The 53732-nt window shown below is 63.8% G+C and carries 63 protein-coding genes (2 of these 63 only partly in view); 32 read left to right on the top strand and 31 right to left on the bottom strand.

Annotated elements, in window-relative coordinates; translation table 11 throughout:
- The 4 genes in view from spt4 to ACYJ11_RS07285 are tightly spaced (at most 3 nt apart) and all read right to left on the bottom strand, a layout consistent with a single transcriptional unit that may run on beyond the window.
- Window positions 1-14, bottom strand: partial view of a transcription elongation factor subunit Spt4 gene (gene spt4 / locus ACYJ11_RS07300; RefSeq protein WP_004516008.1) — the start only. The gene continues 184 nt to the left of window position 1, outside the view; 14 of the gene's 198 nt are visible here — the first part of the coding sequence; the start codon lies at window positions 12-14; its stop codon lies beyond the left edge, outside the window.
- Window positions 14-592, bottom strand: coding sequence for a DNA-directed RNA polymerase (locus tag ACYJ11_RS07295; RefSeq protein ID WP_461647272.1), 579 nt, complete (start codon window positions 590-592; stop codon window positions 14-16). Before ACYJ11_RS07295 ends, spt4 begins: the two co-directional genes overlap by 1 nt.
- Before the next feature lie 3 nt (window positions 593-595).
- Entirely contained in the window at window positions 596-973 is a 378-nt protein-coding gene (locus ACYJ11_RS07290) for a twitching motility protein PilT (protein ID WP_461647271.1), read from the bottom strand.
- Window positions 973-2202 (bottom strand): translation initiation factor IF-2 subunit gamma, encoded by a 1230-nt coding sequence (locus tag ACYJ11_RS07285; RefSeq protein ID WP_005536660.1) that lies wholly within the window; start codon window positions 2200-2202, stop codon window positions 973-975. The genes ACYJ11_RS07290 and ACYJ11_RS07285 overlap by 1 nt, the downstream gene beginning before the upstream one ends.
- A gap of 387 nt (window positions 2203-2589) precedes the next feature.
- Between ACYJ11_RS07285 and ACYJ11_RS07280 the strand changes: the two genes are divergently transcribed.
- The 3 genes from ACYJ11_RS07280 (at window position 2590) to ACYJ11_RS07270 (ending at window position 4785) form a co-directional block, all read left to right on the top strand.
- Window positions 2590-3477 carry a DUF7351 domain-containing protein gene (locus tag ACYJ11_RS07280; protein WP_461647270.1) on the top strand — a complete coding sequence of 296 codons (888 nt, stop codon included), beginning with the start codon at window positions 2590-2592 and terminating at the stop codon, window positions 3475-3477.
- A 138-nt stretch (window positions 3478-3615) separates the two neighbouring features.
- A complete protein-coding gene (locus ACYJ11_RS07275) occupies window positions 3616-3792 on the top strand; it encodes a hypothetical protein (protein WP_170096506.1) in 177 nt (58 codons plus the stop codon).
- 42 nt (window positions 3793-3834) lie between these two features.
- Window positions 3835-4785 carry a DUF5787 family protein gene (locus ACYJ11_RS07270; protein WP_461647269.1) on the top strand — a complete coding sequence of 317 codons (951 nt, stop codon included), beginning with the start codon at window positions 3835-3837 and terminating at the stop codon, window positions 4783-4785.
- Between the two features lie 18 nt (window positions 4786-4803).
- On the opposite strand, the gene ACYJ11_RS07265 is transcribed toward ACYJ11_RS07270, so the two are convergent.
- The 4 genes from ACYJ11_RS07265 to ACYJ11_RS07250 form a co-directional block, all read right to left on the bottom strand.
- Window positions 4804-5100: a hypothetical protein gene (locus ACYJ11_RS07265; protein WP_461647268.1), complete on the bottom strand. Its 297-nt coding sequence runs from the start codon at window positions 5098-5100 to the stop codon at window positions 4804-4806.
- 61 nt (window positions 5101-5161) lie between these two features.
- Window positions 5162-6037, bottom strand: coding sequence for an MBL fold metallo-hydrolase (locus tag ACYJ11_RS07260; protein ID WP_461647267.1), 876 nt, complete (start codon window positions 6035-6037; stop codon window positions 5162-5164).
- A 44-nt stretch (window positions 6038-6081) separates the two neighbouring features.
- Entirely contained in the window at window positions 6082-6357 is a 276-nt protein-coding gene (locus tag ACYJ11_RS07255) for a hypothetical protein (RefSeq protein WP_461647266.1), read from the bottom strand.
- Window positions 6358-6439: 82 nt separating this feature from the next.
- On the bottom strand, window positions 6440-7789 hold the full coding sequence (locus ACYJ11_RS07250; RefSeq protein WP_461647265.1) for an ATP-binding protein: 1350 nt from the start codon (window positions 7787-7789) through the stop codon (window positions 6440-6442).
- Window positions 7790-7907: 118 nt separating this feature from the next.
- On the opposite strand from ACYJ11_RS07250, the gene ACYJ11_RS07245 reads away from it, so the two are divergent.
- The 3 genes from ACYJ11_RS07245 to ACYJ11_RS07235 all read left to right on the top strand — a co-directional run bounded on the left by ACYJ11_RS07245 (window position 7908) and on the right by ACYJ11_RS07235 (window position 11279).
- Complete coding sequence (locus ACYJ11_RS07245; RefSeq protein ID WP_461647381.1) at window positions 7908-9488, top strand: HVO_2922 family protein; 1581 nt, start codon at window positions 7908-7910, stop codon at window positions 9486-9488.
- Between the two features lie 86 nt (window positions 9489-9574).
- A complete protein-coding gene (locus tag ACYJ11_RS07240) occupies window positions 9575-10045 on the top strand; it encodes a pyridoxamine 5'-phosphate oxidase family protein (protein WP_461647264.1) in 471 nt (156 codons plus the stop codon).
- A 100-nt stretch (window positions 10046-10145) separates the two neighbouring features.
- Window positions 10146-11279, top strand: coding sequence for a thiolase family protein (locus ACYJ11_RS07235; protein WP_005536674.1), 1134 nt, complete (start codon window positions 10146-10148; stop codon window positions 11277-11279).
- A gap of 140 nt (window positions 11280-11419) precedes the next feature.
- On the opposite strand, the gene ACYJ11_RS07230 is transcribed toward ACYJ11_RS07235, so the two are convergent.
- Complete coding sequence (locus ACYJ11_RS07230) at window positions 11420-11887, bottom strand: NUDIX hydrolase (RefSeq protein ID WP_170096513.1); 468 nt, start codon at window positions 11885-11887, stop codon at window positions 11420-11422.
- 262 nt (window positions 11888-12149) lie between these two features.
- Here ACYJ11_RS07230 and ACYJ11_RS07225 point away from each other — a divergent pair, with 262 nt between their 5' ends.
- Entirely contained in the window at window positions 12150-12296 is a 147-nt protein-coding gene (locus ACYJ11_RS07225) for a hypothetical protein (protein WP_005536678.1), read from the top strand.
- A gap of 88 nt (window positions 12297-12384) precedes the next feature.
- The gene (locus ACYJ11_RS07220) at window positions 12385-12837 is read left to right on the top strand and encodes a PaaI family thioesterase (protein ID WP_461647263.1); all 453 of its coding nucleotides are present in this window, start codon (window positions 12385-12387) and stop codon (window positions 12835-12837) included.
- Here the strand turns inward: ACYJ11_RS07220 and ACYJ11_RS07215 are convergent.
- The 3 genes from ACYJ11_RS07215 to ACYJ11_RS07205 all read right to left on the bottom strand — a co-directional run bounded on the left by ACYJ11_RS07215 (window position 12834) and on the right by ACYJ11_RS07205 (window position 16743).
- Window positions 12834-14738: a cation:proton antiporter domain-containing protein gene (locus ACYJ11_RS07215; protein ID WP_461647262.1), complete on the bottom strand. Its 1905-nt coding sequence runs from the start codon at window positions 14736-14738 to the stop codon at window positions 12834-12836. The two genes, ACYJ11_RS07220 and ACYJ11_RS07215, sit on opposite strands and share 4 nt — an antisense overlap.
- A 113-nt stretch (window positions 14739-14851) precedes the next feature.
- Entirely contained in the window at window positions 14852-15799 is a 948-nt protein-coding gene (locus ACYJ11_RS07210) for a mechanosensitive ion channel family protein (RefSeq protein WP_461647261.1), read from the bottom strand.
- Between the two features lie 35 nt (window positions 15800-15834).
- Window positions 15835-16743, bottom strand: a complete 909-nt coding sequence (locus tag ACYJ11_RS07205) for an MBL fold metallo-hydrolase (protein WP_461647260.1) — start codon at window positions 16741-16743, stop codon at window positions 15835-15837.
- A 107-nt stretch (window positions 16744-16850) separates the two neighbouring features.
- Between ACYJ11_RS07205 and ACYJ11_RS07200 the strand changes: the two genes are divergently transcribed.
- From ACYJ11_RS07200 to ACYJ11_RS07190, 3 genes are all read left to right on the top strand, one after another.
- On the top strand, window positions 16851-17294 hold the full coding sequence (locus tag ACYJ11_RS07200; RefSeq protein ID WP_188975884.1) for a universal stress protein: 444 nt from the start codon (window positions 16851-16853) through the stop codon (window positions 17292-17294).
- A 79-nt stretch (window positions 17295-17373) separates the two neighbouring features.
- Window positions 17374-18756, top strand: a complete 1383-nt coding sequence (serS, locus tag ACYJ11_RS07195; RefSeq protein ID WP_461647259.1) for a serine--tRNA ligase — start codon at window positions 17374-17376, stop codon at window positions 18754-18756.
- A gap of 111 nt (window positions 18757-18867) precedes the next feature.
- Window positions 18868-19575, top strand: coding sequence for a class I SAM-dependent DNA methyltransferase (locus ACYJ11_RS07190; protein WP_461647258.1), 708 nt, complete (start codon window positions 18868-18870; stop codon window positions 19573-19575).
- A gap of 27 nt (window positions 19576-19602) precedes the next feature.
- On the opposite strand, the gene ACYJ11_RS07185 is transcribed toward ACYJ11_RS07190, so the two are convergent.
- Window positions 19603-19983, bottom strand: coding sequence for a nuclear transport factor 2 family protein (locus tag ACYJ11_RS07185; RefSeq protein WP_461647257.1), 381 nt, complete (start codon window positions 19981-19983; stop codon window positions 19603-19605).
- On the bottom strand, window positions 19980-21656 hold the full coding sequence (locus ACYJ11_RS07180; protein ID WP_461647256.1) for a redoxin domain-containing protein: 1677 nt from the start codon (window positions 21654-21656) through the stop codon (window positions 19980-19982). Before ACYJ11_RS07180 ends, ACYJ11_RS07185 begins: the two co-directional genes overlap by 4 nt.
- 87 nt (window positions 21657-21743) lie before the next feature.
- Between ACYJ11_RS07180 and ACYJ11_RS07175 the strand changes: the two genes are divergently transcribed.
- Entirely contained in the window at window positions 21744-22259 is a 516-nt protein-coding gene (locus ACYJ11_RS07175; protein ID WP_306710165.1) for a DUF367 family protein, read from the top strand.
- Window positions 22260-22428: 169 nt separating this feature from the next.
- Here the strand turns inward: ACYJ11_RS07175 and ACYJ11_RS07170 are convergent, their stop codons facing one another.
- Complete coding sequence (locus ACYJ11_RS07170; RefSeq protein WP_461647255.1) at window positions 22429-23502, bottom strand: enolase-like domain-containing protein; 1074 nt, start codon at window positions 23500-23502, stop codon at window positions 22429-22431.
- Between the two features lie 163 nt (window positions 23503-23665).
- On the opposite strand from ACYJ11_RS07170, the gene ACYJ11_RS07165 reads away from it, so the two are divergent.
- Complete coding sequence (locus ACYJ11_RS07165; RefSeq protein ID WP_004515982.1) at window positions 23666-23815, top strand: 50S ribosomal protein L40e; 150 nt, start codon at window positions 23666-23668, stop codon at window positions 23813-23815.
- 50 nt (window positions 23816-23865) lie between these two features.
- On the opposite strand, the gene ACYJ11_RS07160 is transcribed toward ACYJ11_RS07165, so the two are convergent.
- Together ACYJ11_RS07160 and ACYJ11_RS07155 are read right to left on the bottom strand one after the other, a co-directional pair.
- Entirely contained in the window at window positions 23866-24771 is a 906-nt protein-coding gene (locus tag ACYJ11_RS07160; RefSeq protein WP_461647254.1) for a hypothetical protein, read from the bottom strand.
- 50 nt (window positions 24772-24821) lie between these two features.
- Window positions 24822-25445: an MBL fold metallo-hydrolase gene (locus tag ACYJ11_RS07155; protein WP_461647253.1), complete on the bottom strand. Its 624-nt coding sequence runs from the start codon at window positions 25443-25445 to the stop codon at window positions 24822-24824.
- A 157-nt stretch (window positions 25446-25602) separates the two neighbouring features.
- Between ACYJ11_RS07155 and ACYJ11_RS07150 the strand changes: the two genes are divergently transcribed.
- The 5 genes from ACYJ11_RS07150 (at window position 25603) to ACYJ11_RS07130 (ending at window position 29434) form a co-directional block, all read left to right on the top strand.
- Window positions 25603-27075, top strand: coding sequence for a hypothetical protein (locus tag ACYJ11_RS07150; RefSeq protein WP_461647252.1), 1473 nt, complete (start codon window positions 25603-25605; stop codon window positions 27073-27075).
- A 295-nt stretch (window positions 27076-27370) separates the two neighbouring features.
- On the top strand, window positions 27371-27556 hold the full coding sequence (locus tag ACYJ11_RS07145; RefSeq protein WP_004515979.1) for a DUF5786 family protein: 186 nt from the start codon (window positions 27371-27373) through the stop codon (window positions 27554-27556).
- On the top strand, window positions 27553-28104 hold the full coding sequence (locus tag ACYJ11_RS07140) for an endonuclease dU (protein ID WP_461647251.1): 552 nt from the start codon (window positions 27553-27555) through the stop codon (window positions 28102-28104). The genes ACYJ11_RS07145 and ACYJ11_RS07140 overlap by 4 nt, the downstream gene beginning before the upstream one ends.
- Before the next feature lie 222 nt (window positions 28105-28326).
- Window positions 28327-28770: a RidA family protein gene (locus ACYJ11_RS07135; protein WP_461647250.1), complete on the top strand. Its 444-nt coding sequence runs from the start codon at window positions 28327-28329 to the stop codon at window positions 28768-28770.
- 76 nt (window positions 28771-28846) lie between these two features.
- A complete protein-coding gene (locus ACYJ11_RS07130; RefSeq protein ID WP_461647249.1) occupies window positions 28847-29434 on the top strand; it encodes a uracil-DNA glycosylase in 588 nt (195 codons plus the stop codon).
- A gap of 28 nt (window positions 29435-29462) precedes the next feature.
- On the opposite strand, the gene ACYJ11_RS07125 is transcribed toward ACYJ11_RS07130, so the two are convergent.
- Entirely contained in the window at window positions 29463-29828 is a 366-nt protein-coding gene (locus ACYJ11_RS07125) for a hypothetical protein (protein ID WP_461647248.1), read from the bottom strand.
- A gap of 170 nt (window positions 29829-29998) precedes the next feature.
- On the opposite strand from ACYJ11_RS07125, the gene hisH reads away from it, so the two are divergent.
- From hisH to ACYJ11_RS07110, 3 genes are read left to right on the top strand one after another with little or no spacing between them, the layout of a single operon-like run.
- On the top strand, window positions 29999-30646 hold the full coding sequence (gene hisH, locus ACYJ11_RS07120) for an imidazole glycerol phosphate synthase subunit HisH (protein ID WP_461647247.1): 648 nt from the start codon (window positions 29999-30001) through the stop codon (window positions 30644-30646).
- A gap of 24 nt (window positions 30647-30670) precedes the next feature.
- Window positions 30671-31519, top strand: a complete 849-nt coding sequence (locus ACYJ11_RS07115; protein WP_461647246.1) for an SDR family oxidoreductase — start codon at window positions 30671-30673, stop codon at window positions 31517-31519.
- Window positions 31516-32250, top strand: a complete 735-nt coding sequence (locus ACYJ11_RS07110) for an acetoacetate decarboxylase family protein (RefSeq protein ID WP_461647245.1) — start codon at window positions 31516-31518, stop codon at window positions 32248-32250. Before ACYJ11_RS07115 ends, ACYJ11_RS07110 begins: the two co-directional genes overlap by 4 nt.
- A 135-nt stretch (window positions 32251-32385) precedes the next feature.
- On the opposite strand, the gene ACYJ11_RS07105 is transcribed toward ACYJ11_RS07110, so the two are convergent.
- The gene (locus tag ACYJ11_RS07105; RefSeq protein WP_005536704.1) at window positions 32386-32733 is read right to left on the bottom strand and encodes a hypothetical protein; all 348 of its coding nucleotides are present in this window, start codon (window positions 32731-32733) and stop codon (window positions 32386-32388) included.
- Between the two features lie 138 nt (window positions 32734-32871).
- Between ACYJ11_RS07105 and ACYJ11_RS07100 the strand changes: the two genes are divergently transcribed.
- The gene (locus ACYJ11_RS07100; protein WP_461647244.1) at window positions 32872-34554 is read left to right on the top strand and encodes a histidine kinase N-terminal 7TM domain-containing protein; all 1683 of its coding nucleotides are present in this window, start codon (window positions 32872-32874) and stop codon (window positions 34552-34554) included.
- 342 nt (window positions 34555-34896) lie between these two features.
- Here the strand turns inward: ACYJ11_RS07100 and ACYJ11_RS07095 are convergent, their stop codons facing one another.
- On the bottom strand, window positions 34897-35376 hold the full coding sequence (locus ACYJ11_RS07095; protein WP_461647243.1) for a hypothetical protein: 480 nt from the start codon (window positions 35374-35376) through the stop codon (window positions 34897-34899).
- A gap of 202 nt (window positions 35377-35578) precedes the next feature.
- Here ACYJ11_RS07095 and ACYJ11_RS07090 point away from each other — a divergent pair, with 202 nt between their 5' ends.
- On the top strand, window positions 35579-36682 hold the full coding sequence (locus ACYJ11_RS07090; protein WP_461647242.1) for a tRNA (guanine(26)-N(2))-dimethyltransferase: 1104 nt from the start codon (window positions 35579-35581) through the stop codon (window positions 36680-36682).
- Between the two features lie 61 nt (window positions 36683-36743).
- Here the strand turns inward: ACYJ11_RS07090 and ACYJ11_RS07085 are convergent, their stop codons facing one another.
- A complete protein-coding gene (locus ACYJ11_RS07085; RefSeq protein WP_461647241.1) occupies window positions 36744-37160 on the bottom strand; it encodes a hypothetical protein in 417 nt (138 codons plus the stop codon).
- 94 nt (window positions 37161-37254) lie between these two features.
- On the opposite strand from ACYJ11_RS07085, the gene ACYJ11_RS07080 reads away from it, so the two are divergent.
- The 3 genes from ACYJ11_RS07080 (at window position 37255) to ACYJ11_RS07070 (ending at window position 40888) form a co-directional block, all read left to right on the top strand.
- Entirely contained in the window at window positions 37255-38691 is a 1437-nt protein-coding gene (locus ACYJ11_RS07080; protein WP_461647240.1) for an MATE family efflux transporter, read from the top strand.
- 71 nt (window positions 38692-38762) lie between these two features.
- Window positions 38763-39998 carry a YihY/virulence factor BrkB family protein gene (locus tag ACYJ11_RS07075; RefSeq protein ID WP_461647239.1) on the top strand — a complete coding sequence of 412 codons (1236 nt, stop codon included), beginning with the start codon at window positions 38763-38765 and terminating at the stop codon, window positions 39996-39998.
- Window positions 39995-40888 (top strand): phosphatase PAP2 family protein, encoded by an 894-nt coding sequence (locus ACYJ11_RS07070; RefSeq protein WP_461647238.1) that lies wholly within the window; start codon window positions 39995-39997, stop codon window positions 40886-40888. Before ACYJ11_RS07075 ends, ACYJ11_RS07070 begins: the two co-directional genes overlap by 4 nt.
- A gap of 10 nt (window positions 40889-40898) precedes the next feature.
- Here ACYJ11_RS07070 and glnA read toward each other — a convergent pair whose 3' ends face one another.
- A complete protein-coding gene (glnA, locus tag ACYJ11_RS07065) occupies window positions 40899-42254 on the bottom strand; it encodes a type I glutamate--ammonia ligase (RefSeq protein WP_170096539.1) in 1356 nt (451 codons plus the stop codon).
- A gap of 126 nt (window positions 42255-42380) precedes the next feature.
- On the opposite strand from glnA, the gene lrp reads away from it, so the two are divergent.
- The 3 genes from lrp (at window position 42381) to ACYJ11_RS07050 (ending at window position 45059) form a co-directional block, all read left to right on the top strand.
- Window positions 42381-42839 (top strand): HTH-type transcriptional regulator Lrp, encoded by a 459-nt coding sequence (gene lrp, locus ACYJ11_RS07060; RefSeq protein ID WP_005536716.1) that lies wholly within the window; start codon window positions 42381-42383, stop codon window positions 42837-42839.
- Window positions 42840-42978: 139 nt separating this feature from the next.
- Window positions 42979-43575 (top strand): TetR/AcrR family transcriptional regulator, encoded by a 597-nt coding sequence (locus ACYJ11_RS07055; RefSeq protein WP_188975836.1) that lies wholly within the window; start codon window positions 42979-42981, stop codon window positions 43573-43575.
- Entirely contained in the window at window positions 43572-45059 is a 1488-nt protein-coding gene (locus ACYJ11_RS07050) for an MATE family efflux transporter (protein ID WP_188975834.1), read from the top strand. The genes ACYJ11_RS07055 and ACYJ11_RS07050 overlap by 4 nt, the downstream gene beginning before the upstream one ends.
- Window positions 45060-45107: 48 nt before the next feature.
- Here the strand turns inward: ACYJ11_RS07050 and ACYJ11_RS07045 are convergent, their stop codons facing one another.
- On the bottom strand, window positions 45108-45650 hold the full coding sequence (locus ACYJ11_RS07045) for a Rieske (2Fe-2S) protein (protein WP_461647237.1): 543 nt from the start codon (window positions 45648-45650) through the stop codon (window positions 45108-45110).
- A gap of 97 nt (window positions 45651-45747) precedes the next feature.
- On the opposite strand from ACYJ11_RS07045, the gene ACYJ11_RS07040 reads away from it, so the two are divergent.
- Window positions 45748-46032 (top strand): hypothetical protein, encoded by a 285-nt coding sequence (locus ACYJ11_RS07040; RefSeq protein WP_461647236.1) that lies wholly within the window; start codon window positions 45748-45750, stop codon window positions 46030-46032.
- A 270-nt stretch (window positions 46033-46302) separates the two neighbouring features.
- Complete coding sequence (locus ACYJ11_RS07035) at window positions 46303-46887, top strand: NADPH-dependent FMN reductase (RefSeq protein WP_461647235.1); 585 nt, start codon at window positions 46303-46305, stop codon at window positions 46885-46887.
- Between the two features lie 2 nt (window positions 46888-46889).
- Here ACYJ11_RS07035 and ACYJ11_RS07030 read toward each other — a convergent pair whose 3' ends face one another.
- Window positions 46890-48410, bottom strand: a complete 1521-nt coding sequence (locus tag ACYJ11_RS07030) for a hypothetical protein (RefSeq protein ID WP_461647234.1) — start codon at window positions 48408-48410, stop codon at window positions 46890-46892.
- Between the two features lie 131 nt (window positions 48411-48541).
- Window positions 48542-49036, bottom strand: coding sequence for a DUF7858 family protein (locus ACYJ11_RS07025; protein WP_461647233.1), 495 nt, complete (start codon window positions 49034-49036; stop codon window positions 48542-48544).
- A gap of 170 nt (window positions 49037-49206) precedes the next feature.
- On the opposite strand from ACYJ11_RS07025, the gene ACYJ11_RS07020 reads away from it, so the two are divergent.
- Entirely contained in the window at window positions 49207-50067 is an 861-nt protein-coding gene (locus tag ACYJ11_RS07020; protein ID WP_421640650.1) for a transcription initiation factor IIB, read from the top strand.
- On the opposite strand, the gene ACYJ11_RS07015 is transcribed toward ACYJ11_RS07020, so the two are convergent.
- The 6 genes from ACYJ11_RS07015 to ACYJ11_RS06990 all read right to left on the bottom strand — a co-directional run.
- A complete protein-coding gene (locus ACYJ11_RS07015; RefSeq protein WP_461647232.1) occupies window positions 50046-50762 on the bottom strand; it encodes a MinD/ParA family ATP-binding protein in 717 nt (238 codons plus the stop codon). The genes ACYJ11_RS07020 and ACYJ11_RS07015 overlap by 22 nt on opposite strands.
- Window positions 50759-51526, bottom strand: a complete 768-nt coding sequence (locus ACYJ11_RS07010; protein ID WP_461647231.1) for a DUF7857 domain-containing protein — start codon at window positions 51524-51526, stop codon at window positions 50759-50761. Before ACYJ11_RS07010 ends, ACYJ11_RS07015 begins: the two co-directional genes overlap by 4 nt.
- A gap of 32 nt (window positions 51527-51558) precedes the next feature.
- A complete protein-coding gene (locus ACYJ11_RS07005; RefSeq protein ID WP_461647230.1) occupies window positions 51559-52368 on the bottom strand; it encodes a DUF7856 family protein in 810 nt (269 codons plus the stop codon).
- Entirely contained in the window at window positions 52365-52700 is a 336-nt protein-coding gene (locus tag ACYJ11_RS07000; protein WP_461647229.1) for a DUF7855 family protein, read from the bottom strand. The genes ACYJ11_RS07005 and ACYJ11_RS07000 overlap by 4 nt, the downstream gene beginning before the upstream one ends.
- 169 nt (window positions 52701-52869) lie before the next feature.
- On the bottom strand, window positions 52870-53142 hold the full coding sequence (locus ACYJ11_RS06995) for a DUF7854 family protein (RefSeq protein WP_461647228.1): 273 nt from the start codon (window positions 53140-53142) through the stop codon (window positions 52870-52872).
- Between the two features lies 1 nt (window position 53143).
- On the bottom strand, window positions 53144-53732 hold the 3' end of the coding sequence (locus ACYJ11_RS06990) for a minichromosome maintenance protein MCM (RefSeq protein WP_461647227.1). Its footprint extends 1508 nt past the window's final position; only the last 589 of its 2097 coding nucleotides appear in the window; the start codon falls outside the window, past its right edge; it ends in the stop codon at window positions 53144-53146.

The raw sequence follows: 53732 nt of genomic DNA, 5'->3' as shown, positions 1-53732 counted from the left end.
AGTCGGTCCGCCATCAGCTATCACCGGCTTCCGCCGTGCCTTCACGGCGCTCGCGCTCCTCCTGGAGCCAGCCGTGCTTGCCCAAGCCAACCTGTTTCGCCGTCAGGCCGATCTTGGAGTCACGCGGGTTTCGCTCGTCGATGCTCTTGGTGACGATACGCGCCCGGACGGCGTCACCAACAGTGAGCGTCCGGTTGGACTCCCGTGAGGCGAGTTGCTGGTTCTCCTCGTCGTAGGCCAGATACTCGTCAGAGATCTGGGAGACGTGGAGCAGACCATCGACCGGCCCGATGCCGATGAAGGCCCCGAAGTTGACGACCTCGACGACCTCCCCGTCGACCACTTCCTGCATCTGTGGGTCGAACGTGAGCGCGTCGAACTCGGCCGCGTAATAGACGCCGGGCTTGTTCGGCAGCACGGCACCGGTACCGATGTCGTGGACCTCGATGACTGAGACGACGCTGCCGACGTCCTCGTCCATTCGTCCTTCGAGTTTCTCTTGCAGGAGCCGTTTGACCAGCCCCGGACTGACCTCCGCCAGAAAGCGTGGCGGGACTTCGACCGTATCGCGTAGGCGTACCCGTTTATACATGTGTTATGGTTGAGTGATACCCAGTTTGTTCCGGCCCCTTAAACTAATTACTGGAACGCCCGCGTCCAGCAGGCGTCGTTTGAGGGGGTTGTCGTTCGTGACCGCGTGTGTCGCATCGTCTGCCTGTGCCAGTTCGAGGACAGCGTCGTCCGCGTAGTCCGCCGTCGTCTCCCGAATCGTACACCGGTCGAGCAGGTCCTGCCCGACCGAGGCGGCCGTCGCTTCCGCACCGGCCCCGTCGGCCAGTTTCGCCAGCTCGTCGCGGACGGCAGCGGGCGCGACGTAGTCCGTCGCATCCGGAAGCACCCTATCGAGTTCCTCGAACAGGCGTACGTTGCATTCGACCGGCATCATCAGCGCGTTCGTATCCAGCACGATCATCACCGCAGCGTGCCGACACCGATGAGCCGCCACCGAGCGCCGACACGGCGGTTGATGGCGATCTTCGAGCCCGACGCCGCACAGACCGGGCGCTTGAGCGCGACTTCACATTCGTCGTCTCGCGCGCTCGTGACTGAACCGACCGTGGTGGCGGTGCCGATAGTCAGCATGAGCGGTTCGCCGGTGGAGATTTCGTCGACCTCGCCGCCGTCGTCGCCGACGATGCGTTCCAGCAGGTCCACGTCCATCGTGAACGTCTCGTGGACCGGCGGGAGGCTCCCGGGCGGCCCGGCGACCTGTCCGGCGAGCGCGTCGCCTTTCGTAATCGCGGGGTCAAGTCCGGTCCCGACGCCGAGCAGACCGCCCGGCGTGACCGTGTCCACGAAGTCGCCGCCGGACTGGAGCGAGCGGACCGTCGTCGTCACGGGCTGCCACTCCGTCTTGCCGCCTTCCTCAACCTCACGGCCGGGGCGGAGTTCGATCTCGTCGTCGACATCCAGTTGGCCGCCAACGAGCGACCCGCCGAGCACGCCGCCCATCAGGTCGTCCCAGGTCGTGCCGGGGCGGTTGATGTCGAACGAGCGTGCGACCATCATGCGGGCGTCCTCGTCCGGGTCCCGTTCCGGCGTCGGAATCTCGGACTGGACAGCCTCGATGAGCAGATCGATATTGGCCTCCTGCCCTGCGCTGATGGGGACAACGGGTGCGCCCTCGGCGACGGTTCCCTCGACGAACTCCTGAATCTGCTCGTAGTTCTGCATCGCCCGCTCCTCGTCGACGAGGTCGACCTTGTTCTGGGCGATGACGATGTTGTCGATGCCGATGATGTCGAGCGCGCTCAGGTGCTCTTCGGTCTGGGCCTGCGGGACGGGCTCAGTCGCCGAGATGACGAGCACGGCCCCGTCCATGATGGCCGCGCCGGAGAGCATGGTGGCCATCAGCGTCTCGTGGCCGGGCGCGTCCACGAACGACACCGTCCGGAGGTGGTCGGTGTCGACGTCGTGGTCGTCGCAGTGCTCGTCGACGGTAAAGGCCTCCGGCTCCTCGGCCTCCGGGCAGCGACGGAACGTCGCGTCGGCGTAGCCGAGTCGGATAGAGATACCGCGTTTCATCTCCTCGGAGTGCTGGTCGGTCCATTCGCCGGACAGCGCCTGTACGAGCGTCGTCTTTCCGTGGTCGACGTGCCCGACGAGTCCGATGTTCACCTCCGGTTGTTTGTTCGATGTCATTTCGAGAGTAATCTTGGTGGAGTTTCGCCGCGTGCAACTGATAAACCTACTGTTTGCGCCCCGCCGACCCCGGTTCAATCGCCGATTTGGTCCCTGCTGACGGCGGCAAAGTCACCGAATTACCCGATATTGGCCCCGATATAGCGACGCGACCTCCGTCACCGAGCGCGAGTAGCGGACTGTGCGAGTTAAATGCCACACCGGATCGCCGTTGAGAGATTGGAGTCATCAATCAGTCATTCCACCATCCGTGACGAACCGGTCGAACCCTACTCGGTGGCGGGACAGGAATCCTGAAGCGTAGATCGTGGCCAGTTCTTGTCGGTACTGTTACGTAACTGTGTTTCTGTGAACGCTTTTGTTTATGCGGGAACAGGTTCATGTACGATGCGAGTCGAGGAGTCCCCCGAAACGGATGCCGACATCGATCCGGCGACAGCGTTCTCGGTCATCGCGAGCGAGACGCGCCTGGACATTCTGGAGGCACTGTGGCGCGCAGATGACCGACCAATTCGGTTCTCGGAGTTGTTCGACGCCGTAGAACTGGCCGACAGCGGGCAGTTCAACTATCACCTACAGGAACTCACCGGCCAGTTCGTCAGCCAAGGGCCGGACGGGTACGACCTCCGGTACGCCGGATCGCAGGTCATCCGCGCGGTGCGGGCAGGAACGTTCACACGGACGCCCGATATCGACCCGTTCCCGGTGACCGGGGCCTGCACACGGTGTGGCGGCGGTCTACTGGCAGAGTACGCCGATGAGCAGTTCGCCATCGACTGCGAGGACTGCGGGAAGGCCCACGGCGAGTACCCGTTCCCGCCGGGCGGCCTGGTCGACCGGACGCCAGCGGAAGTCGCGACGGCCTTCGCCGAGCGGGTGCGACACCTCCACTGTCTGGCTGCTGACGGCGTCTGCCCCGACTGTGCCGGCCGGATGGGAACAGAGATCTCTCGTGATGGCGACTGCTGTCTCGACGTGTCGGTCCGCGCCGAGTTCGTCTGCAAACAGTGTCGCCACGAACTCTGTTCGCCTGTCGGGCTGACGCTACTTGACAACTCCCGCGTCGCGGCGTTCTACGACGACCACGGCGTCGACCTGTCGAGTCGACCCTACTGGACGCTGCCCTGGTGTGTCGACGACCAGTACACCAGCGTCGAAGACACGGACCCGTGGCGGCTTGCGGTCCGGATTCCGCTGGCCGAGGCGGAACTGACCGCCTATCTGGACGGAGACCTCCAGCCGGTCGAGTTTGAGCGACAGGACTGCGGGCGCTGAGCCGGGCTATCGGTACTGCGGCGGCGAACTGTTTTCCCACTGACCGAAATCGTCTTCAGGAGAGTCTCGGTCCGCGTCTGTTACAGAAATATCATTCAGATTATGCTTATCGGCGTTCGGGACCATCGTTTCACTGTAATGTACCAACCCGCACCCTACGCTGACCCCGAACTGTACAGGCCGACGTATCCACCGCTGACCGTTCGGTCCCTCCTCGGCGTTCTGACGGTCTACCTCGGCTTGCTGACGATACTCTCGCAGAGTCCGGTTCTCGCACTGGCAACGCTGACCTGTTTCTTTGTCGCTACCCGGTAACCGGGCGCGGGGCTTTTGCCCGTCCCAGCCCTGCCTCCGGTCGTGCGGGAGTTCGACTTCGAACTGGCGCTGTGTGCCCATCTTGAGCGCGAGGGCCGCCTGGTGAGCCGTCAGCTCGGCGGCGCTGTCCACGGCCGGCGCGTCCTCGACACCGTCGTCGTCGAACCGGGGCCCGAGTTCGACGAGCGGGCGGCCATCACTCCCGAACGACTACCGACGGCGGCCATCGAAAGCAGTGTCGGGCCGGGCCGCGCCCGGTACTGGAAGGACGCTTTCGACTGCCATCCCGACCGCGCCGAGCGCGCCGTCGAGCTGGCCGTCGAGCGAGGCTTCTTCGAGCGCGAGCGCCGCGGCGGCCGGACATACGTCCGGCAGACGGCGCGGTACCCAGACTGGTTCGGCGAGATCGTCGCCATCGAGAACAAGCCGGACCTAGACCGCCCCGGCGACCTAGAATCGCAGTTGCGGACCGACGTATCGCTCGGGCTCGCCGACCGCGTCGTGCTGGCGACGGCCTCCTACGTTACCGGGGCGCACCTCAACCGGATTCCAGATGAAGTCGGCGTCTGGCGGTTCGACGCTGACAGAGAAACGATAGACGTCCGTCGGGAGGCGACATCGCTGCCGACAGACGATGCCGGCGTCGAACTCCTCGAGGAGCGCCCGATCCGGGCAGACGTGCGAATAGTCAGCGCTTCGGAGAAGGCCCGCGCGCGCCGGCGACTGGCCGAGCGGGCCTACGGCAAGGGGTGGCGGAGTTTCGACTACCCGGCGTGTGAGCGCTGTTCACCCGGTAGTGACGGGATTCCGTACTGTCAGTGGAAGGACCGCGCTGTCCGCGAGAGCGACGACTGCGGCCCGGACTGCGGCGGGTACGAGGCAGCCGACCCACCGGCCGTCGACGGCGACTCGCTCCGGGCCGAGCGGACACCGTGGCGGGCAGACCCCGACGGGCGCAAGCGTCGCCAGTCGGGACTAGATCGGTTCGGATAGCCGCGAGAAGCCGTTCCCCTACCGGTCGTCGTCACCTGAACGTGTGTCATCGGGCGGGACGCCGCCGTCACCGGCGGTCGGGCGGCCGTGCTGTTCGTAGTTGTCTTCGGTCACCGCCGGTGCTTCAGTGGCGACCTGCGCCGCGTGTTTCGTTCTGGCCTGATAGTTCGCTGCGGCCGCTATCCCGACACAGGCCACCAGTCCCACCACCAGCACCCAGTCGATACCGCCCACGATGACCTGCTGGACGGCGATTGCGAGGACGCCGGCAGCCAGCGACAGCCCACCGACCTCCGCGATGCCGCGCCTGTCCATACAACGGCATTAGCTGCCATGGCCTATAATCTACGGTCCGTTTCACCCAGCCGAATCCGGGTCAGAGCGTGAACCGCTCGCCGTCGAGTCCGATGTCGTCGGCGAAGGCCCGGTCCGCGGGGACGTAGTGCGCCGTGTGAACGATACGGTAGTCGTCGGCCTCGATGTCGGCAGCGAAGTCCCGCGCGCCGGGCAGGGTCATGTGTTTCGTGCCGAAGGTTCTCGGAACGCCGTCCTCGTCGTGGTGCGCGCCACCTTTCGGATGGTATTCGCAGGCCTCCGGGTGAACGATTCCCTCGACGAGCGCGAGGTCGGACCCGGTCAGCACGGATTTCGAGCGGTCGGGCACATCGTAGCAGGTGTCCCCGGAAATCGACAGCACTGCGCCGGTCTGTGGTTCCTCGATTCGCAGGCCGTAGCACAGCAGCGGCGGGTGGGTGACCGGGACGAGCGTCACCTCGAAGCCGGCGACGGTGAACGGCTCGAACGGCGTCTGTGCATGGACCGAGACCGTATCGAGATAGTCGTAGCGGCTCCGGACGCCCTGTGCAACACTTTCACCGGTCACCGGATCGGTCTCGTCGGCGGCGTGGACCGGCAGCTCGTCGAACAGACGGTAGGCGTTGCCGAGGCCATCGAGGTGGTCGAAGTGAACGTGTGTGATGATCGCCGCGTCCGGCAGCGGGACCGACTCGCGGAGGAACTGGTGACGGAAGTCCGGACTCAGGTCGATCAGCAGGGACTCCCCAGTGTCGTCGTTCGACACGGCAACGGAGAAGCGCGACCGCTCGACGCCCCCGGTCGGGTCGATGCCGCGCTCGCGGACGCGGGCCCGGAGTTCCTCGTCGGGGTCGCGCGCCCGTTCGCACGTGTCACAGTCGCACTGGACGGTCGGTGTCCCCGTCGTGTCGCCGGTCCCAAGCAGCGTGACCTCCATTACTGTCCCTTCAGGAGGCGACTCGCCTAAGCCCCTCGCTTTCGTTACTGGCTATCGGACAGGTTCGCCGGGTCGATGTCCTGTCGCTCCATCGTCGCCGCCAGCAGGGACTGGGCGCGCTCGTCGGAGAGGTCGTCGAACAGGCAGTCGAGAAACCCTTCGAGCAGCGCCGGTCGGATGCGCAGGTCGACGTACTCGACTTGCTTCTCGGCGATGACCACGTCTACGTCCCACTCGCCTTCATCGGGATCAGTCATCCGAACGTCAACCCACGACTCGGCCGGCTCGTCTGTCTCGGTGAACACGTCGTTGTCAGCCATGGCTACTGAATGGTTCCTGCATTGATAAGTAAATCGCTCATATCGACAGCCAGAACGGGTCCCTGAGCGGGTAAGCCGTCGCTCAGTGGTCGTGATCGTGGTCGTGGTCGCTGCCGCCGTCGCCGGAGAAGCCGCCGCTCCCGGCAACTAGGGCGTCGGCGTCGCCGTCCATCATGTCCATGTTCTTGAGGTTGTCCCGCTCCTCGAAGTCGATGATAGCGTCTTCGAGGTCCTGCTGGGTGAGCGTGGTCCGCTCCTCGGTCAAGGCATTGAGGACTGCTTCACGAAGGACGAGCCGGAGGTCGCTCCCGGTCAGCCCCTCGGTCAGCTCCGCCAGTGTCTCCGGGTCGAAGTCGTCGATTTCCATCTGCTGGGTGACGATACGAAGGATGTCTGCGCGCATGCCGCTATCCGGCTTCGGGAAGTTGACGATCTCGTCGAAGCGCCGCCAGGCGGCGGCGTCGAGCTGGTCGGGGTGGTTCGTCGCGCCGATGAGCAACACCTCGTCCTGAATCAGGGATATCTCGTCGATGCTCTTGAGCAAGGTGTTGACAGCACGCTTGATGGCGGCGTGTTCGTCGGAGGAGCGCGTCTTGGCGACGAAGTCGAACTCGTCCATGAAGAGGATACACGGCGAGAGCCGCTTTGCGACCTCGAACACCTTCTCGACGTTCTTGGCCGTCTCGCCGAGGTACTGGCTGGTGATCATCGACAGTTTCACTTCGACAAAGGGGAGGTCGAGGTCGTGAGCGAGCGCGCGGGCGACGCTGGTCTTGCCGGTCCCCGGCGGACCGACGAAGAGGAGTTTGCCGATCTCCCGCAGGCCGATGCGGGCGAGGTAGTCGCGGTGTTCGATGGCCTTGACGATCTTCTGTATCTCGTCTTCCTGATCGGTGGTCAACACCAGGTCGGCCAGTGTCATCTCGACCTCCTCGGGGGCGCGCACGTCGACGAGGTCAAGCATCTCCTCGTCGTCCTCGTCGTCAGTGTCGAACGCCTCCTCCAGCTTTGCGTCGATGAACGCGCGGTCGGCGCGCGACGGTCGGTTCTGTTCGCGGGCCCGCTCGTAGTCAGCGCCCTCGACCTTGTCCTCGAAGGCTTTCGCCAGGACCGGGTTGTCTTCGAGATCCGCGGCGTCGACCCGTTCGAGGAACCACTCCTCGGCGAGGTCGCGGTCCGTCATGGAGATACTCCCCGAGAAGTCGTCGCGGTCGGTGAACATCAGACCGGAGATGGCTGCCCACGGCCGCTCGATGCCGGTGGCCTCGCTCGCAGTCGTGTTGGTGATCGACAGGGGCCGTTCGATCTCGCCGTCGCTCCAGAAGACCGACCGATACGAAGCCGGCAGGTCGTCCGGTTCGAGGTCCCGCCGCTCGCTGTAGATAGTGGCCGTCAGCAGAAACTCAACGACATCCAGTTCCGGATTGCTCATTCCCACTGATGTTACCACGCAACCGGTATAAGTCACTCGAAGCCCCGATGGCCGACACCAAGGTAATATACCACGGCTGTGTATTTTTCGCGTGGCAACTGATAACGCATTAATTTCGGTGTATCGGAACCGCATCGGCGACCCGACGACCGACGACGAGGTCTACGGGTACTGGCTGTTCGTCATCGGCATCGTGCTCGGTATCGTCGGCCTCCTCCTGTTTTACTTGACAGCATCGCGGAGTACACCGCGGCAGTTCGGCTATCTCCTCGGTGCGATCGGTCTCATCTCGCTGTTTGCGGGACCGACAGTCAGACTACCGCTGACACGACGTGGCCTGATACTTACCTACCTCGGTGCCGTGGTCGGACTGGTCGCGGTGGTGTGGTTTACGACGTTTTATCCCTCGAACTGGGCCGGCCCCGAGGGGAACCCGGCGGTGACGCTGTACATCGCCGGCCTCGGCCTGATGGCGGTCGGTGCCGTCGTCTCCCCGCTGCTGACCGGCCGGAAGGAAGCGTACGACGAGGCCGTGCGGACGGCGCAGGAAGCGACTGAAGTGGCCGAGCAAGCCACCCAAGAGGCCGAGACGGCCTCGCGGGAAGCGACACAGCAGTCACAGGTCGCCGAGCGGGCGACCCGCGAGCGCAACAGGTTGGCCGAGAAGTTGGCGACCAGCGAGGCCGCGCGCGAGGAGATGGCGACGGTCACAGAGGCTACCGAGGCAGAACTCGCCGCGGCCCACGCCACCATCGCGTCTGCGATGGACAGCAAGGCGACGTTCGAACTGTACGAGGACTCGGCGGGCAAGTACCGCTGGCGGCTCCGCCACCGGAATTCGAACATCATCGCCGACAGCGCTCAGGGCTATTCCTCGCGCCAGAAGGCGATGCAGGGGCTCCGCAGTGTGCAGTCCAACGCCGCCGGTGGGGTCGTCGTCTTCTTCGAGGACGCGACCGAGAATGACACCGCCGAGGACGTGCCGGTCGTGCCGGCCCCCGAAAGCGACGCCGCGTTCGAACTGTTCGAGGACTCGGCCGGGGAGTTCCGCTGGCGCTTGCGCCACGACAACGGCAACATCCTCGCCGACAGCGGCGAGGGGTACGCCTCGAAGTCAAATGTCCGCCGGGCGCTACAGAGCGTCCGTGCGTACGTCCCCGGTGCGGCGTATCTCAAGATCGATCCCGTGGCATACGAGGTGTACGCCGACGCCGCCGGTCAGTTCCGCTGGCGGCTCCTCCACCGCAACGGCAACATCCTCGCCGATAGCGGTGAGGGGTACAGCTCCCGGTCGAACGCTCGGCGAGCGGCCCGTCGGGTCAGCGAACTCGCACCCGACTCCGCGGTCGATGACCGTTTCGAGGTGTACGAGGACAAGGGCGAGGAGTGGCGCTGGCGGCTGCGGGCCGACAACGACGAACTCATCGCCGACAGCGGCGAGGGGTACGCGAACCGGTCGAAAGCTATGGATGCCATCAAACGGGTCCAGTCCTACGCCGCCGACGCGGATCTGCTGGAAATCGGGAGCGCGGCGTTCGAAGTGTACGAGGACAGGGGCGAGGAGTGGCGCTGGCGGCTCCGCCACCGCAACGGCGAGATCATCGCCGACTCCGGCGAGGGGTACGCCGAGCGCAACAAAGCCATCGCCGCCATCGAGCGGATCAAGCGCCACGCCCCCGGTGCAACACAGGAGGAGTAGCGGCGACCAAACGCCCTGGCGGGCAATTCTCCGTCGCGAGGAATAGCCGAATTAATTAAACAGGTTTCCGTCGAAGTTACACCCATATGACAATAGATACCCTCGAAGCGGCCGGACTCACGCGCATGGACGACAGCAACATCGCGGCGTTTCTGTCGAACCAGCGGGTCGGCGTGCTGGGCCTGCCAACTGAGAACGGACCGTACATGATTCCCCTGTCGTTCGGGTACGATGATGACCGCTCGCTGTATTTCACCTTTATCGGTGGATCGGCAAGTCGCAAACAACAGTTGACCGAGGCGGCGGAGAATGCGGCCGTACTCGTGTACAAAGTCGAGTCGATGTTCCACTGGGAGAGCGTCCTGTTACAAGGCGGTATCGAGGCCGTCCCCGAGTCCGAGTGGGACGACCTCGCGGACGTGCTCGAGACGGCGTGGCGGCCGGAGCTGTTCGAGGACGCTATCGAGGACGGCGACATCGCAGTCTATCGGTTCCGTATCGACGAGAAGGAAGGGCTCAGACACGCCGGTCTGCCGCCGGGGTTCGAACAGGAGTGAGCCCCCTGCCCGACTGTTGCGGGGAGCGGTCAGAGACAACGGTTCCCCCACTGTGTAGAGTTTGTCAGGTTTTAACATAGGCCGAGACGTTCCGTTGTCCATGCCCACACCTGTCATCGTGGACGCAGTCAGAACCCCACAAGGAAAGGAGGACGGCGCACTCGCCGGCGTCCGGAGCGAAGACCTCTCGGTGCCGCTTATCAACCAGTTGCTCGCGTCGACCGGCGTCGAGTCCGACGAGGTCGACGACTTGCTGTGGGGGTGTGCCCAGCAGCGCGGGGAACAGGGCAACAACATGGCCCGAGTCATCGCGCTGTTGTCGGACCTCGGCGAGAGCGTCCCCGCATCGACGATCAACCGCTGGTGTGCGTCCTCCGCCGAAGCGCTGATGCGAGCGGCCGATGCCATCGCGGCTGGCCAGCGCGACGTACTCATCGCCGGTGGCGTGGAGTCGATGTCCCGCGTGCAGATGGACGAAAACACCCACAACGTCCACCCGCGGCTGGCCGAACACTACAACATCGGCGAACTCCAGATGGGAATGACCGCCGAGAAGGTCGCCAGCGAGATGGAGGTCGCCCGGCAGGAACAGGACGAGTACGCGCTCCGGAGTCACCAGCGCGCCGCCGACGCGACGGAATCCGGTCGCTTCGACGACGAGATCGTCCCGATCGATACCGAGGACGGTCAGCTCGACGCGGACGAGGGTATCCGCCCCGACACCACGCTGGAAAAGCTGTCCCAGCTACCGACAGTGTTCAAGTCGGACGGGTCAGTCACACCCGGCAACGCCTCGCAGGTTTCCGATGGCGCGGCGGGGCTGATGGTCACCTCCCGCGAGTTCGCTGAGGACCGCGGACTCGACATCCTGGCAGAGATTGGCTCTCACGAAGTCGCCGGCGTCGACCCGACTGTGATGGGTATCGGCCCAGTGCCCGCCGTCCGCAAACTCACTGAACGGACGGACCGTGAGACGGACGACTACGACCTCGTGGAACTCAACGAAGCCTTCGCCTCCCAGTGTCTGTACTGCCAGCGCGAACTCGGCTTCGACGACGACATCTACAACGTCAACGGCGGCGCAATCGCCATCGGCCATCCGCTCGGGGCCTCCGGCGCGCGCCTCCCGGTGACGCTCGTCCACGAGATGAACCGACGCGATGCGGAACTGGGCCTGGCGACGGAGTGTGTCGGCTTCGGTCAGGGCGCGGCTATCGAGTTCCGACTGCCCTGAGCAGCCGCTGTCAGCGCGGTTTCAGTATTCTGCCCCAGCACGTCGTTTGCGAATCCGTTGGTTTCCAGTCTGTTGCTTATGAATCCGTCATTTTCGACCGTTGTGGCGCTTGCACGAGCGATATTTGAGAGAAGAAGTCGTTAATCGGCAGCCACATCGCCGGCTGTCGTCGCCTCAGCGGGACTCGTCAGGGAATGGAGATAGTCGTCGAGATCGAGTGCGAAGGTGGCGTCGGTCGGGAGGTCGACCCACGAGAACTCGAACTCCGCGCCGCGTTCCTCGCCCGTGCCAGTGACGGTGTGGACCCAGTGATCCCGGGACTCGTGGACGGGGAGGTGGTAGAACGACCGCACGTACCGCTTCGGGGGAGACTGGCGGCGCGTCCAGACGTCGGTAGCGATGTGTTGCAGGCGCTCGAAGGAGGCAAGACCACTCTCCTCGACAGCCTCTCGCTGTACGGCGACCCGCGGTTTTTCTCCGGCCTCTACGGTTCCCTTCGGTATCTGTAGCCCGTCGTGACCCGGCCCGTCGAACACCAGAAGCTCCGACCCGTTTCTGGTGATGTAGGCACAGGCTTTCTTTACGTACGTTGCCCGCTGTGGTTGCATAGGATTTGGTAGCGACGGCCAACATATAGTAGTACCCACATATCTGCCTAAAATCATATTAGGTCAACAGGGGGCAAAGAAGGGTGGCGAGTAGACGCAGGACGCTAGAAGCCAGACCGACACAGTACACCGGTTGTCTCAGTCTCGGTGGCAAATGAGTACGGCGATAGTAGCAGCCCAGGGTAGTAGATACTTAGGCACTATGAATTAATTTTGTGTTTTATTACAAGGATTAAAATGCTGTCAATCGCACATACTGTGTATGGACGGTCACATCACACCCGAGGAGTGGGAGCGAATCGAAGCATTCGCACAGAAACCAAGCTACCTGCGTCGCCCGGAGCATCTGCTCCCGGAAGAAGCCACGGAGGGCGATGAGGCTGCAGACGGAGCAGTAGCAGGCGACTGACGAGAGTCGTGTCCTGAAGAACGACCACACCTGACCCGTTGTTATCTGTTCTCGGAGGCTTATCAGACTCGATTCCGTGGAGATAGACATGAGTGTTAAGTCGATGTTCAACGACATCCCGTTTGTCAAGCAGTTAGGGATGGAGATCACGGCCGTCGATGACGGCTATGCGGCAGGCGAGCTCCCGCTAGAGGACGGCCACTCCTCGAACCCGGAATCGATAATCGCACACGGTGGCGTCACGTACTCGCTCGTCGACACCGTCGGCGGGGCGGCCGTCATCTCGCAATCCGGCACCGTCTCGCCAACAGTGGATATGCGGATCGATTACCTCGCGCCGGCAACCGCTGATTTACGGACTGAGGCGGAGGTGATCCGGAGCGGCGGGAGCGTCTCCGTCGTCGACGCGGAAGTGTACGACACTGACGACCATCACATCGCGAGCGCTCGCGGGACGTACAAAACTGATGGCGACCGCGGTGAGTCGCCGTGGACAGAAGGCGTCGACGAGTCAGATGTCACACAGCTTACCGACGACTAGTCGGCACTGACCATCTTCATCCCGTCGCGCACGGACTCCCGACGGCCCAGCAGCGTCACCATATCGCCCTCTTCGAGGACATAGTCGGCCGTTGGTACTTCGGCGTTCTCGTGGAGTTCCCCGCTGACAAGCGCGACCAGACAGGCGTCGGGCAGCATCGGCCCGACCTCGCGGATCGACTTCCCGATGAGTTCGGGATTGGTGACCTCGACTTCCTGGACGTCGCCGCTACGACCGACATCGGTCATCCAGTGGGCGATAGCCGGGCGCTCGATCTGGTTGTCGATGGCCCAGGCCGTCGCCATCGCCGAGGAAATGGTCCGAACGCCGAGGTCCTCGAAGGCCTCGACGTTGTCCGGGTTGTTCGCGCGGGCGATGACCCGGTCGACGCCGAACTTCGAACTCGCCAGCTGTGACACCAGCAGGTTCGCGTCGTCGTCACCGGTCGCCGCGACGACGGTCTTGGCGTTTTCAGCCCCGGCCGACCGCAACACGTCGGTATCGGTTCCGTCGCCAATTTCGACGGCGTAGCCGTCGTTGCGGGCTCGTTCGACGATCTCTTCCTCCTCCTCGATGATGACGACGTTTTCGCCCCGGTCTTCGAGGCGTGCGGCGAGCGCTCGGCCCACCTGTCCGCCGCCAACGATGATGACTCGCATTGGTATCACATCCAGTTTTTCCGCGATATATCGCGCCAGTCCACCCTCAAACAGGGCGGTCGCAAAGATAACGAGAAAGACAGTGCCAAGCAGGATATCGGCCTGCGTCCCCAGCAGTTCAGCCTGTGCCCCGGTGACCTCCTCGGCCGCGGCGTTCAGTTCGACGGCAAACAGCGTGGCGACGGACGCCGGAATAATACCGCGCGGCCCGACGAAGCTGACGAACAGCTTCTCGTTGGTGGTAAACCGGTCACCAGCGGCCGAGACGAACACCAGCAACGGTCGAATGAGCAGGGCAACCGCGAGGACGACGATGATGCCCGCTAGCCCGACATCAATAAGCGAGGCCAGTTCCAGTTGCGCCGCCAGTGCGATGAACACGAACGACAGCACCAGCAGCGTGATATCGCCTTTGAACTCCTCGATGTCTTCCTCGTACGGGTGATCGACGTTACCGAGCACGATTCCCGCCGTGGCAGCGGCGGCAACGCCGGCCTCGGTTGCTATCGTGTTCGCGCCAGCGTAGGCGATGAGCGCCCCGGCGAGTACGAGCAGTCGGGAGTTTCGCGGTGCGTCACCGGGCGAGAGGTCGACGTACTGGAGGAGGTAGTACAACACGCCGGCGACGATGAGGCCGACGAGTAGCCCCGTCCCCAGTCGAAGCGCAAATCCTCGTAGCAGGCTCTCACTGGCAACGGCTGGGTTGACTGTCTCGAAGATGACGACAGCGATGATAGCCGCGGTCACATCGTTGACAATCCCTTCCGTCTCCAGCGCGGCGGCGACGCGGTCTCGAACGGGGACGACATCGAGGATCGGCGTGATAACCGTCGGCCCGGTCGCGACCAGCAGCGCACCGATCAGGAACGCGAGGTTCCAGGAGACGGCCGCGGTGCTGAACGCGAACTTGACGGCGATAGCGGTGCCCACGAGCGCGATAGCCGCACCGACGGTAACGAGTCGGAACGTCGCGGCCGGAGCCTCGCGTAGACGGTCGAATCGGAGGTGATAGGCCCCCTCGAAAACGATGATTGCGACCGCTAAGCCGACGATTGCCGACAGCGCCCCGCCGAAGGTGCCGTCACCGATAATGCCCAGTCCGGGCTGGCCGATGATGACACCCACCAGCAGGTAGAAGATGATGCTGGGCACGCGCAGGCGTGCAGCGAGGACTTGTGCAAGAACGCCGAGTCCGATGATGCCGGCGACGAGCGGAATCAGTAGCCCCGAACTACCAGCCACAGTTGGCCTCCATCTGTCCAGCCTATCGTATCGCCACCGTATAAGGGCATTCACTCACCGGCACACGAGGAGTCGATCAGAAGCCACTCCACCGATGTGAACCACGCCTGAGTTCACCGGTTCCGGCTCACCGGGAACTTCACGCGGTCGGGATGCTCGTTGAACCGCTCCAGAATGTCCTCGTACAGCGCGTTCCGCATCCGGGTGCCGCGGCGCGGGTGGACGAGATACCGGAGTCGAAGCTCCACCCACGACTCGCCCTGTGTGACGTTGACCGTCGGCTGTTCGTTCACGTCGAGTTCGACCGGCGTCTCGGCGAGGCGATCGCGATACTCACGGACCTGTTCAGCCATCTCGTCGCCGAGGTGGTCGGTCGCCACGTCGGTCATTAGCTCGGAGGCGAACTGCAGGTCGGTCTCGTAGGCGACCTGTATCGAGAGTTCGTTCCAGACGTACTGGACACCCTCGCCGTAGAAGTTGACGACGCGCGAGGACAGCACCGTGCTGTTAGGCACGGTGACGATGCGGCCCGACGGCTGGTTCGAGGAGACGAGGTCGCCGTCGATCTCCCACACCTCCGTCACGAAGAAATCGACCGCGACGACGTCGCCGCGCATCTCCTCGATAGCGATGCGGTCGCCCACCTGATAGGGCCGTTTGATCACGATGTACAGCCAGCCGATGAGCGAGAACAGCGGTTGCTGGAGCGCGAGCGTGACCGCGAACCCGAGGACGCCGAGGGAGAACAGCACGCTCACCCACTCCCGAGTGACGACGCCGAACATCGCAATCATCCCGAGAATGCCGAAGGTCAGCCGGAGGACGTTCCGCACGTCGTGTCGGCGGCGTTTGTTCTGCGTGTGGGCGAGGAGGTACGACTGGCAGATAGTGTAGCTCCCGTAGAACGCGAGGAAAAGCGATGCCAACGTCAGGCCCAGCAGCGTGAGCGGTTCGAGTTCCACCCCGAACAGTCGCTCGTCGAAGCCGAACCGGCGGACGAACCGCGAGCCGGCGTACAGGACGACCGCACAGAGCAGCGACACGGAGCCAGTTCGACGCATACCACGACACTGTGGCCCGTCCGTGAGAAAGCCTCCTATTCTTCCCGGTTATCGAGGGCTACGAGGACGCCGCGGACGTTCAGACGCATCTCGGCGCGGCCCTTGCGCTCGCCCCAGGTGTCGGTGTCGGCCCGCTCGACGAAGTAGTCGATGACTGCCTCGTCGTCGTCCAGTTCCTCGCGTTTGCGTTCGACTTCGGCGACCCATTCAGGTAGTATCTCGGTGTATACCTCCAGTTTGTCGCCGGTTTCGGCGGCACCGAAGTGGCCGAACATGAGGATCTCGGGGTCGAGGTCCTGTAACATCGCCACGTCGTCGAGCGCCTGATCGAGGGTGAAGTTGACCGGCGGGGTCGTGACGTGCATCTCGTCGGTCGACGGCGAGTAGATACCGGCGGCGTCGGCGGTAAACACACCGTCGACGACGGGGTCATAGAAGACGACCTGATGTGGGGCATGGCCCGGTGCGTGCAGGACTTCGAGGGAGTGGTCGCCCAGGTCGATCACGTCGCCGTCGGTTAGCGTCTCGATACGGTCTTCGGCGACCGGAATCGGCTTCCCGTAGAACTCGATCTGATCGCCGACGGCGTTTTTCGTCCCCTCCCAGAGCCGCTCGGGGTCGACGAGGTGGCGCTTGCCGAACTCGTGGACGTACACCGTCGCGTTCGGGCAGTCCTCGGCGAGGTAGCCGGCCCCGCCGGCGTGGTCCAGATGGACGTGAGTCGTCGCGATAACTTCCAGATCCTCGGGCGCGATCCCGACCGACTCCATCGCCGAGAGGATGGTTTCGTGTCGCGCGCCGGTACCGGTGTCGACCAGCGCCGGTCGCTCGGCGTCGATGATGTAGACGGGCCCGTACTCGGCCACACCGTACATCCCGACGTCGACGTAGTGGACATCTGTGCAGTCCCCGACCGTCACTTCGTAAACGTCACCGATTCCCATACACTCTCTCGTGACCGGCGGGGGCAAAACCGTTGTGCCATGGCTATCGTGACAACCAGTCGTGAGGAAGGGCAAAGCCATTTACCCGCACTCAGAAACACCACTGTATGTACGACGCCGTACTCGTTCCGACCGACGGCTCAGAGGGGTCCGCAACCGCGGCCGAGCACGCCATCGACCTCGCACAGCGCCACGACGCGAGTCTGCACGCGCTACACGTCCTCGAAACCGAGCAGGTCGTCGATCAGATTCCCGATTTCGAGGACAGCAGCATCTTCGATCGCCTCGCCGACGCTGGCCAGCAGGCTGTCGACGACCTGCAGGCGCAGGCCGAAGACGCCGATGTCGACACGGTGACCACGGCAGTTGAGCAGGGCGTCCCCCACGAAGAAGTCGTGGAGTACGTTGAGCGCCACGACATCGATGTCATCGTGATGGCGACAGAGGGACGGACCGGCCCCTCCCGGGAACTCATCGGCAGCGTCACCGAGTCGGTAATTCGGGCCTCGCCAGTCCCGGTACTTGCGGTCAAGGTTGGCGGCGAAGCATAGCAGGACGACAGGTCGACTGCCGGGGTAGCCCTGCCGCAGGACCGACACGACTAATTTCTGCCGTCGAGAACCGTCGGCCATGTTATCGAGACAGTTCGTCCGGGAGCACCCCGAGACGGTCCGTGACGCTATCGAGCGGAAGGGCGTCACGGGCGTCGACCTCGACGAAATCCTCGAAATCGACGAGGAGTGGCGGGAACTGAAGGCCGAAGGCGACGGCCTCCGGCAGGAGCGAAACGAAGTGTCGAGCAAGATCGGCCAGCTCAAACAGGAGGGCAAAGAGGAGGAGGCACAGGAGGCCATCGACCGCTCGCAGGAACTCAAAGACGAGCTGCAGGACGTCGAGGAGCGCGCCGACGAACTGGAGTCCCAGTTGGAAGACGCCCTGCTCGAACTGCCGAACATCCCCCACGAGTCGGTCCCGACCGGCGAGGGCGAGGCCGACAACGTCGAGCGCTACCGCGAGGGATTCGACGACCTGCGGGACCTGCCCGACGAAGTGGTGCCCCACTACGACCTCGGCGAGGATCTGGACCTGCTCGATTTCGAGCGCGGCGCGAAGGTGTCCGGCGGCGGCTACCAGTTCGTCAAGGGCGAGGGGGCGCGCCTAGAGCACGCACTCATCCAGTTCATGCTCGATGTCCACCGCGAACAGGAATACGTCGACGTGCTCCCGCCGATCCCCGTCAACTCCGATTCGATGGAAGGGACCGGCCAGCTCCCGAAGTTCGACGAGGACGCCTACCGCGTCGGGGCCAGACAGGACGACGACTACGACAGCGACGACCTGTGGCTGCTCCCGACGGCGGAGGTGCCGGTCACCAACATGTACCGCGGCGAGATTCTGCTTGACGACGACCTGCCGGTCAAACATCAGGCGTTCTCGCCGAACTTCCGCCGCGAGGCCGGCGAACACGGCACCGAGACGCGGGGGTACGTCCGCGTCCACCAGTTCCACAAGGTCGAACTCGTCAACTTCGTCCGCCCGGAGAACAGCTACGACCGGCTTGAGAGCCTGCTGGACGAGGCCGCCGAAGTGCTCGACCGCCTCAAACTGCCCTACCGCGTGCTCGACATGTGTACCGGCGACATGGGCTTTACACAGGCCAAGAAGTACGACATCGAGGTGTGGGCACCCGGCGATGACATGGAGGACGGCCCGGACCGGGGCGGTCGCTGGCTCGAAGTCTCCTCGGTCTCGAACTTCGAGGACTTCCAGGCGCGCCGTGCCGGCCTGCGGTTCCGGCCCGAACGGCACGAGTCCGCCGACTACCTCCACACGCTGAACGGCTCCGGACTCGCCGTCCCGCGCGTCCTCGTGGCGATTATGGAGTACTACCAGAACGACGACGGGACCATCACCGTGCCCGAACCCCTCCGCCCGTACATGGGCGGCCAGGAAGTCATCGAAGGCTCCGAGAAAATCGGCGAGAGCGCCGTCGGCGCGGGCGAGAAAGAGTAGGCCGCCGCGGTCCGCTGTGTTCGACCAGCGTTCCGACTTCCTGTATGCGGTGTGTTACTCGAAACCATATTTCACTACACTATTACATTCATTCGTCAGCACCGTCGAGATATGGCTGACGACGCCTTCGGCCGGATGGTACTGGACTTTCACCGCGACGACCTCGCCGAGCGACCCCGTTACCGCCGCGACGACGATCTGACCGAGGCGCATCTGGCGGGCTACTTCGAGCCGCCATCGGCTTGGCATCCCATCGAACGGGACCTGTTCTCGGCAGTGACGGGTCGTGTCCTCGATGCCGGCTGTGGCGTCGGCCGGCACACGCTTCCACTGCAAGAGCGCGGCCATAGCGTGCTGGCCGTCGACCGGAGTCCGGGAGCCGTCGCGGTCGCCCGCGAGCGCGGCGTCGCACGTCCCGTGGTCGGTGACCTCCGACAACCACCGGGCGACGGGTTCGAGACGATCGTTGCCCTTGGCAAGCAGCTCGGCCTCGGCAGTTCGCTGGCCGACCTCCGGACGACGCTCACCGAACTAGCGGCAGTGACGCAGCCGGGTGGCCGACTCGTTGCCGACATGGACACGCTCGACCGGGCAGACCCGGAGACTGATGCGGCCCACCGCACCCAGCCCGGTGTCGCCTACCGGACCTTCCGCGTCGAGTACGACGGGCTCGCCGGCCCGTGGACCGACCTGTTGCTGGTCACGCCGTCACGGTTTCGTGACGCAGTCAACGAGACGCCGTGGACCGTGGACAGGCTCGTCGGGACCGAAACCGACGGGTCGATGTACGGCGTTCGGCTGTCGCTGCCAGAACAGTAAAACAGCAACTCCGCAAGCGGGCAGGATTCAGCGCGTGTACGTCTCTATTTGCTCAATATCGTCCCCGGCGAAGGTGAACACATCAACGAAGCCAACGATGCACTCGCCGTCGGCATCGAGCAGGCGGCCGCGGGCGACGACTTCCGCCGTCGCTGTGTCGTCGCCGCCGGGTGGCTCAGCCGCACTGTCTTTCTGGCGATAGTAGAGGCCGTCCAGCGGATGCGTGGTGTCTGTCTGGGGCCGTTCCTCGCGCATGAACTGTACGAACCGGTCCCGGCCGTCGATGGTTCGGTCGGGACGGTCGTGGACGAACGACGGGGCGAGCAGCGATGCCAACTGGTCGTAGTCGTCGCCGTCGATGGCGTCATAGTAGGCCCGTGTCCGCTGACGGAGGGCAGGTCGCGTCACGGATCTGATTCGGGTTCGTCAGACGTGTCTCTGTCGCTCTCGGCGTCGGATGGCTCGTCAGTAGCCTCCGGGACCGAATCATCAGTTCGCTCGGGTTCGGCTGATTCTCCCGCGTCCCCATCGTCGGCGGCCGTCGGGTCGGCCAGATCCAGTTCGACTTCGTCGTCGGTCTCCGTCTCGGAGGCCCCGTCCGGTGACGCGTCGGCAGTGGACTGGTCGCCGTCCGGCACGTCCTGTGCGGAAGCGTCGTCGTCGGCGCTGCCGACCGTGTCGGGCGGTGCTTCGACCATCGCGGTCGGAGTCTCTTCCAACGGGTCCGTCGGCTCGTTCCCGACTTCGCTAGCGGCCAGTTCGGCCTGAATTTCCTCGATATCGGTGTCGTCGACATCCGAAAGCTCACCGTCGCCGTCAGGTGTCGGTGCTGACTCTGGTGGGGCGTCGTCAGCCGACGAGGCATCGGGTTCCGCCGCTGTCGACTGGTCCGCGTGAGCGGTCGCGTCGTTGGTTTCGGTCGGCGCATTCGTCGACTGGTCAGCTGTCCCCACCGTCGTCTCCCCGGCTGAGTCTGCTGTCGGCTCGTCGGCTGTGTCTCGCATTTCGTCAGCCGCATCGGCGGCGTCAGGCGACGGTGTCGAGTCCAGCGTTGACTCGGTAGCCGACGACGCCGTCTCCGACAGTTCGCCGGCCGCCCGTTCGACTTCCTCGTCGATGTCTACGTCGAGCGATGTATCCACAGCCGTTTCGTCCTGTGTGAGGAACGCCGGTCGGTCGTCGTCCGTGTCCTTTTCCAGCGTCTCCATATCCGGTGGCCACGGACCGTCAGGATCGGGGGGCTCCTCGTAGCCCCGGGCGGTTTCAAGCGGCCGCTCTGCGTCGTCGCGGAGCTGCTGGCCCTCGGCTCCGTTCCCGCTAGAGTAGGCGCGGGCGGCCTGTGTGAGCCAGTCGCTGGCCTGCCACAGCGAGTTCGCCTTCGTCTTTGCGTCCTCGTAGATCGGTTTCAGGGACTCATCGTCGACGAACCGGACAGCGGTGTCGAAGTGGTCTTCGGCGTCAGCGAACTCGTCGCGTGCCTGCTGGAAGTCGCCCTGTGCGACCATCCACTCCGACTCGCCGAAGGCGCTCATCGCCGAGGTGAACGCGCGCCGCCCCTCCGTGTAGTGGGCGTGGCCAACGCGGTAGCGGGCGAACGCGGTGTCGTCGCCACCGGTGTCGGCGATAGCGTCCTTGATCTCTCCGACACGAGGAAGTGCCTGAAGGTCGTCGGTACTCCAAGCGTACTGTACGTCGCCGTCGTGGTCGATGACGACGACAGAACGCTCGATGAGCTGCTGGCCGATATCGTCGATAAAGTCGAGTCCGTACTCGCGGGCCACATCGTGGTCGGTGTCGGACAGCAGCGGGATTTTCAGGCCGTAGCGGTCGGCGAAGGCCCGGTGGCTGTACACCGAATCCGGGCTGATGCCCAGAATCGTCACGTCCTTCTGCATCGTAAAGAGGTCGAGTTCGTCCAAGTCACAGGACGTCTCGTCACAGGCCGGGTTGAAATCCGCCGGATAGAATGCGAGAATGACGACATCCTCGCCGAGATAGTCGGATAGTTCGACTCGCTGGCAGTCGCCATCGACGAGCGCCGGCAGTTCGAACAGTGGTGCCGCCGTCCCCTCTGAAAGCACACGTTATACAACCGAGTCCGGCTATAACAGTGTTTGCACAGTGTCACCGAACGAGTCGCTTTTATTCGCCAGCGTAGTAGCGCTGGTGTGGAACTGCACGTCCGGTACGAGGGCGACGACGACCCCGACAAATGTAGCGCGCGGAAGCTGGCCCGGATGGACGAGGCCGAACTCCACCGCGCGACGCGGTCGACACCGCCCGGCATCGTGCTCAATCCCTTTGCAGAGCAGGCGCTGTCTCCGGCGGACCGTCCGACCCCCGGCGACGGCGCTCGCCACAGCCGGCTGGTCGCGCTCGATTGCTCCTGGGAAACTGCCGAACGGGAAGCGTTCGACCTCGAAGGGGTGCACCGCTCGCTCCCCTTTCTCGTCGCCGGCAATCCGGTCAACTACGGAACGGCCTTTCAGCTCAATACCGTCGAAGCCTTCGCTGGCGCGCTCGCCATTCTCGGGGAGCGCGACCACGCCGAGCGGATCCTCTCGACGTTCTCCTGGGGCCACACCTTCCTGGAACTGAACGAGGAACCGCTGGAACGGTACGCGAACTGCGAGGATTCGAGCGACATCATCGACGTACAGGACGACTACCTCGCCGAGGAGTAGTTACTGGGGCGTTGCTGGCTTTTCGAGGAGCGGCGCATCACAGTGTGGACAGGCTTGCCGCGCGTGTGCCTCCAGCACGTCGTCGATGCGTTCTCCACAGGCTTGACACCGCATGACAATAGTTAGTATCCGAACAATAATGTAGCTTCGGCTTGGTTTCTAAGGCCGCTTACGAGAATCCGGTTCCGATTCCGGTCGGCGCGTCAGGTGGGCTGAGCGGGCTCGCTGGCAGGTCCGCGTCGGGGTCGGGGTCGTTGTATCCACCGGGCGCGACATCATTCGGCCCAGCAGGATAGCACAGCGACGCCAGCGCCTGAATGTGGTCACGGCCGACGCCGAGTTCGAACTGGCCGCCGCCGTACAGGTCGATGCCGTGTTCCTCGCAGTAGTCGATGGTCGCAAGTACGGACTCGACGGTCCCACACCGCGAGGGCTTCATATTGAGCCACGACGGCTCGAACGGCAGCGCCTCGATGCTCTCGACGCCAGTGATGGGTACGTCCCAAGTGACGCGTGCTTCTCGGCCGTCGAAAACCGGCCGAGTTGCGTCGGTCAGGTCGGGGTCCTCGACCAGCGCGTCCGGGAGGCCGTCGACGACACGGCGGTAGAACTCGGGGTCGGCCTCGACATCGACATCTGTCCCCTCGTACAGCCCTTTCAGATCCAACATTCGAACGTCGTAGTCCGTCAGCTCGTCGACGAGGGTATCGCTCCAGGTCGGTGTGGGGTCGAGTTTGAACGACAGGTCGCCGTAGCGCTCACGCAGCATCGCCAGTCTGTCAGCCGTCGGCGGCGTGTCGTCGTCAGCGTTCGAGAGCCGCGTCGAGACGACGAAGTTCACTGGGTCGTACTGCCGGTCGAGCGCCGTCCCGAGGTCCGTGTCGGCCTGTTTCAGCGCGAGGTCAAGCGCCGCACTTTCGAATCCCCAACGGCGGTAGTGACGGAACCGCTCCTCGTCCGGTGGTTCGGGCCACAGGTCGGCCGCTTCCAGCGCCGCCGAAAACGAATCGACGGTGTACTCGCCGGCCAGTGGGGTGCCCTCGCCCTGCAACGCATCGCTGTCCTGCAGCGCGTCGTGGGCCTCGGCCGTGTACGTCACGTCCTCGCCGCTGCCGGTCTCACCCGCACCGGAAAGGTGGATGACCGTCGTCACCCGGTCGAATCCGCTGGAGGTCGCCCGTTCTCGACGCTCGAACGCACAGCTCTCGACAGTGACCGGGAGGTCTGCGACCTGATCGTACATACTCCGGCTTCGCCGCTCGGGCATCTAAAGCCGGCGACGGCTGGAATGTGTCTCGTGTTCAGACAACCGGAGTGTCCACCCGGTGGCTGTCCGGCTCTCAGTATTAGTCCACACCCCGACCCGAAACTCAAAGCTTAAACGCGCGCACCGGGAATGACCGCGCATGGCTAGCTTCGAGACAGCGTCCGACCGACTCCTCAACAAGCAGATCTGCATGCGGTGTAACGCTCGGAACCCAGAGCGCGCCCAACAGTGCCGGAAGTGCGGCTACGGCAACCTGCGTCCGAAGGCGAAAGAAACCCGCAGCGCCTGATTTTCCGGTCAGTTGCCGCCGGCATCCGGTGGCAGTTCGTCACCAATCCACTACTGCCCAGTGGGTTCTTTGTCCGCTGACTGGCGGTCGAGCGTCGCCATCCGAACCGACGCGTGTGAGACGATGAGTTCCAGCAGCTTCTGATCTTCTTCCCCGACAGTCGTCTCGTCCGTCGTGACCGAGATGACGACTGTCGTCGTGGCCTCGTCGGCCAGAACTACCGCCGACACGCAATCGGTGACTGACTCGGGGATGTCGACGGGGAACGGTCGGTCGTGAACGGTGACCGCGCCCTGTTCCTGTGTCTCGACTTCCTGCGCGAACTCGGCGACGACAGCAACCGGGACGGTCCGAACCGTGTTCGCGAGCGCCACCGCATCGCCGTCCCTGAGCCGGATGACGGCCGTCTCCTCCATACCGGTCATCGTGCCGAAGGCCTCGACGACGAAGGCGGCGACGCCGTCGACGCTGGGAGCGCTGGCGATGGCGCGCCCGTAGTTGTTCACGTCGGCCGCCTTCCCGGCGAAAGCCTCGACGCGGTCGCGTTCGGCCGCCAGTTCGCGGAGCCGGCTGCGGCTCCGGGCATCGTACAGGCCGACCAGAACGCCCGCCAGCGCGCCGACAGTAACGAGGTCCACCGTCAGGTACGATGCTCGGGCAAGTGAGCCAGAAGTCACACGCTGGCTGAACAACAGGAGCGCCGCCACGGCAGCGAACGTCACGGTTCCGCCGGCGGCCCACGCGGCCACTCGGGACGTGGCCCCCTCGAATGCCGTGTCACGGGCGAGCCAGACGCCCGCGTACGCTACCGCGAGGCCCATCGCCGCAAAGGGGAGCGCATCGACCGCCACCGCCACTGGAATCCGGGTCTGCTGGACCGCGTGAAGCACCTGCATCGCGGCCAGTACGACGCCGGAGAGCGCCAGGGCCGTCCCCGTCAGAAGTCGCTGGTTCATAGCGTCGAATGTCAGCCCTGTCACTAGAGCGTTGCGCCGGTTTCGAGTCGTCAGTCGTCGGGATACTTCGGTTCGCGGCGCTCGGCCCGTTCGAGGGCGCGCTCGACGACCTCGCGGACATCGCCGTGGAAGGCGTCGCCGTGACCCGAGTACATGTGTTCGACGCCTGCCGGCATTCGGTCGAGAATGCGCTTGATGCTCTTGATGAGGCGCTCGCGGGACTGGCCGGGGCGGTCCGTGCGGCCGAAGGAGCCGTCGTCGAATGCGCCGTCGTCGTGGACGACCACATCGCCGGAGAACAGGGCCGATTCGGAGACGAGCGAGACGTGGTCGTCGGCGTGGCCCGGCGTGTACACGACCTCGCACTCCTCGTCGCCGACGGTGAGCGTGTCCCCGTCGGCGAGTGCGTGGTCCCGGCGCGGATGGGAGCCATAGGCGTACAGCGGCGCGTCGAAGGCGTCGAGGACGGCGTCGAGTTGCTGGACGTGGTCGCCGTGCTGGTGGGTCAACACAACGGCGTCGAGCGTGTCAGTATGCTCGCGGATGACATCGACGACGCCACGCATCGCGCCGGCGTCGACCAGCGTCGTCTGTTCGCCGGTTGCGAGATAGGCGTTACAGGTGAACGTCTCAGCCTGATATGTAACGTGTGTTACTTCTGTGTCGAGAGTCATCGGTAGTGTATGACTAGGTCCGGTGGCGACATTCAAAAAGCACGGGTCAGCCCCGTTTTCCCGATGCAACAACAGGACAGGTGGGAGCCATATAGAGAGGCTCTATCTGCCGCCGCTCGTATGGGTGCTGAAAAAGCAATTCTGAGTGTATCATAGTATGGCAAGTGATCGTGCTAACCGTCGTCGTTTCCTCCAGATTGGGGGTGCTGCTCTGACTACAACCCTCGCTGGCTGTGGCGGTCTGACTGATTTAGACAATCCAAGTGGGACAACTGACTCTGAAGAAGAAAAGACTGAGACAAAAGAGCAGCAGTACACAATCCCACCGGTAGCAGATATGAACTGTACAGGTATTGAGGATGGAAATGCTGTAATAGAAGCGATTTATAAACCAGTAACTACGCCCGGAGACTCTCGGTTATTTATCAAAGATGAAATCACATTTGAACTATTTTCGTATACAACCTATCCTGTTGAAAATGAAATAGACCTGAAAAAAGTCGCTGAGAAGACTAAATCTCCCTATGGTGACAGAGATATTAAATTTAAGTACCCGTATAAACAAATACCGCAAAATAGACGTGTTAGACATCGTATAAAAGCAACAAATAATAACACTGGAGAATCAGAGTTTATAATGGATAAAATAGCGCTAACTTATTTCAATTCACCTTATGGTCCTCTCGAATACATTCAAAGTGGGCCAAATTTTCATACAATAACTGAACAAGAAAACGATGTACAAAGTGGTTTTGTAAAAAGAGGAGATAAGTATGTAAAGGGAGACTTATTTGCATATGGGTGGGACGATCCAAGAATTGCAGATATTCCATTCACCAGAGAAGCATTCAAAGTAGAAAATGACCTGTATCAAGAGGGTGAAAATCCTACGTGTAATCCATTCTATTATGGAAAACTTGAGATTCCAACGAGTCTTGTGGAGAGACAAGAACAAAAGATGGAAAATCGTAATCTTAGAGCAGGATACAACACACTCAATTATAATGATGGACAAGACAATGTTCTAGACAGTCCAGTTTGTCAAAAGCACGCTGACGGAATTATTAAATCTCAGGAACAATATGGTGTAAAAAATCATTATGGACTGATTAAGTGGGCAGCTGGAACAATTCAATCTGGGACATATGACGCACGACGTGGTGGAGTGAGTGTTACTCAAGCATCAATTCATCTACCGGGTCCCTATTGGGTAGATAAAACAGAAAACTGTGTCGGACACAGTTATAATCTAGCTTGGTTGTTATATCATCTGGGATACACTTGTGGAACTGTCTATCTCAACCGTTCAGGACAAGGAATTGCAAACCATGTTGGTGTTGGAATTCCTATTCCTAAGGACGTTATGGAATCTGATTTCCCTGAGGAATACCCAGATTCATTTGATAACTCTCAGTCGATCAAAGCAGCATATGTTGATGGTATAACTTCTACTTTTGCAAATGATATTGATTCCCTTGGTGATTATCCGTGGCTGTATATTGAAACTACTGGGGGGTTTGAAATTGGAGTTATGCCATTTGATAAAGTGGATAGTAGAGGTGTTCAATACGTTCTTGAGCCCGAGGATAATGTATTTGGAACCGATCTCAAAAATCAGACGGGAAGTTGAGTGACGAATTTTACGTATATTGCTTGTTTTAGTAGCTGATTTGAGTATGATGTGGCTGGTGGGGAGCGAGCAGTAATTGGACTGGCAGAGTTGCTTTTTTGCCAGCTATCCACGGAGGTTTTGTTTCCGGTTTTGCGACTGGATATAGTTCGATCAGATTCTTCTAGTCCCCGTCGTGGACGCCCTCCCGACCACCGGTCGCCACAGTGGTTCCGAGAAACGTCGTGTTAACGCGCTAACACGCTGGAGGCGGCGAGTGATTTTTTACTGTGAACGTCATAGTTGTACACGTACCATGGGGTTCGGGAGCTACGACGAATCGGAACAAGACAATCAGGAGTACGACACAGACTTCGAGGACGAGGACGGCCTCGATGCTGAAGAAAACGCCCACGAGGGCGACATCGAATACGAGTTCACCGCGTCGAACGACGAACTACTCGACAGACTGGAAGACATCAAAGACAACCAGAACACGTGAAAGCAGGGGCACGGGCCCTCGGCGTGGCGGAGTCGTACCGAGCGGAAACCAGTCAGTTCGCTGGCGCTGTCGTCCGCGCCAGTAGAGTCGCCGACGGCTTTGTTTTCAGTACTGCCACGGTCGGCGGGAGCGACGCAACCGGGACAGTGTGTGCGATGGTCGACCGACTGGACCGCGAGGACATCCGCTACCTGCTGGTGGCGGGTATCGCACCGGCGTGGTTCAACGTCCTCGACCTCCAGCGGATTCACGACCACACCGACCTGCCGGTCCTCTCGGTCACATTCGAGTCCTCGCCGGGGCTCGAAGGGGCCATCCGCGAGGCGTTCGACAATCCCGATACCGTACAGGACCGACTGGCGACCTACCGTGCCCAGCCGGAGCGCCGACCGGTGTCGGTGAACGACGAGACGGTGTACGTTCGGAGTGTCGGTATCGACGACAGCGCCGCCGCAGATGTCGTCCGGGCGTTCACGCCGGAGGGCGGCCGTCCGGAACCCCTCCGAGTCGCCCGACTGGCGGCGCGGGGACTGGCCGAGATGGAGTGAGTCGGATGCGGTAGTGGCCGACCGGCGACGGATAACACAGTCCAACAAGAGAGTTGAGCAAACCAAAGTCGACTCTGTCAGGTGCCACAGCGGGAGTTATCTATTGCTAAGATAGATCTGTGGCCGAAAACATCTCGCTAGCTATTACTGCCTCATCATTGCCTACAGTTAGTAATAGCTAAACATACCCTGATTAGCTGGCACTGTGTTTGTATGCATACAATGGCAGAGAGCAAGACACAGGCGAGGAATGCTGTAGAGCCCGCAGAAACGAACGAACAGACGAACATCGACAGTAATGTGACCCGGTATGAAGGCGACCAACCGACAGAGCACAGCGTGTACGGCAAGCGCCAGCAGGACAGCCAGCTTATCTTCTTCGATGGGCAGGTTCCGGACGCGGACACGGCTCGCAACGGCGATGTGCAGGAACAGACGCTGGCCGCACTCGACCAGATTCGTGCCATGGCTGCCGACTCCGGTCTCGAACCGCGTGACCTGCTGCGGACGACAGTGTACCTCACGGAGATGGATCAGCTACCAGCGGTCAAGCAAGCGTACGCGGCGTTTTTCGACGGACAGCGACCGTCACGGAGCGTCGTCGGCGTTGCAAGCCTGCCGAACGACGCGGCGGTGCAGATCGAAGCAACCGGTGTAAAGCGGTAATCGCGGCCAGCGTCTGCGGTCGAATGCCTGCCGGCGGACCGCTGCGTTTGAGAGTCCCCAGTGCAAACGACGGTGCATGGAGCAGATGGACGGCCTCGACGTCGTCGGCTGTGAGCGCTGTGACGACCTCTGTGGCTCGCGCTCGCGCATCGTCAACGGCGTCGGTCCCGCGGACGCGGACCTGCTGTTCGTCGGGGAAGCCCCCGGCGCGAACGAGGACGAACAGGGCGAGCCGTTCGTCGGGCGGAGCGGCGACGTGCTTGACGATGGATTGCGCGATGCTGGCCTCGACCGCGGCGACGTGCGCATCACCAACTGCGTGCGCTGTCGCCCGCCGGACAACCGCGATCCGCGAAAGGGAGAGCTCACGAACTGCCGCGACTATCTGGAGACAGAAATCGACCGCATCGACCCCGAAGTCGTCGTCACGCTCGGGAAAGTCCCGGCCGAGCACCTGCTGGAGCGTGACGTCGCCGTTACCGGCGAAGCGGGCGACGTGTTCGACATGGCTATCGCTGGCCAGCCACGCCGCGTGCTCGTCTCCGTCCACCCGGCGGCGACGCTGTACGACCCCAGCCAGAAGGAGACGTTCGAGGCCGCACTGACGACTGCCGCGGAGTTTACTGACGCCCAGAGCGGTCAGTCGCGACTCGGCGAGTTTTAAAAACGATCGAGTAGTGCGCTCCGGACCGCTAGTTCGCTGCGATGTCCATCGCCTCTGCCTTCGTGTCGACCAGCGAAATGTCGACACCCGAGATTTCGCCGACCCGGCTCTTGAGCGCCATCTTCTTGATCCCCTCGGAGACGATGACCCAGTTCGTGATACCGAACTCCTTGCCCGCCTCAGCGGCCTCCTGTGCTCGCGTGAATACGTCGTCGTTCAGTGACGCCTCCATCTGGAGATTTGAGATGTGCGTGTCGACCGCCGGCTGTGAGGCGAGCTCCTCAAACCGTTCATTGACTTTTGCGAATGTCTCGTCTGTCATCTCCATTTCTTCGGGGAATTCAGCGATGAGAACGTTACCGTCGACGTACAGGACTTCTGTAAGATCAATCATCAGCGGCTGTATGCGGTAGGTGAATAAAACTGGCCTGGCCTATTCTCATCGTTGATACTCAGTCAGGACCGGGCGTGTGGACAGGGTCGGGACCGCCCGCCTGATAGTGGCTGTGCCGAAGGCTTGTTCGAACAGGAAGTCACTTAGCCCCTGTTCGCCTACAACCTCGCATGAGTGTCAGACAGACGGCCGCGGACGTGGTCGTCGTCGATTACGGACTGGGGAACCTCCGGAGCGTCACGCGCGGGCTCGAACGCGCCGGCGCGGACGTCTCGCTCTCGGAGGACCCGGCGGAGTTCGACGCGGCCGACGGCATCGTCCTGCCCGGCGTCGGAGCCTTCTCCGAAGGGATGGACAACGCCGGGCCGTTCCGCGAGGCGCTGGTCGAACAGGCCGAAGCCGGCAAGCCCCTGTTCGGGATCTGTCTCGGGATGCAGATGCTCCTGACGACGAGCGAGGAGGCCGACCACGAAGGCCAGGGTGACGCTGAGGGACTGGACCTCATTCCGGGCAAGAACGTCCGGTTCAGCCGCGACCAGACCGTGCCACACATGGGCTGGAACGAGCTTGACGTGACGCGGGACCACCCGCTCGTCGAGGGCGTCGATGGCGAACACGCCTACTTCGTCCACTCCTACTACGCCGTTCCCGACGACGAGAGCGCGACGGTGGCGACGACGGACTACGGAACGGACTTCGCCTCGATTGTCGCCAACGACGCCGGCAACGTCTTCGGCACGCAGTTCCACCCGGAGAAATCTGGTGAGACCGGGCTGCGCATCCTCCGGAACTACGTCGACTACTGCCTCGACCACTGAGTTCTGGGCTCGGGATTGGTTCGTATGTCTACAGGGGATTCTGTCGTCCTGCTCACCGGGGCAGCATCGGGTATCGGGGCGGCGACGGCGCGGGCGTTCGCTGATAACGGCTGGACGGTCTACGCGACGGACATCGAGAACAATTTTCCTGACGACCTCCGCGAGCGCTGTCGGTGTCTCGAACTCGACGTGACCGACAGCGAGCAGGTCGAGGCTGTCGTCAACCAAATCATCACGGAGACCGGCCGCCTCGACTGTCTGGTGAACAACGCCGGGTACGGGGTCGCCGGCCCGGTCGAGGACGTTTCGCCCAACGCCGCCCGCGAGCAGTTCGACGTGCTGGTCCACGGCCCACACCGACTCGCACAGGCAGTGCTCCCCGAGATGCGCGCCCACGGCGGGCGCATCGTCACCGTCTCCAGCGTGCTGGGCCACACCGCCTCGCCCGGACTCGGCGCGTATTCGGCCGGCAAAGCCGCCGTCGAGTCGCTGACCGACGCACTACGGATAGAGGTGTCCGGCGCGGACGATGTCCGCGTCTCGCTCGTCGAGCCAGCGTGGGTCGAGACCGGGTTCGCCGACGGCGCGCTGGGGAGCCTGCCCGACGAGGATCGGACGCCGACCTACGACGGGACGTACGACGCGCTGGAGGACGGCTGGGTTCTCACCGGCGGGCCGCTGGCGACGACGCCGGAGGCCGTCGCCGCGACGGTGCTCGCCGCAGCGACCGACACCCAGCCGAAAGCCCGCTATCCGGTCGGAGCCTTCGCTACGTTTGTCCGGTGGACCCACTGGCTCCCGGCGCGGTTGCAGGACCCGATTCACCGCGGGTTCGGTCGTGCGAGCGCGTTTCTGGGACGGTGGCTGCGGTGACAAAACTGGCTGACGGCGACCGGGTTCGGCTGTCGACCGGCCACGAGGTGACGCTCCCACTTGTCACCGAGGCGACGGTCGCGGGCGCAGTACTCCCAGCGCGATACGGCGTTGCCGAGTCACTGCTGCCCGACGGGCTGACGCCGGTTCGGGCGACGGGCCAGCGGGCTGCGGTAATACTCCTATGTGTCGAATACCAACGTATCGGCGACGACGCGATGCCCCCCTACGACGAGTTCGCGGTGATAGTCGCGGCGACACCGGACGGGCAGCGGCCACCGCTGCTTCCACTGCTGACCCGCGATATCGGTGGCTACATCTGGTCGCTCCCGGTGACGACCGAGCCCGCTCGCGCCCTCGGCGATGAGATCTGGGGCTACCCGAAGACAGTCGCCGACATCACCCACCGCGACGACGAGACCCGCCGCGAGACAACAGTCATCGAGAATGGCGACCGCGTGGCGACGGTCAGCATCGACTGGCCCCGGACATGGGAGCGCCGGGAGCAGATAGAGAGCTACGCAGTTCGAGAGGGACGACTCGAACGGACACCGGTCGAATTCCAAGGGAAACTGGGGGCCGCACCGCTGAGCGGGCGCGTCGACGTTGACCTAGGCGACCACGACCGGGCCGACACGCTCCGGTCGCTCGACCTCGGCTCCCGGTCAGTCCTTCGGTTCTCGATGGAAGGACGGATCACGTACGGTGCTGGGCGGCCGGTAGAGCGGTAGCGGGACGATACAGTAGAGAACAAAAACCGCGCCACACGGCATACCGCGCGCCGTCGGCGCGCGGTTTCACGCGAATCGCGGAGCGATTCGCGCCTTTTTCGCCCACCTTTTCACCGCTCGCGGTAAAAAGGTGGTCTATAGGAATTCCCGGACCTCAGAGTACCACATGTCGTGCTCGTCGACGGCATCGATAGCCTCGGCGATGCGGACGGCAATAGCGTGCCAGCAGAGCTGGTCGGGGTCGTCGGCGTCGAGGTTGTACTCGCTGTCGGCGCAGGTACAGCCGCCGTCCTCGACGATGTACTCGTCGTCGTGGCCGACGACGACCGTGAAATCACGGTACTGCTTGACGCGGCTCTCACCGACAGCTTCGATGGCCTGGTGGCCGCGGTCACCGTGAACGTCGACGATAGCCGACACTGCGTCGGGGGTCAGTTCCCCGGCGGCTTCGAGGTCGGCCACCCACTCCTCGACTCCGGTCACAGCTATGCTACGGAAAGGGGTGACAAAACGGCGTCGGCTTCAGCAGCAAAGTCCCGGCTGCCTGGCAGGCGACGGGGGAATTATCAATGCTTGTACTGTGCCCAGAAGGATAAACACGGAGTACAGATTTGTTCCGGCATGAACCACGGCCTCCCGTGGCTGGCGCTGGGCTCGTTTGCCTCGGGGATCGGGTCGCTGTATCTGCTGGCACAGCTCCGGACACACTGGGACAAGCCCGGTGCGCGGTGGTTCGTCGCGACCATCGTCACGCAGACGGTCTGGTGTTTCAGCTACGCTGTGGCGCTGCTGGTGTTCGACCCGACACTGCGCCTCGCCCTGGAGATGGTGTCCTGGCTGGGCATCATCTGGATCGGCTTCTGTTTCCTCTCGTTCGCGCTGGGATACACGGGCCGGACGAACGTCCTCGAAAGCGGCTGGTACCGTGGCGTGGCGGTGCTACCGCTGGTCGAAACGGCGCTCGTTGTCACGAACCCGCTCCATACTGTGGTTTGGCAGGGCTTCCGGGTCGTACCGGCTGCCGGCGGCGCAGGAGCCGAGTACGCTGTCTTGCCGGTGGGACTGCTCACGATCATCGTCGCAATGCTGTTCGTCAGCTTCGGGACCCTACTGGTGTTCGATACGGTCGTCAGCTACGGCCCGCTGTACCGGCGCGAGGCGCTGGCGGTCGGTCTGAGTCCGATACCGCCCGGGGCCGCAGTGTTGCTCTGGGCCGGCGGTATCGGGCCAGTTCCGGCGGTGAATCTGACGACGCTCCTGTTCCTGCCCCACGTCGCGCTGGATCTGTACGCGTTCGTTCGCAGCGATATGTTCGAGTTCCACCCGGCGACACGGCGAGCCGGCGAGCGGGCAGCCATCCACGACATCGCCACGCCCGTCGCCATCGTCGACGAGCAGGGCCGGGTCGTGAATCTCAACCCCGCCGCCGAGGGGATGCTGGCCGTCGACAAGCATGAGGCACTGACGGAGCCGCTAAACGACTTTCTGGGCGACAATGACATCGCGACCGACGGCGGGAGTTCGCGGGTGTCCATCGAGACCGGTGGTCGACACCGGGAGTACAAGATCCGACAGACGGCGCTCCGCGATGAGGCGGGCACGCAACTGGGGTATACGGTCGTCTTTCAGGACATCACCGACGAGATCCGCCGTGAGCGCCGCCTCGAAGTGCTCAATCGCTTTCTCAGACACAACGTCCGCAACGAGAGCGTCGTCATCCAGGCCCGAGCGGAACTGCTGGCGGGAGAACTCGACGGCGACCACGCCGACTACGCGGCGACCATCGAGCAGTCGGTCGGTCGGCTGGTCGACTCCGGCCAGAAGGCCCGGACCCTCGCCGAAGCGGGGTCAGACGATGCCGGCCTCGAATCCGTCGCGCTGGCCGACCTCGCCGCCGAAGTCGTAGCGACCGCCCGCGACGAGCACGGGGGTTCGGTCGCCGTGGAGATACCGGCCGATCTCCGGCTGACGACCCAGCCCGCCCTGCTGGAAATCCTGCTCACCAACCTCGTCGAGAACGCCCTCCAGCACGTGCCGGACGCCGTCGTCACTGTCAGCGCCACAGCCGAGGGCGACGAGGTTGTGCTGACCGTCAGCGACAACGGCCCCGGGGTCCCCGAACACGAACTCGACGTGCTGGATCGGGGCCGCGAGACGGACCTGAACCACGGCAGCGGCATCGGCCTCTGGCTCGTCCGCTGGACCGCGACAACGCTTGAGGGCGACCTCGACTTCGACACGAGCGACGGGACGACGGTGACCGTTCGACTGCCCACGGAGCGGACGGCGGCAGAAGCAGGGTGAGTGTGGCATCGGGGTAGACAGCCGAAACAACCGACCGAGCAGCCTGCGATTACACGGCCGACCAGACGCAGTGCCATTGCACAGCCGATATCGGGTGGGACTGAAAGGGGCCGGGCGCTCGACATGCGAGACGACGCAAGCACTGGAGCGAGCGAAGCGAGTGAAGGGCGCAGCGAGTCGCAGCGGTCGAGCGCCCGGGGGCTTTCTGGCCGTTCGCAGTAAGTCAGGTACCGCCAGAAAGGGTGTCATACAACGGCTCACATGGCCGTTCTTCGCTACCCGATTCGCTCAATGCAAGAGATCTACTTATCGCGCGTCAAATACGCCCAGATATCAGGCTCCCTACTCCTGACTGGATGAGTTGTCTTCAGACGGCAGTTTGAGTAGAGAGTGTATGCGTTGGCGGACCCGGTTTCGGATCTTTCTTCCGTAGTTCGTGAATACGAGGGTCGCTGCCAGGGCAATCGACGTGGTATGGAGGCCGACTTCCATCCAGGGCGTCAACTTGCGACTGAACACGAGGTTGAAGGCGAGGAGTAGGAGGATATTGAGGGCTGTTTCAGCGACGAAGTAACCAGCACTGGCTGGAAGTGACGGGTGCCAGCCGGCAGACCAGAGCAGGACAATGACAATTGTACCAAACAACAGCCCAGCACCCATTCGTGAGAGGGGGATGGTAGCCGGAACTGCATCGACCAAGGCGAATCCGAGGGTCCGGAACGACGACCCGACAAGAAACCAGACCAGTAGTAGGTGGCCAAACGAGGGCTTCTCTTCGGAGGTGGGGCTGGCTTCCCGTAGCTCCTCAATGGACTGTCCCATTACGCCACCGTCAACACGACTTCCAAAAGAGTATTTGGCTTATCGGGTACACTCCCCGCTCAATACGCACGCTCGATTGTGCGGTCAATTCAGGCTACAGTGTCTGAAATCAACACCTTGTGAAGAGCTGTATGACATCCTGACCGCCAGATCCAACAGGCAGGTTCGAACGACTTAACGGCGCCCGCACGGACCGGAGAGTATGCGCGTCAGTGAGGGCCGGGTGACGGTCACGGTGCCGGAACAGCCGGAGGCGGGGAAGGGTGCGGACGTGTTCTTCAACCCCGTTCAGGAACTGAACCGCGACATCACCGTGGCGGCGCTGCGGGCCTACCGAGAGCGAACCCCCCGCGTGTCGACGTATCTGGATGCCACCGCCGCCAGCGGCATCCGAGGCGTTCGCGCGGCGGCCAACGACTGGGAGACGACGCTGTGTGACATCAACGACGACGCGACGGCGCTGTGTGAACAGAACCTCGAACGCAACGACCTCGCGGCCTCAGTTCGGCGGTCGGACGCGAACGTGCTCATGCACTCGGAAGCGTTCGACGTGGTCGACGTGGACCCCTTCGGGACGCCGATCCCCTTCGCCGACGCGGCGGTGCAGGGGACCAAGCACCTCCTCTGTGTGACGGCCACCGACACCGCACCGCTGTGTGGGGCACACTTCGAGAGCGGCGTCCGGTCGTACGGCGCAGTCCCACGGAACACTGAGTTCCACGCAGAGATGGGGATGCGCGTCCTCCTGTCGGCGATGGTCCGGACGGCGGCCCGCTACGACATCGCCGCCCGGCCGATTCTCAGCCACGCGACCAAGCACTACGCCCGGACCTATCTGGAGTTCGACCACGGCGCAAAGGTCGCCAACGACTGCATCGACGAACTCGGCTACGTCCACCACTGCCAGCACTGTCTCTGGCGCGACCACGACTACGGCCTCATCGCCGACGCGCCCGAGGACTGTCCGGTCTGCGACGAGCACCTCCAGACAGCCGGTCCCATCTGGCTGGGTCGGACCTGTGACCCCGAGTTCGTCAGCGCCGTTTCCGAACAGGTCACAGAGGAAATGGGGACCGCCGACGAAGCCAAAGAACTGCTGGCGACGCTCAGAGACGAAATCGACACGCCGACACACTACGACCAGCACCGCCTCTGCAAGCGCTGGGGGCGCGGCGCGGAAGCCATGGACGAGTTCATCGAGAAGCTCCGCGACGCTGGCTACGCGGCCTCCCGAACGCACTACGGCGGCACGACGTTCAAGACGGACGCCGACGTGGTGGAGATCCGCGAAGCGACAGCGGAGTAACGGACTACGGGAGTCCAGACAGGACCGAGGATTGCGAACGGAGTGCGAGTCGAGCTAATTCTTACCGACCGTTCGCCCGACCGACGCTCTCTCGAACCGCGGAGACGAGGTCGTAGCCCAGCAGGTACACCGGGCGCAGGAAGTAGTTCGCCATCCCCGCGAGACCGAGTAGCCCGCCGATGGCTTGCATCTCGCCGGGCGTGGCCGACAGGCGGACGAGCAGCGGCAGGGCCGTGATGAGCGGCGCGAGCCATAGCGACTGGACGACGCCGTCCATATCGACACCGGCGACGGAACCGAGTCGGTCCTCGTCCGGACGAGCAACGAACAGAACAGCCGTCAGTACCAGCAGGCCCACGACAACCGGCAGGGACGCGCCGACGCCGGCGACACCGAAGCCGATAGCCAGCGCGGCCGCGACGAGCAACAGGACGGTCACCTGCATCGTCCCGTGCCGGATGGCCGCTTCCGTATCCATATCCGGTCGTTGCAGCGGCGCTGTATAAACCCTGTGAGGGCGGCTCCCCTTTCTTAACACCTTTCGGGTTCGACCGCAAAGCAGTGGCGAACACGTGCCCTCCACGTACAATCCGGTCCGTGGCGTCCTGCTGCTCGTCGGCAGCCTGCTTGCGCGGTTCGGCCTCGTCGAGCGCGAGCGGGTCCGCCGAGCGACGGACCTGTCCTGGCCCCGCATCGTCACCGGACTCGCGCGGATGTCGAAGTCGACGGTCGACGTGGCGATGGTGGGGCTGGCGCTCGGGCCGACCGCCATCGCCGGCGTCGGCTTCGCCGCGCCGTTCTGGGAACTGGTGTTCGCGCTGGGCGGCGGCGTCGCCGGCGGGACTATCGGCATGGTGTCCCAGCGCTACGGGGCCGATGCCGACGAGGAACTGGCGGTCACCGTCACGACTAGCGCCGCTGTCGTACTCGGGCTGACACTTCCGCTAGCGGCGGCGTACTGGGTCGTCCCCGGACTGCTCGTCGACCTCGTCGGAACAGGGTCCAAGGCCGTCGGATACGGGGTCCAGTACCTGCGCGTCGCCGCCCTCGGCGTCCCCTTCGCCGCACTGAACCTCATCGCCAGTCGGACGCTCGTGGGAGCCGATGACGCCTGGACACCGATGCTGTTGCGAGCCGGCGGCGCGGTCGTCAACATCGCATTGAACGCCGTCTTCATCTTCGGATTCGGCCTCGGCGTCGTCGGTGCGGCCCTGGGCACGGTCATTGCGAACGTGCTGGTCACGGCTGGGTTCGCCGTCGGACTGGCTCGCGGTGGCCTGCCAATAATCGGTGCGTTTCCGGTCCGGGTTCCGGTGTCGCGACCGTTACTCGACCGGAGACTGGGGCGAGACCTCGCTGAAACTGGGACGCCGCTGGTCGGAGCCAATCTCGCGCGGACCGGCGCGCAGTTCCCCCGGCTGTTCATCGTCGGCCTGTTCGGACCCGGCGTCGTCTCGGCGTACGTCGTGGCGCTCCGCGTCCGGGCGCTGCTCGACACGCCGAACTGGGGGCTGAGCCTCGCGTCGAGCAGCCTCGTCGGACAGGCCCTGGGCGACGATGACGAGGCCGAGGCAACCGTCTGGGCGCAGACGGTACTCCGGCTGAGTATCGGCGTGTACATCGTCGTCGCAGCGACACTGCTCCCGTTCTCGCGGGGCATCGCCCGCCTGTTCGTCTCGGACCCCACAGTCCTCCCGCTGGTGACAGTGTTCGTCACCGTCGCCTGTGCCAGTGTCGTGTTCCGAGGTGTCGACGGCGGCTCGACCGGGCCGCTCCGGGCCAGCGGCGACACGCGCTGGCCGTTTTACTCCCAGCTGGCCGGAATGTACCTGTTCGCCCTCCCACTGGCGTATCTCGGCTACGCCACGCCGCTCGGCGAACTCGCGCTGTACGCCTCACTCGTCGTCGAGACGGCGGTTCCCGCAGCGGTGACCTACTATCGATTCCGCTCGGGGACGTGGCGGGTCGTGAGCCGCTCTTACCGGCCTGACGCGGCGCTCGACGACTGACGCGTGTCCTCGAAAACGGCTGACATCAGTCAGTCGACAGTATATTTGTGGTCCCACCCTGACATGCTCGCGTGGACCGCACACGCGCTGTCTCCGTCGGCCGAGACGTCGTCCGTACGGTACGAGAGGAGGAGGTCTCCTTTCTCGCGGCCGGCATCGCCTACTACATGTTCGTCTCCCTGCTGCCGCTGTTGTTGCTGACGCTGGTCGTCGGCACGCTTGCGGGCGGAGAGGCCTTCGCCGAGCGAGTCGTCAGCGCCGCCGGTGACGTGCTCACACCGGCGGCGTCGACACTGCTCGAAGACGCGCTGACCAGCGGAGCCGGTCGCGGGGGCGCAACCGTGCTCGGTGTCGGCGTGACGCTGTGGAGCGCGCTCAAGGTGTTCCGCGGACTGGATACGGCCTTCAGTCGCGTCTACGGGACGGACGGCCCCGACTCGATCGTCGGCGAACTCGTCGACGGGCTGGCCGCGCTGGGCGGCATCGGCATCGCACTGGTCGGGCTCGGTATCATCGGCGCGTTCGGGACGGTGCTGGGCGTGCAGGTCGCACTCGGCGGGCTCGCGCTCGTGCCCGTGCTGGCAGTCGCCTTCCTCCCGCTGTACTACCTGTTTCCCGACCAAGAGATCACACTGCGGGAGGCCGTTCCCGGCGCGGTGTTTGCCGGTGTCGGGTGGACGCTGCTCGGGACGGGATTCAACGTCTACGCGGCACAGGCCGACTCCTATCAGGTGTACGGCGTCATCGGCGGGGTCCTGTTGCTCGTGACGTGGTTTTACTTCGCCGGACAGGTGCTCCTCGTGGGGGCAGCGGTCAACGCGGCGCTCGCGGACCGGCAACTACAACAGGTATCGCGCCGACGGTCCGGCAAAGCGATGAGTGAGGACGCTGACGAGACCGACACGCCCCCGCCAGCCGGCGCCAACACGCCCGGCCGAGACGCCGACGAGTTGACAGACGAGGAACTACAGGAACTCCGCGAGGAGTTCGAGTCGTTCCGCGAGGACATCGAGGGCCGGACGCTCCACCGTGACGAGGTGCGGTCGGACCTCAAGCAGTACGTCCGCCGTCGGATGCGCCGCGGCCACGCCCGCCAGTGGGGCCCCTACATCGTCTTGCTGTACGGCACGATCATGACGCTCGGCGCGTTCTACTACCTGCGAGGCCTCTGGGCCGTCCTGGCGATGCTGGTCATCTGGCTGTCGACGCTCGGCCTCTACGCCGTGATGATTGCAGTCGGCGTGACGCTTACTGCCACCGGACTCCCCGGACGGCTCGTCGACCGCGTGCGTGACTGGCGACAGTGATGCGGGGTGTCGGGGTCACCGAGGTGCTGTCAGCGCTGCCCGGTGCAGTCGTCGTGCTGTTCGCCCTAATCACCCAGCTGGGGGATTTCTGGTTTACCTTCCTAGCCTGTGGCCTGCTGTACTGGCTCGGCCCGTGGACGCCGAAACTCGGTCGTGGCCTCACTCGCGACCGGACGGCGATGCTGGTGGCGCTGCTCGCCGTCGCCGTCGCGCTCGTCATCTCGCTGAAAGGTGTGTTCGCGCTACCGCGGCCGCCCGACGCAGGCACAGCCACCCACGCTGAACTGCTTCCAGTGGCGCTGCGGGGTGTCTACGAGTCGATGGCGACCGGAGAAGGGTTCGGCTTCCCTAGCGGTCATGCCACCATCTCCCTGCTCGTCTGGGGCGGCATCGCATGGGCGCTCCGGGTCGGCACGCGTCGACAGCGCACCGCTGTCGCCGCGACAATCATTGCCCTCATCGGACTCTCCCGGCTGGTACTCGGCGTCCACTACCTCGCCGACATCGTCGCGGGCTTTGCCATCGCCGGGACAGCCCTCGCACTCGCCCTCGGCGCGCTCAAAACGCCCGAGCGGGTGTTCGGGCTCGCGGCCGTCATCGCCGTGGCGGGGCTGCTCGTCACCGGTGTCTCCCGTGATTCGGCCGGGGCGGTGGGCGTCGCCGTCGCGGGTACCGTGGTCTGGTCGCTACTGGGAGATGCGATCCCGGAGCCGACCCGGCACGGTGTCGGTATCACGGCGCTACTGGGCGTTGTCGTTGTCGGGACGTTTCTCGGCGTGACCTTCGGCTTAGATCCGGCACCGAGCCTCGTCACGCTGCTTGCGGCGCTTGGGACGGGCCTACTGCTAACGCTGCCGCTGGCCGGTGAGCGCCTCGCGAAAAAAGTGTAAATAGCAGCCGTTAGAACTTCTCGAGGTAGCGGTCGAGTTCCCAGTCGGAGACGTCGACCAGGTACTCCTTGTGTTCCTGACGCTTCGCCTCGACGAAGTTCTCGAAGACGTGCTCGCCGAGCGCGTCGCTGATGACCTCGTCGTTTTCGAGTTCGTCGACGGCTTCGCCGAGGTTCTCCGGCAGCGTGGTGATGCCGTACTCCTCGCGCTTGGCTTCGTCGAAGTCGTAGATGTTCTCGCGGACCGGGTCCTCACACTCGAGGTCGCGCTCGACACCGTCGAGCCCGGCGTGGATGAGCGCCGCGAAGGCGAGGTACGGGTTACACGACGGGTCGGGGAAGCGAGCCTCGATACGGCTGGCAGCCGGGGTGCGGGCAGCCGGCTTGCGGATGAGCGCCGAGCGGTTGCGGTCGGACCAGGCGACGTAGACGGGGGCCTCGTAGCCCGGAACCAGACGCTTGTAGGAGTTCACGGTCGGGTTGGTGACCGCGGTGATGGCCGGTGCGTGTTCGAGGATCCCGGCGGTGAAGCTCTTGGCCGTGTCGGAGAGGTTGAACTCGTCGTCCTCGTCGTGGAACGCGTTCTCACCGTCCTCGGTGAACAGCGAGATGTGCGTGTGCATCCCGGAGCCGTTGATCTTCGGGATCGGCTTCGGCATGAACGTCGCGTGCAGGTCGTGTTCGGCCGCGATGGCGCGAACGACGGACCGGAAGGTCGCGACGTTGTCAGCCGTTGTCAGGGCGTCGTCGTAGGTGAAGTTGATCTCGTGCTGACCCTGTGCGACCTCGTGGTGGGAGGCTTCGATGTCGAAGCCCATGTCTTCGAGGCCGTAGATGATGTCACGGCGCACGTCGGAGGCGAGGTCCTTCGGCGCGAGGTCGAAGTAGCCGCCGGCGTCGTTGGTGTTGGTCGTCGCACGGCCCTCTTCGTCTTCCTCGAACAGGAAGAACTCGGGCTCGGGGGCGGCATTGACCGTATAGCCCATGTCCTCGGCGCGCTCGATAGCACGCTTCAGGACGCCGCGCGGGTCGCCGGAGAACGGCTTGCCGGTCGAGGTGTCGATGACATCACAGATGAGACGGGCACTGGAACCGCCTTCGACGTTCTCTCTCCACGGGAGCACGGAGAACGTCGATGGGTCCGGGTCCAGACGCATGTCGGACTCCTGAATCCGGACGAAGCCGTTGATGGAGGAACCGTCGAAGTAGATCCCCTCTGTGAACGCTTTCTCTGCCTGGTCGGCTGTGATCGAGACGTTCTTGATCGTGCCGAGGATATCGGTGAACTGGAGTCGAAGGAAGTCGACGTTCTTCTCTTCGATCTCGTCGAGTACCTCCTCTGCCGCCTCTGAAAGTTCGCTTGTCATCTTTGGACACCCGATAGGAGCAGTGCTACTACTAAAACCCTGCTGATTTGCGCAAAGGTTTCGATGGTTTCGCTTACATTTGGACGTTCGTAAAATTCTAATCCCTGGGGGGCGTCCCCCAATGTAATGACGTACGAAAATCTCGACCGTGAGCTAGTGAATGCCCTTCTCGGGGATGGCCGTGCCAGCCTTCGGAGCCTCGGAGAAGACCTCGACGTGTCGGTAACGACCGTCTCGAACCACCTCTCCGATCTCGAGGACGAGGGAATTATCAACGGGTACACGCCCAAAGTCGACTACGACAAGCTCGGTTACGACGTGACGGCCATCATCCAGCTCAAGGTGGAAGGGTCGTCGCTCCCGGCAGTCACCGAGGATCTCGAAGAGCACAAGCAGATGATCTCGGTGTACGAGGTCACCGGCGATTACGACGTCATCGCGGTCGGGAAGTTCACCGACACCGACGGTATGAACGCCCAGATAAAGGAACTCCTCACCGACCCAGACATCAGAGAATCGAACACCTCCGTCGTGCTCAACGCTGCAAGCGAACACGAGCAGTTCGACCTCGACCTGAAGGAGTAGCGATCGTCCTTCTACCGTCGTTCCGAACGCTCGCAGAGCGATAGCTCCGGGAGTCTGATCACCGGGTGACATGGCACGCGAACCCACCCACGAATGGTACCGACGCATACTTGACTGACCAGTCAGTTAGTTACGCGTAATGAACGACGGCGACACGGCCGACGATATTATGGACGCGACCTACCGTGCGCTGTGTACGCACGGCTATGCGGATCTGACGATGCAGGACATCGCCGACGAGTCGGACAAGAGCAAAGCTGCCCTCCACTACCACTACGACAGCAAGCACGACCTCCTCTGTGCGTTCCTCGAATACCTCTATGACGGGTTCGTCGACCGGATCGAAGACCCCGACGGCGAGACCCCACACGAGCGCCTGCTGACACTCATCGATTCCGTGCTGGACAAGCCGGACGACGGGAGCGAGGAGTTCGGGACGGCGATTCTCGAAATCCGTGCCCACGCACCCTACGAACCCGGCTTTCGCGAGCGACTCACCGAATTCGACGACTACCTCGTCGACGAACTCGAAGTGATTCTCGAAGACGGCATCACTGATGGGACGTTCAAATCGGACCTCGACGCCGAGGAGACCGCCCGGTTCATCGTCACCGTCCTGACCGGGGCTGCGACCGAGCGCGTCACGACCGGTCGCCCGGTCGAGTGTACCCGACGGATGCTTGCCGAGTACGTCGAGACGCATCTCCTGGACGGACAGCAGGAGGTCACAGCGTGAGCGTCCGGCAGAAACTGGGCCGTCTGGGTGCGCGGCTCGGGAACCTATTCAAGGGCCAGGAGGAACTGGACCTGACCAGCGGCGACATCGGCAAGCCGCTGCTGTTCCTCTCGTTCCCCATCGTCATCACGAACCTGCTACAGGTGGCGTACAACCTCGCAGACACGTTCTGGCTGGGGCAGTACTCCACGACAGCGCTTGCGGCAATCAGCTTCGCGTTCCCGATGATCTTCCTGCTCATCTCGCTCGGGATGGGGCTGTCAGTGGCCGGGAGCGTACTGGTCGCCCAGCACACCGGGGCCGAGGAGCACCGCGAGGCCGAGTACGCCGCCTCCCAGACGGTAACGTTCGCGCTGCTGGCCTCCGTGTTGCTCGGCGCGACTGGCTACTTCTTCGTCGAGGACTTCCTGTCGCTGCTGGGCGCGTCCAGCGAGGTACTCCCGGGCGCGACGGGCTACCTGCAGGTCGTCTCGCTCGGACTGACGGCGATGTTCGGCTTCTTCGTGTTCATTTCACTGATGCGCGGGGCCGGCGACACTATCACACCGATGCTGGTGATGTTCGGAACTGTCGTGCTGAACATCGTCATCGACCCGTTCCTCATCTTCGGCTGGTGGATGTTCCCCGAGATGGGCGTCGTCGGCGCGGCCGTCGCGACGATCTTCTCGCGTGCCGTAGCGCTGGTCGTCGGCATCGGTATCCTGCTGTCGGGCCGGCGCGGCGTGCGGATCCACCTCAGCGATATGGCTCCCGATCTGGAGTACCTCCGGAAACTGCTCAGGCTGGGCATCCCGGCCTCCGTTGAGGGGACTGGGCGCGCCGTGTCAGTCAACGCCATGTTGTTCATCGTCGGGACGTTCTCCGTAACTGTCGTGGCAGCCTTCGGCGTCGGCATCCGCGTGTTCTCGCTGGTGTTCATGCCGGCCATCGCGATGGACCGCGGCGTCGAGACGATGACCGGCCAGAACCTCGGTGCTGATCGGCCGGACCGCGCGGCGACGGCCAACCACTTCGCCGCAAAGGTGTCGTTCGCTATCCTCACCGTCCTCGGCGCGGTCACCATCTTCGCCGCGCCGACCGTCGTCAGCGTGTTCAGCGACGACCCCGAGGTCGTTCGCATCGGGGCCGAGTTCCTCCAGTGGGTCGCCCCGACCTTCGGATTCATCGGCATCGTCCGGGCCTATTCCGGGGGTTTCCGGGGAGCTGGCAAGACACTCACCGCAGCGGCGCTGGCGGTTACCATGCTGGGGATCATCCGCCTGCCGGTCGCCTGGGTCGCCTCCCGCCCGGTCGCGGTCCCGGCGTGGCTCGGCCCGCAGGTCGTCGACCTCTTCGCGTACTCGCTGGCTGAACAGGGTATCTGGCTGGCCTTCGCCGTCTCGAACGTACTCGCGGCCGGCCTCGCAGCGGCCTGGTTCCTCCGGGGAACGTGGCGCGAGGCCGACCCCCGGAACAACAGCGAACCGGCCGTCGCCGACGACTGACGGCGCTGGTCGCTGAGAGAATGCCGCAGAACGTTCTGAAAGCGCGTGTCAGCGCCGTTTGGCCCGTTCGAAGCGCTCGTCGGTGAGGTACACGTCGCCGTCCCGTACCGAGACCTCGATACTGTCGAGGGCGTCGCCAGCGCAGGGCCCATGCGTGCAGACGCCGCCCTCAGGTTCGAACTGTGCGCCGTGTTTGTGACACACGAGTTGGTCACCCCGCACAATCGCGCCCCGGCCCGGGTCAAGCGGGACTTCGGGCTGGTGGGGACAGGAGTTGCGCCAGGCGACGACGGCGTCGCCCGACCGGTGCAGGATGCAATTGATGCCCCGTCGACCGTCGCGCGCCTCGAAGACGAGCGTGCTGTCGGTTGGCACCGAATCGAGTTCGGCGATACGACGCGACTCATCACCACCGTTTTTGTTGGCGGGCGACTGCTCGTCGGCACCAGTCGCCTGCCCATCGTCGCCAGTGTCGGAAAAACTGAATCGGACCGTCGCGTCGCCGGCTTCAACCTCGCCGCCGTCGTCGTGGATACGGACCGACTCCGACTCGTCGTCGGTATCGACGGTCACGTCCACGGGGTCGCTCATACCAACTTGTCTGTGACTGACGCACATAGCGATGTCGAAGTCGGTCGCGGCGTGCCGGTTGCAAAACGGAGTTATGTCAGCCCCTCAGAAGGTCGGTATGGATCGAGACGACGTTTCCGTCGAAGTGGAGGTCGAGGTAGCGGTAGACACAGCGGAACTGGAAGCCGAAGTCGAAGACATGGCGGAGTTCGAGGCGGAACTGGAGAGCAAGGGAATAGAGATCGAACTGGAAGCCGAAGTCGAGTTCGCCGAGCACGAGGAGATGGGCGAACACGAGGAAACAGACGAGCGGGAAGATGAGGCGGACGGCTCCGAAGTCGATACTGAGACAGAAGCCGGCGAGATGGATGAGGCTGCGGACAGCAATGAAGAACAGGAGTAGTCGCGGGCAGCAACAGAGACGGTTCGCAGGACACTCCTGGTGATTGCGGGGGAACTGCTGTCACAATCACAGGTGCGCATCGGTCTCAGCGAGTGGTCTCGCCAGCGCTGTGGCCGAGTGGACCCGAGCAATGTTCATCGACGGCAGCCGTAGCGCCTGATTCCCGATGCCGCTACGGCCCGCTGGCCGCGCAATCTCCTGTCAAGATTTGTACTGAAATCAATTTCTCAGAATGCTTACTGATAAGCCCCGGCTACGAACAGGCATACGATGCACGACCCGCCACACGTTATCGGTATCAGCGGCAGCCTCCGCGACGACAGCGGAACCAGAGTCGCCGTTCAGCACACCCTCGACGCGGCGGCCGGTGCCGGTGCGGCCACTGAACACATCGACCTGCGGGAGTGGGATCTTCCACTGTTTGACCCCGACACGGGTGCGGCAGAATCCGGTGACGGGCCGGAACTCGCTGCCCGTGTCCGCGAGGCCGACGCGATGGTTCTCGGAACGCCAGTGTACCACGGCACAATCGCCTCACCGCTGAAGACGGCGCTCGACTACTGTGGTATCGACGATGTCGATGGGACGACTGTCGGCATCCTCGCAGTGGCTGGCGGTGGGTTTCCGACACCGACGCTCCAGCACCTTCGCGCCGCCGTTCTTGAGCTGAAAGGCTGGCCGCTCCCGCAGGATGTCGCCATCCCCGACTCGTGGGCCGCCTTCGAGGACGACAGTATCGCCGATGGAGAGATCGCAGAGCGCGTCGAGGACCTGGGCACAACTGTCGTCGCGTACGCAGGTGTTGCGGACCGACACGGAGAAACGGAACAATCGGAACTGGCGACCGGGGACTGAAATTACTCGAACCAGTCGACGAAGCTCCCTTCCAGCAGACTCTCCTCCTGATGGCGGATGTAGGTGGCCTGCATCCCCCAGATCGCTTCGGCCAGCGGGACGTTCTCCTCGACGCGGCGGCGGACGTAGTCGTGTTTCCAGCGCGCGGGCGTGAGCCGGCGGTCGACGCGCTCGCGTAGCGGCCGGATGTAGCTGTGGGCCTCCTCGGCCGAGAGACCGCGCTGCTCGAGGCCAGCGCGGGCGTGCTCGAACAGTTCGCCGTATATCTCCTCGGTGCTGGTCGTCGTAGCCCCGTCGGCGGTTATCCACTCGATTTTCGCTCGGAGGCCGCTCCGAGCGGCGGCATAGAAGTTCTGCTTCGCGGTGTCCCAGTCCAGCGACCGGATGGGGTGTTCGAGCTGTGGCAGGCTCTCCATCAGGCCGGCGAAGACCGCCGTGAATCCGATTGCGTCGTCGACGGTCGGCTGTGCGGCCAGCGGGCGGAACTCGATGCGGGCGTTGGCCGCCGACCGGGTCGGCCCCTCGAACACCGGCCTGACCCACCGCCAGTACGTGCCGTGCTTGTGCCGGAAGTGGACGAAGTCGTCGTCGAAGCGGGTCCCCGACTGCAGGTCGACCGGGACGATGGTGTCGTCCTCGACGATGTCGTCGATGGCCTCCTCGACTGAGTCAAAATCCGGCGGGAAGCAGACCTTCGGCGGCGTCGGGTTGTCGTCGGGCGGATTGAGCACCGACTCGAAGACGCCGATACGGTTCTCCATGTTCGCTCCGGCGACGATCTCCGGGTCGGGCGCGTCGTCGTACAGGTCCGGCGGGAAAAACGGCGAGTTGACGCCAAGCGCCAGCAGCGGCGCGGCGATACGGAGTGCGTAGCTGAAATACTCCGGCAGATCCGGAGCGTGAGGAATCTGATAGTGGGGTTGAATCGAGGTGATGAGCGATTCCGGCATCACCGTCTCGGCCTGTAGCGAGGCGTGTGGCGCGTCGATTTCGAACGCCGAGGGGTAATCCGTGTTGGCCATCGTGTGATAGCGGACGGAGTCCGACATGTTCGTCCCGATGCGGACGCCGCTCTGTTCGACGCAGTCACAGAGGTACTCCCGGGCCGTCTCGCCGGCGGGCGGAACGGTCCACATGCCGTCGGAGACCAGGCGAATGCCCTCGTTGCGCACCCGTTGCTGGGCCGGCATCAGCGACGCCTTCAGTTCGTTTCGCTGGGCCGCCAGCCCGTGGGTGTTCAGCGGCTGCGGGCTCGTCTGCATCTCGGCGTTGTGCAGGCCGAGTTCCTTTTCGAACCCGATGAGTTCGAGCAACTGACGGGGAACCCGCTGGAGCGCGTCGGTCTGCTCATCGACGGCATACAGCTCCAGTTCCATGCCGACGATCGCTTCCGTGTTGTCGAACGTTCCGTCGCGAACGGCGGATTTGAGCGCTTCGGCTTCCTTGCGGGCCCGTTCGTTGAACGACTCGCTGTCCGCTGCAAGCACCTCGGCCACCTGGTCTGCCAGTTCCGAAGCCGACATATCTCCGGGTTTGCAGCCATGGGTGTTAAGCATGCCCCAGAGAGCGGGCAAGTAGCGAGCGCGTGGATTCCACACGCACGAGGCGACCGCTGCTCACTCCCGACCTCGCCGAGAAAGCAGATCACACATCCTCACAGCAGCTCGTCGACGTCGCTCATCGTCTCTCCTAACGGATCCCGTTCCTCAGTCGTCAGCGCTCCTTCAACCGCATCGCGGGCCGCTGGCAGCGGCTCGTGCGTCTCGATGTACACAGCCAGGGCAAACTCCTGTTCAGTCACATCGGCGAGTGCGATAGCGTCGCTGCGGGAGAGGTCCCCGGCAAGCCAATCGGCGATCATCTCACGTCCTTGTGGGCCGACCGGTGACACTTGCTCGCCGACGAGATGGAGCGTCTTGGCGGCCATCACAGGCGCAACACCGGCGGCACGGCCCGCATCGCCGACGCTCTTGCCGGCTGCGTAGGCCTCGACGACGGTCGCCGCTGTCGCCGCCGAGCACGGGAGGTTGTCGGCCACCGGGGCCAGTCGCTCCGGCAGCGGGGCGTCTGTCTCGTCAACGGCAGCGATGCCGCGGTCACGCTGGTGGGTCGTGACCTCGACACCGGCGGCAATATCCGACAACGTCATTAAAATTTTCTATAACATGCCGAAATTTAATACTGTCGGAACCTCGATAGGCGCTGCTGTCAATCCCAGTATCAACCTACCGGTTACCGGTAGGCAGTTTCGTCGAAAAACACCCGTAGAACCGTCCTTGCATCGGTTTTTTAACCCTCCATCCAGCCGTAGGTGGAAACATGAGCACGACGGTAACTCAATGTCCGGAGTGTAACGGGTCGGTCAAACAGCAGGGCGTCGAATCGGTCTGTCGCAGTTGCGGGCTGGTTGTCGGCGAGGACGCTATCGATCCCGGGCCGGAATGGCGGTCGTTCGACGATGACGATACGGACCGGGCACGCACGGGTGCGCCGCTGACGCGGTCGCGCCACGACCGCGGCCTCTCTACGAAAATCGGCCGATCGACGCGACTGAAAGGGCGCAAGCGCCGTCAGTTCGCTCGCCTCCGCCGCGAACACAACCGCGCCCAGATAAGCTCGAAACGGGAGCGAAACAAGGTGTACGCCTTCACCGAGATCCGGCGCATCATCAGTTCGATGGCGCTCTCGGACGCGATCCGTGACCGGGCATGCGTGCTGTTCGAGTCCGCACAGAACGAGGCCCTGCTGCAGGGACGAACGCTGGAAGGGTTCGCGGCCGCGGCCATCTACGCCACCTGCCGGACCGAAGGCGTCGCCCGAACCGTCGACGAACTCTGTACCGTTGCCAAAGCGACACAGGCGGAGCTTCGCGCGGCGTACGACGCTCTGAACAGGGAACTGGGGCTACCGACCGGTCCGATTGATCCCCGTGAGTACGTCCCCCGGTTCGCGACAACGCTGGACCTGCCGACGGCAGTCCGACAGCGCGCGGAACGGCTCGTCGACGAGGCACAGGACCGTGGCCTAGTCAGCGGGCGGAACCCGGCCGGCGTCGCGGCAGCGTGTCTCTACACCGCAGCCCAAGAGCAGGACGTGGCGCTCACGCAGGCCGAGGCGGCAGAAACGGCGGACGTAACGCCGGTCACGCTCCGTGGCACCTACACCGAGCTACAGGAGTAGACGGCGTCAGCGAGTGATTCGAGCGAGTTCTCGGCCGGCGTGCCCGGGGCTGTGTCTCGAATCGGCAGTCCATGCGCTTGTGCCGTCGCTAGCGGCTCACTCTCCGGGATAGCGACGGCTGGCGCACCGAACCGATCTGCGACGGCCCCAGTCGCAGGATCCGGACCAACGCGGTTGAGGGCGACCCGACAGAGTCCGGCGTCGAGTTCGCGGGCCAACGCCCGGACCCGGAGCGCGTCAGCGAGCGCCGCGCCTTCCGGCGTCGTGACGAGTACCGCGGCGTCGGCGGCTGCGAGGGGGAGCCCCACGTCGGCGTGCATCCCCGCCGGCGAGTCGACGATGACCCAGCGATAGATCCGCTCCAGCGCGGCGAACACGTCTGTGAGGCCCTGCAAGTCGGCACTTCGAGCGCCGGCCAGCGTTCGTCCGCATGGGACCAGAGTCACGGGGCCGTCCTCTCGGACAGCCTCGTGCGGGTCGGCGCGGTCGGCAAGAACGTCGTGCAGGTCAGGGCCGTGACTGGACGGAAGGTCCGCCATCCCGAGGTCGCCGTCGACGACGATGCTGCCCGCGTTCGCGTTTGCGAACGAGTCCCCGCTGTCAGTCCGTTCGAGCGCGTCGAGTTCCGCCGCGAGATTGTACGCAATAGTGGACTTGCCGACGCCGCCCTTGCCGCCGGTGACTGCCAAGATCATGCCAAGCTGGACAGGGCCTCGGTGGGCACCGTAGCAGCCGATCGTCGGTCGGCGAGCCGTTCAGCCCGCCGGGCCAGCGCCCGGAGCATTTGCTCGTCAGTGTCGCCGCGTGCCGCAACTGTCCGGACGCCGGACAGCCCGTCCGCCGCACGAACTGCGGCTGTCGCTGCCGACAGCGAGTCCGCCTCGGCCAGCCGCTCGGCACGGTCGACCCGTCGAGCAACGGTTTCGAGCCACTGCGAGACAGCGTCTGGAAGGTGCTGATCCGGTCGCTGGCCGATCGAAGTCCTCGACTCAGCTGACGGTTGGCGTCCCTTTGGCTGCGGTTCGATGTCCCGCTCGGATGCAGGGCTGGCCGGCCCAGCGCTCGCGGTCTCGGCCGCTCGTACCGACTCGGCTGTTGGGACAGCGTCAGCAGGTGGTGACGGGTCGCCCAGTTCCCTGAGGACGGCATCTGCGGAGTCGAGTCGCTCGTCCGCTGAGGTCGTATCGGGCGCCGGATCGGCGCGCACCAGCTCCGCCGGCTGGTCAGACGCCGGGGCCGGCGTCGCGTACCCAAGCGCGTGTGTCCCCGGCCTGACGACCCCTTCAAACCCGCCCTCCGACCAGCCGGCCTCGGGAACGCCCTGCGTTCTCGGCGGCCAGAGCGGGCCATCAAGACGGTTCCGGACAGTAATTCGAGTCAGTTCGGGGATGTCGCCGACAGTGGCCGTGACGAGCGTCACGCCGTCGACTCGCTCGGCGCGACAGTCGAAGGTAACCATAGAGGCGGTGGCCTGACCTTCTGATTTAAAACTCAGCAACGGACGACAGGGGCGTCGAGACAGTCAGATGCAGCCGACGGCGATCTGAATCGATCCGTTCCGAGGACGACCGGTGCGGGCGTTCTGGCGACTCGGAGTACACCCAGCGCGGCCGGTACTGGATCAGCGTCGAGCGGGCTGTCCGGAACTGGCCCCGGAACGGCTTCGATGGCCTGAGCGAACGTCTCGGTGCATCGGTCGACGAGGGTCGCCCGTGCGCGCCGCCGGAGGTTGGCCAGTTCGTCGGCAAGTCGGCGTTGTTTCTCAAGCGTGTCCCGGTAGGCACGTGCCCGCTCCCGGCGGAGTTCGCGAGTCTCTCTGGCGGCAGTCCGTCGAGTCTCCCGTTCGCTCAATTCCGTCGCCGCGTCCCGGAGAGCGGCCCGTGCCGCCTCGTCGTCCGCACCGACCGCCTGTCGAGCGGTGAGACGACCGCGGTGTGTGGCGACCGCTTCCTGCAGGCCGTCGATGGTCGACTCCGGGATGGGGTCGACAGGGTCCGGTAACTCCGGCGGCGAGGATTCAAGATCGGCCAGCTGGGCCCGACATTCAGCGATAGCGTCGTCCTGCGGGGTTTCGTATCCCCGTGACCGGGCGGCAGCCGCGAGTGCAGTCCGCGTTCGGAGTCCCATCGACGGGTGGACGTGTCCGACGTACGCGTACACGGCCGGTGGCTCCGGGCAGGACACGACCGGAAAACGCCGCTGTCCACGGATGCTTGCGGCGATGGTTCGACCGCCGACGTTTCGGGTTCGGAGGTCGACGACAGCGCCCGTGTACGTGGTTCCAGCGACGCGGAGCTTCACAGATCGACGCCTCGGAGTTGGTCCGGGTCCGGGAGGTCACGTCCCGACGCGAACCGCTCGTAGGGCGTTGCCGGTTCCTCGCGTGCCTCGTACCGCTTGGCCGCCTCGCGGACGTGCTTCGGGACATCTGTCGGTTCGAACGGCTCGACGTGCTCGATCTGAACGTCGAGCCTGTGTTTCTCATGCAACCGGAGCGCCTGAAAGGCCCCGAACTCGGTTCCGGAGAACAACGCTGCTCTCCCGAACTGCCGAACGACACAGTCTTCGTGGGCACGACAGACGTTCCGCAGGTCTCTACGTGCTGCCCGGGAGTACGTGACGACGAGTAGCACTGGGTAGACATTGTTATAATTACTATAAAATTTTACTGAATTGAATGTAGTTTAGCCTGAATACATATGGGAATCGGAAAGAAAGATAGGGGAGACAATCGCGTTCGAGAGTCAGCACTGGCACGAGATATGTGCTACACCGACAGCGGCTACGGTGCTGGAAAATTCCTTACTCGACGACTGTAACGGTAAATTCGCCGGCATCCACGACGAGGTCCCGAACCCGCTCGCGGGCCGCTGTCTCGGATGGCGCAAGGACGACGAGTCCGTCCACGGCGGCCCCGCCGCTTGCCCGGTAGGCCTGCAGGTCGCCCTCGAACTCAGTCGCGTAGGTCCGGAGCGTCCCGCGAACGTCCCGTTCGAGGTCACTGAGCGACCGCGACCCGGCCTCGAACTCGGCCAGCGCCTCCTCGATATTGCGGAGTGCGGAGATACGGTCCATATCAGGTCGTCCGAAGGTGATCCGTCCGGGGCTCGTACACCTCGCCTTTCTGTTTCAGCTTGTCAATTTCGTGTTCGGCCTTCGACTCGTCGATACCGACCTCTTCGGCGCGTTCGATGACTACGTCGGCGGGTGCGCCCTCATCGTACTCGTCCTCGATGTCGGAGATTATGCCTTTGATGTTCTGGATGCGGTCGCGCTGGGTCTTCGACTGGCCGGTCTCGACCACGTCGGCGTCGAACTCGCCGGTCTCGGGATCGACACCGATCTCCTTCAGGCAGTAGTGGGCGATGTCGACTGCCCGGTCGGCGTCGGCTTCGTCGACGGTGTCAGAGAGACGTATGCGTGCAGAGGCTTCAGCAAGCCGGACCAGCGCCTCCAGCTTCCGGGCAGTAACGGGTACCGGTGCGTCCTCGTCCTGCCCCTTCATCCGCAGATCGACGTAGAAATCTTCGATACGGCTCTTTGCCTCCTCGGTCATCGTCGGGAAGCAGTTGCGCTTGGCGTAGGCGACGTACTTCCGGAGGAGGTCCGGTTCGATTGTCGGTGCGACCTCCTCAGTGACGGTGCCGACCTCCTCCTCGCTGAAG

It is taken from the genome of Haloarcula sp. H-GB5 (assembly GCF_054850705.1).
Note: the sequence above shows the minus strand (reverse complement) of the source record. Positions and strands in the feature narration are given on the sequence as shown.

What these genes read in the sequence shown, in the direction of transcription:
- ACYJ11_RS07295 (WP_461647272.1), bottom strand. Translation starts at nt 592, where the DNA reads ATGTATAAACGGGTACGCCTACGCGATACGGTCGAAGTCCCGCCACGC.
- ACYJ11_RS07290 (WP_461647271.1), bottom strand. Translation starts at nt 973, where the DNA reads ATGATCGTGCTGGATACGAACGCGCTGATGATGCCGGTCGAATGCAAC.
- ACYJ11_RS07285 (WP_005536660.1), bottom strand. Translation starts at nt 2,202, where the DNA reads ATGACATCGAACAAACAACCGGAGGTGAACATCGGACTCGTCGGGCAC.
- ACYJ11_RS07280 (WP_461647270.1), top strand. Translation starts at nt 2,590, where the DNA reads ATGCGAGTCGAGGAGTCCCCCGAAACGGATGCCGACATCGATCCGGCG.
- ACYJ11_RS07275 (WP_170096506.1), top strand. Translation starts at nt 3,616, where the DNA reads ATGTACCAACCCGCACCCTACGCTGACCCCGAACTGTACAGGCCGACG.
- ACYJ11_RS07265 (WP_461647268.1), bottom strand. Translation starts at nt 5,100, where the DNA reads ATGGACAGGCGCGGCATCGCGGAGGTCGGTGGGCTGTCGCTGGCTGCC.
- ACYJ11_RS07260 (WP_461647267.1), bottom strand. Translation starts at nt 6,037, where the DNA reads ATGGAGGTCACGCTGCTTGGGACCGGCGACACGACGGGGACACCGACC.
- ACYJ11_RS07255 (WP_461647266.1), bottom strand. Translation starts at nt 6,357, where the DNA reads ATGGCTGACAACGACGTGTTCACCGAGACAGACGAGCCGGCCGAGTCG.
- ACYJ11_RS07250 (WP_461647265.1), bottom strand. Translation starts at nt 7,789, where the DNA reads ATGAGCAATCCGGAACTGGATGTCGTTGAGTTTCTGCTGACGGCCACT.
- ACYJ11_RS07240 (WP_461647264.1), top strand. Translation starts at nt 9,575, where the DNA reads ATGACAATAGATACCCTCGAAGCGGCCGGACTCACGCGCATGGACGAC.
- ACYJ11_RS07235 (WP_005536674.1), top strand. Translation starts at nt 10,146, where the DNA reads ATGCCCACACCTGTCATCGTGGACGCAGTCAGAACCCCACAAGGAAAG.
- ACYJ11_RS07230 (WP_170096513.1), bottom strand. Translation starts at nt 11,887, where the DNA reads ATGCAACCACAGCGGGCAACGTACGTAAAGAAAGCCTGTGCCTACATC.
- ACYJ11_RS07225 (WP_005536678.1), top strand. Translation starts at nt 12,150, where the DNA reads ATGGACGGTCACATCACACCCGAGGAGTGGGAGCGAATCGAAGCATTC.
- ACYJ11_RS07220 (WP_461647263.1), top strand. Translation starts at nt 12,385, where the DNA reads ATGAGTGTTAAGTCGATGTTCAACGACATCCCGTTTGTCAAGCAGTTA.
- ACYJ11_RS07210 (WP_461647261.1), bottom strand. Translation starts at nt 15,799, where the DNA reads ATGCGTCGAACTGGCTCCGTGTCGCTGCTCTGTGCGGTCGTCCTGTAC.
- ACYJ11_RS07205 (WP_461647260.1), bottom strand. Translation starts at nt 16,743, where the DNA reads ATGGGAATCGGTGACGTTTACGAAGTGACGGTCGGGGACTGCACAGAT.
- ACYJ11_RS07200 (WP_188975884.1), top strand. Translation starts at nt 16,851, where the DNA reads ATGTACGACGCCGTACTCGTTCCGACCGACGGCTCAGAGGGGTCCGCA.
- serS (WP_461647259.1), top strand. Translation starts at nt 17,374, where the DNA reads ATGTTATCGAGACAGTTCGTCCGGGAGCACCCCGAGACGGTCCGTGAC.
- ACYJ11_RS07190 (WP_461647258.1), top strand. Translation starts at nt 18,868, where the DNA reads ATGGCTGACGACGCCTTCGGCCGGATGGTACTGGACTTTCACCGCGAC.
- ACYJ11_RS07170 (WP_461647255.1), bottom strand. Translation starts at nt 23,502, where the DNA reads ATGTACGATCAGGTCGCAGACCTCCCGGTCACTGTCGAGAGCTGTGCG.
- ACYJ11_RS07165 (WP_004515982.1), top strand. Translation starts at nt 23,666, where the DNA reads ATGGCTAGCTTCGAGACAGCGTCCGACCGACTCCTCAACAAGCAGATC.
- ACYJ11_RS07160 (WP_461647254.1), bottom strand. Translation starts at nt 24,771, where the DNA reads ATGAACCAGCGACTTCTGACGGGGACGGCCCTGGCGCTCTCCGGCGTC.
- ACYJ11_RS07155 (WP_461647253.1), bottom strand. Translation starts at nt 25,445, where the DNA reads ATGACTCTCGACACAGAAGTAACACACGTTACATATCAGGCTGAGACG.
- ACYJ11_RS07150 (WP_461647252.1), top strand. Translation starts at nt 25,603, where the DNA reads ATGGCAAGTGATCGTGCTAACCGTCGTCGTTTCCTCCAGATTGGGGGT.
- ACYJ11_RS07145 (WP_004515979.1), top strand. Translation starts at nt 27,371, where the DNA reads ATGGGGTTCGGGAGCTACGACGAATCGGAACAAGACAATCAGGAGTAC.
- ACYJ11_RS07135 (WP_461647250.1), top strand. Translation starts at nt 28,327, where the DNA reads ATGGCAGAGAGCAAGACACAGGCGAGGAATGCTGTAGAGCCCGCAGAA.
- ACYJ11_RS07130 (WP_461647249.1), top strand. Translation starts at nt 28,847, where the DNA reads ATGGAGCAGATGGACGGCCTCGACGTCGTCGGCTGTGAGCGCTGTGAC.
- ACYJ11_RS07125 (WP_461647248.1), bottom strand. Translation starts at nt 29,828, where the DNA reads ATGATTGATCTTACAGAAGTCCTGTACGTCGACGGTAACGTTCTCATC.
- hisH (WP_461647247.1), top strand. Translation starts at nt 29,999, where the DNA reads ATGAGTGTCAGACAGACGGCCGCGGACGTGGTCGTCGTCGATTACGGA.
- ACYJ11_RS07115 (WP_461647246.1), top strand. Translation starts at nt 30,671, where the DNA reads ATGTCTACAGGGGATTCTGTCGTCCTGCTCACCGGGGCAGCATCGGGT.
- ACYJ11_RS07100 (WP_461647244.1), top strand. Translation starts at nt 32,872, where the DNA reads ATGAACCACGGCCTCCCGTGGCTGGCGCTGGGCTCGTTTGCCTCGGGG.
- ACYJ11_RS07095 (WP_461647243.1), bottom strand. Translation starts at nt 35,376, where the DNA reads ATGGGACAGTCCATTGAGGAGCTACGGGAAGCCAGCCCCACCTCCGAA.
- ACYJ11_RS07090 (WP_461647242.1), top strand. Translation starts at nt 35,579, where the DNA reads ATGCGCGTCAGTGAGGGCCGGGTGACGGTCACGGTGCCGGAACAGCCG.
- ACYJ11_RS07085 (WP_461647241.1), bottom strand. Translation starts at nt 37,160, where the DNA reads ATGGATACGGAAGCGGCCATCCGGCACGGGACGATGCAGGTGACCGTC.
- glnA (WP_170096539.1), bottom strand. Translation starts at nt 42,254, where the DNA reads ATGACAAGCGAACTTTCAGAGGCGGCAGAGGAGGTACTCGACGAGATC.
- lrp (WP_005536716.1), top strand. Translation starts at nt 42,381, where the DNA reads ATGACGTACGAAAATCTCGACCGTGAGCTAGTGAATGCCCTTCTCGGG.
- ACYJ11_RS07055 (WP_188975836.1), top strand. Translation starts at nt 42,979, where the DNA reads ATGAACGACGGCGACACGGCCGACGATATTATGGACGCGACCTACCGT.
- ACYJ11_RS07045 (WP_461647237.1), bottom strand. Translation starts at nt 45,650, where the DNA reads ATGAGCGACCCCGTGGACGTGACCGTCGATACCGACGACGAGTCGGAG.
- ACYJ11_RS07040 (WP_461647236.1), top strand. Translation starts at nt 45,748, where the DNA reads ATGGATCGAGACGACGTTTCCGTCGAAGTGGAGGTCGAGGTAGCGGTA.
- ACYJ11_RS07035 (WP_461647235.1), top strand. Translation starts at nt 46,303, where the DNA reads ATGCACGACCCGCCACACGTTATCGGTATCAGCGGCAGCCTCCGCGAC.
- ACYJ11_RS07030 (WP_461647234.1), bottom strand. Translation starts at nt 48,410, where the DNA reads ATGTCGGCTTCGGAACTGGCAGACCAGGTGGCCGAGGTGCTTGCAGCG.
- ACYJ11_RS07025 (WP_461647233.1), bottom strand. Translation starts at nt 49,036, where the DNA reads ATGACGTTGTCGGATATTGCCGCCGGTGTCGAGGTCACGACCCACCAG.
- ACYJ11_RS07020 (WP_421640650.1), top strand. Translation starts at nt 49,207, where the DNA reads ATGAGCACGACGGTAACTCAATGTCCGGAGTGTAACGGGTCGGTCAAA.
- ACYJ11_RS07015 (WP_461647232.1), bottom strand. Translation starts at nt 50,762, where the DNA reads ATGATCTTGGCAGTCACCGGCGGCAAGGGCGGCGTCGGCAAGTCCACT.
- ACYJ11_RS07010 (WP_461647231.1), bottom strand. Translation starts at nt 51,526, where the DNA reads ATGGTTACCTTCGACTGTCGCGCCGAGCGAGTCGACGGCGTGACGCTC.
- ACYJ11_RS06995 (WP_461647228.1), bottom strand. Translation starts at nt 53,142, where the DNA reads ATGGACCGTATCTCCGCACTCCGCAATATCGAGGAGGCGCTGGCCGAG.